At 39.5% G+C, this 57,671-nt stretch carries 47 protein-coding genes and 2 riboswitches (1 of these 49 running past the window's edge); of the genes, 3 read left to right on the top strand and 44 right to left on the bottom strand.

All coding sequences use genetic code 11. From position 1 onward, the window contains the following. Positions 1-342: 342 nt before the first annotated feature. From ptsG to ypfJ, 8 genes are all read right to left on the bottom strand, one after another. Positions 343-2,388 carry a glucose-specific PTS transporter subunit IIBC gene (gene ptsG / locus GXK58_RS19320; RefSeq protein ID WP_160724820.1) on the bottom strand — a complete coding sequence of 682 codons (2,046 nt, stop codon included), beginning with the start codon at positions 2,386-2,388 and terminating at the stop codon, positions 343-345. A 187-nt stretch (positions 2,389-2,575) separates the two neighbouring features. Next, entirely contained in the window at positions 2,576-3,418 is an 843-nt protein-coding gene (glcT, locus tag GXK58_RS19325; RefSeq protein WP_160724821.1) for a glucose PTS transporter transcription antiterminator GlcT, read from the bottom strand. 166 nt (positions 3,419-3,584) lie between these two features. Next, a complete protein-coding gene (locus tag GXK58_RS19330; protein ID WP_160724822.1) occupies positions 3,585-4,910 on the bottom strand; it encodes an NCS2 family permease in 1,326 nt (441 codons plus the stop codon). A gap of 106 nt (positions 4,911-5,016) precedes the next feature. Further along, positions 5,017-5,118: riboswitch (purine riboswitch) on the bottom strand. A 242-nt stretch (positions 5,119-5,360) separates the two neighbouring features. Further along, positions 5,361-6,899, bottom strand: a complete 1,539-nt coding sequence (gene guaA / locus GXK58_RS19335; protein ID WP_160724823.1) for a glutamine-hydrolyzing GMP synthase — start codon at positions 6,897-6,899, stop codon at positions 5,361-5,363. A 134-nt stretch (positions 6,900-7,033) separates the two neighbouring features. Next, positions 7,034-7,135, bottom strand: a riboswitch (purine riboswitch). Positions 7,136-7,172: 37 nt separating this feature from the next. Further along, complete coding sequence (locus tag GXK58_RS19340; protein WP_160724824.1) at positions 7,173-9,380, bottom strand: DUF4129 domain-containing transglutaminase family protein; 2,208 nt, start codon at positions 9,378-9,380, stop codon at positions 7,173-7,175. Further along, positions 9,377-10,579: a DUF58 domain-containing protein gene (locus tag GXK58_RS19345; RefSeq protein WP_337248200.1), complete on the bottom strand. Its 1,203-nt coding sequence runs from the start codon at positions 10,577-10,579 to the stop codon at positions 9,377-9,379. Before GXK58_RS19345 ends, GXK58_RS19340 begins: the two co-directional genes overlap by 4 nt. A 20-nt stretch (positions 10,580-10,599) precedes the next feature. After that, the gene (locus GXK58_RS19350; protein ID WP_442862490.1) at positions 10,600-11,541 is read right to left on the bottom strand and encodes an AAA family ATPase; all 942 of its coding nucleotides are present in this window, start codon (positions 11,539-11,541) and stop codon (positions 10,600-10,602) included. A 198-nt stretch (positions 11,542-11,739) separates the two neighbouring features. Further along, a complete protein-coding gene (gene ypfJ / locus GXK58_RS19355; protein ID WP_160724826.1) occupies positions 11,740-12,570 on the bottom strand; it encodes a KPN_02809 family neutral zinc metallopeptidase in 831 nt (276 codons plus the stop codon). Positions 12,571-12,823: 253 nt separating this feature from the next. On the opposite strand from ypfJ, the gene GXK58_RS19360 reads away from it, so the two are divergent. Beyond that, positions 12,824-15,211, top strand: coding sequence for a M14 family zinc carboxypeptidase (locus GXK58_RS19360; RefSeq protein WP_160724827.1), 2,388 nt, complete (start codon positions 12,824-12,826; stop codon positions 15,209-15,211). 51 nt (positions 15,212-15,262) lie between these two features. Here the strand turns inward: GXK58_RS19360 and GXK58_RS19365 are convergent, their stop codons facing one another. The 27 genes from GXK58_RS19365 to GXK58_RS19495 form a co-directional block, all read right to left on the bottom strand. After that, a complete protein-coding gene (locus tag GXK58_RS19365) occupies positions 15,263-15,502 on the bottom strand; it encodes an Imm59 family immunity protein (RefSeq protein ID WP_160724828.1) in 240 nt (79 codons plus the stop codon). Between the two features lie 96 nt (positions 15,503-15,598). After that, entirely contained in the window at positions 15,599-15,847 is a 249-nt protein-coding gene (locus tag GXK58_RS19370) for a hypothetical protein (protein ID WP_160724829.1), read from the bottom strand. Positions 15,848-15,926: 79 nt separating this feature from the next. Further along, positions 15,927-16,391, bottom strand: a complete 465-nt coding sequence (locus GXK58_RS19375; RefSeq protein ID WP_160724830.1) for a hypothetical protein — start codon at positions 16,389-16,391, stop codon at positions 15,927-15,929. A 150-nt stretch (positions 16,392-16,541) separates the two neighbouring features. Then, a complete protein-coding gene (locus GXK58_RS19380) occupies positions 16,542-17,030 on the bottom strand; it encodes an immunity protein YezG family protein (RefSeq protein ID WP_160724831.1) in 489 nt (162 codons plus the stop codon). 377 nt (positions 17,031-17,407) lie between these two features. Continuing rightward, the gene (locus GXK58_RS19385) at positions 17,408-17,818 is read right to left on the bottom strand and encodes a hypothetical protein (protein WP_160724832.1); all 411 of its coding nucleotides are present in this window, start codon (positions 17,816-17,818) and stop codon (positions 17,408-17,410) included. A 93-nt stretch (positions 17,819-17,911) separates the two neighbouring features. After that, positions 17,912-18,295: a hypothetical protein gene (locus tag GXK58_RS19390; RefSeq protein ID WP_160724833.1), complete on the bottom strand. Its 384-nt coding sequence runs from the start codon at positions 18,293-18,295 to the stop codon at positions 17,912-17,914. Between the two features lie 227 nt (positions 18,296-18,522). After that, positions 18,523-19,065 carry a hypothetical protein gene (locus GXK58_RS19395; protein WP_160724834.1) on the bottom strand — a complete coding sequence of 181 codons (543 nt, stop codon included), beginning with the start codon at positions 19,063-19,065 and terminating at the stop codon, positions 18,523-18,525. Positions 19,066-19,087: 22 nt separating this feature from the next. After that, positions 19,088-20,872 carry a hypothetical protein gene (locus GXK58_RS19400; protein ID WP_160724835.1) on the bottom strand — a complete coding sequence of 595 codons (1,785 nt, stop codon included), beginning with the start codon at positions 20,870-20,872 and terminating at the stop codon, positions 19,088-19,090. Positions 20,873-21,250: 378 nt separating this feature from the next. After that, positions 21,251-21,745 (bottom strand): immunity protein YezG family protein, encoded by a 495-nt coding sequence (locus GXK58_RS19405; RefSeq protein WP_160724836.1) that lies wholly within the window; start codon positions 21,743-21,745, stop codon positions 21,251-21,253. After that, positions 21,746-23,455: a DNA/RNA non-specific endonuclease gene (locus GXK58_RS27315; protein WP_237389719.1), complete on the bottom strand. Its 1,710-nt coding sequence runs from the start codon at positions 23,453-23,455 to the stop codon at positions 21,746-21,748. A gap of 4 nt (positions 23,456-23,459) precedes the next feature. Further along, a complete protein-coding gene (locus tag GXK58_RS19415) occupies positions 23,460-23,783 on the bottom strand; it encodes a hypothetical protein (protein WP_160724837.1) in 324 nt (107 codons plus the stop codon). Beyond that, positions 23,776-24,483, bottom strand: a complete 708-nt coding sequence (locus tag GXK58_RS19420) for a DUF5081 family protein (RefSeq protein ID WP_160724838.1) — start codon at positions 24,481-24,483, stop codon at positions 23,776-23,778. Before GXK58_RS19420 ends, GXK58_RS19415 begins: the two co-directional genes overlap by 8 nt. Further along, positions 24,480-24,782 (bottom strand): WXG100 family type VII secretion target, encoded by a 303-nt coding sequence (locus GXK58_RS19425; RefSeq protein ID WP_160724839.1) that lies wholly within the window; start codon positions 24,780-24,782, stop codon positions 24,480-24,482. The genes GXK58_RS19420 and GXK58_RS19425 overlap by 4 nt, the downstream gene beginning before the upstream one ends. After that, on the bottom strand, positions 24,769-25,173 hold the full coding sequence (locus GXK58_RS19430) for a hypothetical protein (RefSeq protein WP_160724840.1): 405 nt from the start codon (positions 25,171-25,173) through the stop codon (positions 24,769-24,771). The genes GXK58_RS19425 and GXK58_RS19430 overlap by 14 nt, the downstream gene beginning before the upstream one ends. Then, entirely contained in the window at positions 25,166-29,704 is a 4,539-nt protein-coding gene (essC, locus tag GXK58_RS19435) for a type VII secretion protein EssC (protein WP_160724841.1), read from the bottom strand. The genes GXK58_RS19430 and essC overlap by 8 nt, the downstream gene beginning before the upstream one ends. Positions 29,705-29,739: 35 nt before the next feature. Continuing rightward, entirely contained in the window at positions 29,740-31,059 is a 1,320-nt protein-coding gene (essB, locus tag GXK58_RS19440) for a type VII secretion protein EssB (RefSeq protein WP_160724842.1), read from the bottom strand. Between the two features lie 14 nt (positions 31,060-31,073). Continuing rightward, complete coding sequence (locus tag GXK58_RS19445) at positions 31,074-31,331, bottom strand: EsaB/YukD family protein (protein WP_160724922.1); 258 nt, start codon at positions 31,329-31,331, stop codon at positions 31,074-31,076. 12 nt (positions 31,332-31,343) lie between these two features. Then, positions 31,344-31,838: a type VII secretion protein EssA gene (gene essA, locus GXK58_RS19450; protein ID WP_160724843.1), complete on the bottom strand. Its 495-nt coding sequence runs from the start codon at positions 31,836-31,838 to the stop codon at positions 31,344-31,346. Then, positions 31,813-35,337, bottom strand: a complete 3,525-nt coding sequence (gene esaA / locus GXK58_RS19455) for a type VII secretion protein EsaA (RefSeq protein WP_160724844.1) — start codon at positions 35,335-35,337, stop codon at positions 31,813-31,815. The genes essA and esaA overlap by 26 nt, the downstream gene beginning before the upstream one ends. A gap of 132 nt (positions 35,338-35,469) precedes the next feature. After that, positions 35,470-35,766: a WXG100 family type VII secretion target gene (locus tag GXK58_RS19460; RefSeq protein WP_160724845.1), complete on the bottom strand. Its 297-nt coding sequence runs from the start codon at positions 35,764-35,766 to the stop codon at positions 35,470-35,472. A gap of 453 nt (positions 35,767-36,219) precedes the next feature. Then, a complete protein-coding gene (locus GXK58_RS19465; protein ID WP_160724846.1) occupies positions 36,220-37,545 on the bottom strand; it encodes an amidohydrolase in 1,326 nt (441 codons plus the stop codon). Next, a complete protein-coding gene (locus GXK58_RS19470) occupies positions 37,529-39,253 on the bottom strand; it encodes an adenine deaminase C-terminal domain-containing protein (protein ID WP_160724847.1) in 1,725 nt (574 codons plus the stop codon). The genes GXK58_RS19465 and GXK58_RS19470 overlap by 17 nt, the downstream gene beginning before the upstream one ends. 77 nt (positions 39,254-39,330) lie before the next feature. Beyond that, complete coding sequence (locus GXK58_RS19475; protein ID WP_160724848.1) at positions 39,331-40,392, bottom strand: ABC transporter substrate-binding protein; 1,062 nt, start codon at positions 40,390-40,392, stop codon at positions 39,331-39,333. Positions 40,393-40,445: 53 nt separating this feature from the next. After that, positions 40,446-41,486, bottom strand: a complete 1,041-nt coding sequence (locus tag GXK58_RS19480) for an ABC transporter ATP-binding protein (RefSeq protein ID WP_160724849.1) — start codon at positions 41,484-41,486, stop codon at positions 40,446-40,448. A gap of 42 nt (positions 41,487-41,528) precedes the next feature. Beyond that, the gene (locus GXK58_RS19485; RefSeq protein ID WP_160724850.1) at positions 41,529-42,308 is read right to left on the bottom strand and encodes an ABC transporter permease; all 780 of its coding nucleotides are present in this window, start codon (positions 42,306-42,308) and stop codon (positions 41,529-41,531) included. Next, positions 42,301-43,137, bottom strand: coding sequence for an ABC transporter permease (locus GXK58_RS19490; RefSeq protein WP_160724851.1), 837 nt, complete (start codon positions 43,135-43,137; stop codon positions 42,301-42,303). Before GXK58_RS19490 ends, GXK58_RS19485 begins: the two co-directional genes overlap by 8 nt. A 689-nt stretch (positions 43,138-43,826) precedes the next feature. Then, the gene (locus GXK58_RS19495; RefSeq protein WP_160724852.1) at positions 43,827-44,534 is read right to left on the bottom strand and encodes a hypothetical protein; all 708 of its coding nucleotides are present in this window, start codon (positions 44,532-44,534) and stop codon (positions 43,827-43,829) included. 246 nt (positions 44,535-44,780) lie between these two features. Here GXK58_RS19495 and GXK58_RS19500 point away from each other — a divergent pair, with 246 nt between their 5' ends. After that, on the top strand, positions 44,781-45,662 hold the full coding sequence (locus GXK58_RS19500; protein WP_160724853.1) for a YsnF/AvaK domain-containing protein: 882 nt from the start codon (positions 44,781-44,783) through the stop codon (positions 45,660-45,662). 173 nt (positions 45,663-45,835) lie between these two features. On the opposite strand, the gene GXK58_RS19505 is transcribed toward GXK58_RS19500, so the two are convergent. From GXK58_RS19505 to GXK58_RS19540, 8 genes are all read right to left on the bottom strand, one after another. Then, the gene (locus GXK58_RS19505) at positions 45,836-46,732 is read right to left on the bottom strand and encodes a phosphatidylinositol-specific phospholipase C/glycerophosphodiester phosphodiesterase family protein (RefSeq protein ID WP_160724854.1); all 897 of its coding nucleotides are present in this window, start codon (positions 46,730-46,732) and stop codon (positions 45,836-45,838) included. A 140-nt stretch (positions 46,733-46,872) separates the two neighbouring features. Then, the gene (locus tag GXK58_RS19510; protein WP_160724855.1) at positions 46,873-47,775 is read right to left on the bottom strand and encodes an AEC family transporter; all 903 of its coding nucleotides are present in this window, start codon (positions 47,773-47,775) and stop codon (positions 46,873-46,875) included. A 248-nt stretch (positions 47,776-48,023) separates the two neighbouring features. Then, positions 48,024-49,736: an NAD-dependent malic enzyme gene (locus GXK58_RS19515; protein WP_160724856.1), complete on the bottom strand. Its 1,713-nt coding sequence runs from the start codon at positions 49,734-49,736 to the stop codon at positions 48,024-48,026. A gap of 218 nt (positions 49,737-49,954) precedes the next feature. After that, the gene (locus tag GXK58_RS19520) at positions 49,955-50,923 is read right to left on the bottom strand and encodes a 2-keto-3-deoxygluconate permease (RefSeq protein ID WP_160724857.1); all 969 of its coding nucleotides are present in this window, start codon (positions 50,921-50,923) and stop codon (positions 49,955-49,957) included. A gap of 122 nt (positions 50,924-51,045) precedes the next feature. Beyond that, complete coding sequence (locus tag GXK58_RS19525) at positions 51,046-51,753, bottom strand: response regulator (protein WP_160724858.1); 708 nt, start codon at positions 51,751-51,753, stop codon at positions 51,046-51,048. Further along, a complete protein-coding gene (dcuS, locus tag GXK58_RS19530; protein WP_160724859.1) occupies positions 51,746-53,350 on the bottom strand; it encodes a DcuS/MalK family sensor histidine kinase in 1,605 nt (534 codons plus the stop codon). Before dcuS ends, GXK58_RS19525 begins: the two co-directional genes overlap by 8 nt. A gap of 161 nt (positions 53,351-53,511) precedes the next feature. Next, positions 53,512-54,705 (bottom strand): NAD(P)-dependent malic enzyme, encoded by a 1,194-nt coding sequence (locus tag GXK58_RS19535; protein WP_160724860.1) that lies wholly within the window; start codon positions 54,703-54,705, stop codon positions 53,512-53,514. A gap of 287 nt (positions 54,706-54,992) precedes the next feature. Continuing rightward, complete coding sequence (locus GXK58_RS19540) at positions 54,993-55,763, bottom strand: DeoR/GlpR family DNA-binding transcription regulator (protein ID WP_160724861.1); 771 nt, start codon at positions 55,761-55,763, stop codon at positions 54,993-54,995. A 278-nt stretch (positions 55,764-56,041) separates the two neighbouring features. On the opposite strand from GXK58_RS19540, the gene GXK58_RS19545 reads away from it, so the two are divergent. Next, positions 56,042-56,815, top strand: a complete 774-nt coding sequence (locus tag GXK58_RS19545; RefSeq protein ID WP_160724862.1) for a triose-phosphate isomerase — start codon at positions 56,042-56,044, stop codon at positions 56,813-56,815. Between the two features lie 206 nt (positions 56,816-57,021). Here GXK58_RS19545 and GXK58_RS19550 read toward each other — a convergent pair whose 3' ends face one another. Further along, positions 57,022-57,671 carry the 3' end of a four-carbon acid sugar kinase family protein gene (locus GXK58_RS19550; protein WP_160724863.1) on the bottom strand. The gene runs 712 nt beyond the window's last position, so 650 of the gene's 1,362 nt are visible here — the last part of the coding sequence; its start codon lies beyond the right edge, outside the window; it ends in the stop codon at positions 57,022-57,024.

The following is a 57,671-nucleotide window of genomic DNA, read 5'->3' on the forward strand; positions in this document are numbered from 1 at the left end:
GAAACTAATATTATTGTTTGTTGACGTTTTTGTTTGTTTAGTTTTCAAAGAACAATGTTTCTTGCGCTTCGTCAGAAGCAACTCTATTAATATATCACATCGTTGTTTTTAAGTCAACAACTTTTTTCTTAAAAAATGTTATTAACTATCGCTCAACGACTGCTTTAATATAATACCACCATGATCATATTAGGTCAACACTTAATTTTAATTTTATTATTTAAACTCGAAGCACCAATCAAGACGCCCTCATACTGGGACTAATTAAGACTCCATTCGATTTATATACAAATACACAAATATAATAGAAAGAAGCCGACCAAACGGCCGGCTTCATCTTTCTTATTTCGTTATTTTTATAATACCTTCTTGTTTCATATTAACTTGACCAGACTTCTCGATTACCACTTTTTCACCTTCAGTTAAATTCGTGAAAACTACAGGAGTAATTGTCGATGTTGCATGTTCTTTAATATAGTTAATATCAAACTTTAAGAGCGGCTGCCCCTGCTCAATAATATCATTCTCGGCTACCAATGTTTCAAAACCTTGTCCTTTTAGGTTAACCGTATCAATACCCACATGAATCAAAATTTCACGGCCAGTATCTGAAAGAATACCAAGAGCATGCTTTGTTGGGAACAAGTTAACAATCTTACCGTTAACCGGTGATACCACCATACCTTCTGAAGGTACAATTGCAAACCCATCGCCCATCATTTTACCAGCGAATACCTGGTCAGGAACTTCTGTAATAGGCTTGATTTCACCTTTAAGCGGTGCTGCAAACACTTCATTCTGACGAGCGTTCTGCATAGCATCAGTAGTTGTTGGTTGGGTCTGCTGTTGTTCCGGCGCCGCTGCACGAGGGCGTTTCCCTGACATGATATCTTTCATTTGACCTTTAATCGTTTCAGAACGCGGTCCAAAGATTGCTTGAATGTTGTTACCTACTTCAAGAACACCCGCGGCTCCAAGTCTCTTTAATTCATCTTTGTTAACATTTTTAATATCGTTTACTGAAACACGAAGACGAGTGATACAAGCATCCAGATGTGCAATATTTCCTTGACCGCCCATTGCATCCAGGATGTTAGAAGCTAAATCTCCACCTGCAGCTTTTCCTGTTGTTCCTTGATCTTCCTCTTCAATTTCACGACCAGGAGTTTTTAAATCAAATTTACGGATTGCAAAGCGGAAACCAAAATAATAAATTACGGCAAATGCTAAACCTACAGGAATAACAATCCAAGCGTTTGTTTGCGGGTTAATTAACCCAAATAGAACATAATCGATTAAACCACCTGAGAATGTCATACCAATTTTAACATTTAACAGTTGCATAGTCATGAAAGATAACCCTGCAAATACTGCGTGAATACCGAATAAAACAGGTGCTACGAATAAGAACGAGAATTCAAGTGGTTCTGTAATACCTGTTAAGAAAGCTGTTAAAGCCCCTGATAGCATTAATCCGCCAACAACAGCTTTCCTTTCAGGACGCGCTTCATGATACATCGCCAATGCTGCTGCAGGTAATCCAAACATCATGAATGGGAATTTACCTGTCATGAATGTACCAGCAGTAAGATTTTGAACGTTATCAGAGATTTGTGCCATAAAGATCCGCTGATCCCCACGAACAACATCCCCAGATTTTGTAACGTATTCCCCAAATTCATACCAGAATGGAGAGTAGAAGATATGGTGTAAACCAAATGGTATTAAGGAGCGTTCAATAATACCGAAAATTAAAGCTGATACCGTCAAATTCGCATGTACCATGTTCTGTGAGAAAGAATTCAAACCAGCTTGGATCGGCGGCCAAATAACAAGCATGATTAAACCTAAAATAATTGCAGACGCTGCTGTAATAATCGGAACAAAACGCTTTCCTGCAAAGAACCCTAAATAGGATGGCAGCTCAATTTCAAAGAACTTATTGTACATCGATGCAGCCAAAATACCAACAATAATCCCGCCAAACACTCCTGTTTGGAGAGTTGGAACCCCAAGGACGCTGGCATAGTTCAGTCCATTTACATCCTTAGCTTCAATACCAAGGACAGTACCCATCGTCACGTTCATGATTAAGTAACCAATAATCGCCGCTAAGCCGGCAACACCTTCACCACCAGCTAAACCTACAGCAACACCCACCGCAAATAAAAGTGGAAGATTACCAAAAACAATATCTCCGGCTTTTTGCATAACCGCCGCAACTAAATCTACAGTACTGTTATCTAAAAACGGAGCTAAATCTAATAAAGCCGGGTTCCGAAGGGCAGCTCCCAAAGCAAGTAATATACCTGCAGCCGGTAAAAGAGCAACCGGCAGCATTAAAGCTTTACCGACTTTTTGCAAGACACCAAAGGCCTTTTTAAACATAATAAAACCTCCTGAAATATTTATTTAGCTCATGAAGCGTTTACAGCTTGTTCAAAACAACAAAAAAGGCATGAGAAAAAGTACAATTGAAAAGAAGTTTAGGTATAGAATACCCCAAAAACTACTTTTTAATTTATACTTTTTACTCATGCCTGATCGAATCAGTAACACGTAAAAAATATGAATGCTATTTAAATTTGTTTTGAAGTCTTTGCAAATGCATCGTTAGATAAACCGCTTCTGCATCAAAGACTTTCATTTTTAACGTTTGCTGCATCACCTTAATGAGCTTCCATGAGAGATTATAGCACACAGGATATTCAACTTTCAATAGGTTTGCAATTTTTTCTGGCTCATCTACTTTTTCTGCTTTTACCACACGTTCAATCGCAAAACGGAGATGGCGGACAAGCCTCATATAATCTATACTTTCTTTATCAATTTCAATATCAAATTGTTCCTCAACCATATTAACCAATCGGCTGACAAGCTGAGAATGCTGATTAACATCCGATAAATTCTTATTAGTCATGGCGCTATGGATGTGTAAAGCAATAAAGCCAATTTCACCTACTGGAAGATGGATTCCTGTCTTTTGGCCAATATGCTCTACCACAGTTGAAGCGATTTCATATTCGTTCCGATAAAGTGCCTTTGTCTCAACTAAAAACGGATTTCTCATTTCCATTCCTTTAGTGGCTCTAGTAAGCGCAAACATGAGATGGTCTGTCAAGGCCACATGAATATGTTCATTTAAGTCAGTATGTGTTCGTTGTTTAATCAGTCCAATTGCAGAGATTATGACATCTAAATATTCCAAATCAATAAACGGAAGCAATTTAATATAATTCTCTTGTTCCTTTTCATCTTTCAAAACAAAAAGTTTTTCAACTGTATCGGTTTCTATATAGTCACCATGTTTACGATTGAAACCTATGCCTTTCCCAATTAGAACAACTTCTTTAAAGGATGGGTGTTCAGCAATTAGCACATTGTTATTTAGCACTTTATCAATTAATAAGTTTGCCAACCTTTCACCCCCCTTTCCCCTAAAAGTACACTTGTTATTCTCATGTTATAAGAGGATAAACGGGAAGTCAACGACAATGTTCGACAATCCCTTAAGAAAACGAAAGGAAATTTATCCATATAAAAAAAGGAACTGCGAAAATACAGTTCCTCTCGGTAAATCATCATTATAAGAAGATAAAATATAAGACGAAGATCACAAAGAATAAATACATAATTGGGTGAATTTCTTTAATGCGTCCTTTTACAATCATCGTAATTGGATAGAAAATGAAGCCAATGGCAATCCCTGTTGCAATACTATAAGAAAGTGGCATAGCAATCATTGTTAAGAAGGCAGGAACGGCAATTTCAAATCGTTTCCAGTCTATTTTTCCTAAAGATGATACCATTAATACTCCGACAATAATTAAAGCAGGTGCTGTTACAGGTGCCGTTACTACTGACAATAACGGGAAAAAGAAAAGAGATAAAATAAAAAGTCCAGCTGTTACTAGAGAAGCAAACCCCGTTCTCGCACCAGCGGCTACACCTGCTGATGATTCAATAAATGATGTCGTTGTGGATGTACCTAAAACGGCTCCAACTGTTGATGCGATAGAATCGGAAATGAGTGCGCGGCCCGCTCTCGGCAGCTTATTGTCTTTCATAATGCCCGCTTGGTTTGCTACCGCTACAAGTGTTCCTGCATTATCAAAGAAGTCAACGAATAAGAAGGTTAAGATGATTCCTAGCATTGCTGTGCTATAAAAAGAACTGTCCCCGAATGATTGGAATGCGGCACCAAAAGTCGGTGCTAAACTTGGAACAGTATCAACCACTTTATCCGGCATCTTGATTTCTCCAAAAATCATTCCCACAATGACGGTAATTACCATCCCGTAAAATACAGCGCCATTAATCCCTCTTGTCATCATAATAACTGTAACAATAATACCAAAGATAGCTAATAGTGTAGATGGGGATGATAAATCTCCCAAACCAACTAAGGTTGCATCATTATTGACAATAATTTTAGCATTTTGTAATCCAACAAAAGTAATGAATAATCCAATACCCGCTCCAACTGCATGCTTTAACTCAATTGGAATAGCATTAATAATTTTCTCACGAAGGCCTGTAAGTGTTAATAAGAGAAAAAATACTCCTGAAATAAGAACAGCACCAAGTGCATGCTGCCAAGGGATTCCGCTTCCTAGGACAACCGTATAGGCAAAGAAAGCATTCAAGCCCATTCCTGGAGCTAATGCGAGCGGGTACTTGCCAAGCAGACCCATGATAATGGAACCAAGTGCAGAAGCTAATGCTGTCGCAACGAACACTGCTCCATAGTCCATTCTTAATGCATCTGGATAGTCCTTTATAGAAGCTAGTGATAAAGTTAATGGATTTACCACCAGAATATATGCCATTGCTAAGAAGGTCGTTAAGCCCCCAATAAATTCACGGCGATAAGTTGTGCCGTACTTTTCAAACTCAAAATACTTATGCATTTCTTTTCCCCCTATAATTCTTTTCTTTATTATGCAAAAAAATGCTCCGGCATATTCTACCGGAGCATGACTATAGGCGCGTGCAATATAAGAGGAAAAGAAGCCTCTTTATTAAACACTGCCTCGTAGTCAAGCCATTTACGGTGGCTCGGTAGAAACTTTTGGGCCATATCCCCAACATTATACGATGCAATTCAAATTTCCCTTATTTACTTTTTTTATTTTATCAGGTCGTAAACAGCTTGTAAATAAAAAATACGAACAATGGTATAAAAAAAAATTTCATCGTTCGTATTTTTGTAAAAACTTTTCAAACTTCCCCATCATTCACCAAAAATCGACATGTTTAGAATCCCCTATTCACGCCTGCAGAGCCAAAGCCTAATAAAAAAAATAAAACGAGCCGCTATCCGGCTCGTTTTATACTTTTGCCCTTAATAAAGGCTATATTTATTCCCATTCAATGGTTGCCGGCGGCTTGCTCGTAATATCATAAACAACCCTGTTGACGTGAGACACTTCATTAACAATTCGAGTGGAGATCACTTCTAATACATCCCAAGGGATCCTTGCCCAGTCTGATGTCATTCCATCAATCGATGTAACGGCGCGGATTCCGATGGTATAATCATAGGTCCGCGCATCTCCCATAACACCAACACTGCGGATATCCGGAAGGACGGTGAAGTATTGCCAAATTTCACGGTCAAGCCCCGCCTTTTTAATCTCTTCACGTAAAATCCAATCAGATTCACGAACGATTTCAAGTTTATCCTCTGAAATGGCTCCTAACACACGAATCCCTAATCCAGGACCTGGGAATGGCTGACGCCAAACGATATCATCAGGAATGCCGAGTTCAGTACCTAAAGCTCGAACTTCATCCTTAAATAAGGTATTAAGGGGTTCGATTAAAGTGAATTGCATGTCCTCTGGCAGTCCGCCCACATTATGGTGCGACTTAATGGTTTGTGCAGTGGCTGTTCCACTTTCAATAATATCTGTATATAGAGTACCTTGAGCTAAAAACTCAATCCCCTCAAGCTTAGCTGCCTCATCATCAAACACATAAATAAATTCATTACCAATAATCTTCCGCTTTTTCTCCGGGTCGGAAACACCTTCTAATTTAGAGAAGAAGCGATCCTTTGCATCCACTTTAATAACATTCATATGGAAACCTTCTGTGAAAGTCTTCATGACACTCTCAGCTTCATTTTTGCGAAGTAATCCATGATCGACAAATATACAGGTTAACTGATCACCAATTGCTTTATGGATCAATACCGCGACAACCGAAGAATCTACACCGCCGCTTAACGCACATAGTACTTTCTTATCGCCAACAATCTCGCGAATCTTTGCTATTTCCATTTCAACATAGTTTTCCATGGACCAATTATCATTGCATTCACAAACGTTAAAAACGAAATTCTTAAGCAGTTCATTTCCATAGACAGAATGTCGTACTTCCGGATGAAATTGAACGGCATAAAGTTTACGATTCTCATCACTCATCGCCGAAATTGGGCAAGACGGACTTGTTGCATTAACGGTGAACCCTTCAGGTGCTTCCACAACAAGGTCTCCATGGCTCATCCAAACCGTCTGCTCATTAGGCATGTCAGCAAAAACTTTAGATGGTTGTTCAAGTACCAGTGTTGCCTTCCCATATTCGCGCTGTTGGGCCTTTTCAACCTTACCATTAAAGTGGACAGTCATAAGCTGCATACCGTAACAGATCCCTAAAATCGGCAGACCCATTTCAAAAATTTCTTCATCACATCGGAACGAATTTTCATCATAGACACTGTTCGGACCGCCGGAAAAAATAATCCCCTTTGGATTCATTTTACGGATTTCTTCCGCTGTAATCGTATGTGGATGCAGTTCACTATATACACCAAACTCACGAATTCGGCGAGTAATCAGCTGATTATATTGGCTTCCAAAGTCTAAAACTACAATCAAATCTTGCTTTTCTGTCAAAACAGCCACCCCTCAATTTTCTAATAATGTTATTAGCTTATACCAATAAGTAAAAAATTAAAAAAAACTAGAATTCCCTCCCCTATTAAGAACAGGAAGGCAGAATTCTAGTTATCTTTCAAAAAATATCGCTTATACATAGATTCCGCCTTCATAGTCAGGCCATTTACGGCAGCCCGGTAGAAACTCTCGAACCTTATTTTCGAGGATATATGAAGGTATTTTATACCCTATTGAATTAAAACTTATTGTAACAATAGGTCGTTTTTCCGGTCAAGCGATTGTCCTTTTAATTAAATTTTCCCATAATTCATACGTTTCTTCCCAGGTTCCTTTTGGAAGACTTTGATGATAGAGATATTGTTCGTATCGAACGGTTAAACGTGTCATTTCCCTTGTTGAAAAAAACGTATCTACATAATGCGCATAACTACGGAGAGTCTGATTTTCTTTTCGTTTTAATCCATATCTTTCTAATTGGTTTAATAAAATCAGATAGGCCGGGCCAATTGTAGCATCCTTTTTCTTAATTTTGAAAAGGAACAATATCCCATAGGGAACCCAGCGCCCGCGATAACGGTATAGAATAAACGCCGCTCCTGTTACCAGCAGAATCGTAAATAAAATCTGCCCCCAATAAAGCTTGAGATTAGTCCAAATCGTTTGTATCCAGCCAAGTTTGTTAGCGTTTTGTTTTGTCCCAGCCGTATCCTTTTCGATCTGCTGTGGTTTTTCGACTTTCTGCGGAGTAACCGGCTGACTGCTTGTCTCCGTTCCCCCATCTATATCATAGGTAATATTAATTTCATTAGAGAAACTGACCGTCGGTTCAAATGGGACCCAGCCTAAATTCGGAAAGAAAACCTCCACCCATGAATGGGCATTATTATTGGTCACTTCATAAAACAGTTTAGATGAGCCCTCATCATTGTACGCCTGAAATTCACCACCAGTGTACCCCTTTACCCAGCGTGTGGGTATACCCAGTGTTCTAAGCATAACAGCCATAGAAGTGGAAAAATTATCACAATAGCCTCGTTTAGTGTCAAACAGGAATTGATCGACATAATCATCCCTCTCACCTGGGACCGCTACGTTCTTCTGATCATAGATATATCCATTATTCCCAAAGTACTCTTCCACTGCTTTTGCCTTGTCGTACCAATTAGTCTTTCCTTTTGTAATCTCTTCAGCAAGTTCCTTGACCCTTGGCGGCAATTGGAGCGGCAGCATGGTGTATTTTTCATAATAAGCCCTGTTCATCTCAGCCGGGAAAGCAATCGTCTTGGTTAATTCAGATGCTTTATATTTAGGAACTTCAAATTCGACGGTGAATGACTTCGGAACAACCGGCTTTTGGCTGCTATTAACCAAGGTAACTTTTTCATTATTTCCATCAGCCATCAGCATATTAGTATTTTGATTAGACGGTTCTATATTTAAAACTTTAGTCACACCTGCTGGATACATAACCTGATTAAACTTATAACTTCCATTTAAAATAACCCGGGACGTCTCCTTGTTTTTTTCCACTTCACTAGGAATGGAATAAATCGGGATCAAATCCCTCGTTTTAAAAGTCTGGAAGGTGGACCCAGAGGCAATCCATCCCTTCCCGGTATACATATCCTTTGTTTCCATTTTCCAATAGTTCTCACCATTGCTTTCGTAGACAAAGACCGCTTGATCATCCCCAACAAATGGACCGCCTAATGCTCTATCATCCGTACTATATCCAATTCGGTGCGGTCCGGCCGTCTGACTGGAGGTGCCTGCCTTGTCATTTTTTGCAGTTAGGTATGGAACGGGATCCGGCCAGATGGGTGCAGCCTTTGGAGCTGCCATTCCTGCTAAAACACTAAGCACAATCATTACAGCCAAGGGTATCATCCATTTACGAATATAGTCAGCATTATAATAGACTCCTTCTCTTTGGATGATCCTGTAAAAGGTCAGCATCCCCATTACCGCAAACCCAGCAACTACTGTGCGGACTATGGCTGTGTCAGCACTATAGGCGGTAAATGTATCTAGCACGGTTATATATACCAATGTCATAAAAAAGAAAATAAATATCCGCTGCTTTCTAAATATCCAGTAATTAACCAGGTACACCATTAGCCCTAACAGGATAAAGAACAGAAAAGTACGAAATTCACCTGATAGGCTATTCCACTTCTGTCCAATGAGCAAACCAATATTATTCATACAATTATTGATAAAGGAAGACAGCCAACTGAGGTTAAAAAGACTCCCTTTATAGTGCAAATAATGGATAGAGGATAGGATATATATAAGCATCAGCAACAGTTGCCAAATGACCTTGATTCTTAAAAAGGAAGCCGCTAAGGAGATAAGTAAAAAGATAATAAAGATTCTAATATTACTCGTATCGGTTAAATCTTTGAGCGGACGGAGCCATTCCCATATCAAGAAAAAACTGAACATATATAAGAGGAACGCTGGAATACTTCTTCTCATATCCGTAAACCCACCTCCGAGAAAGCCGACCTTTGATTCCCTTCATTGATCATAACAACTCGGACTCCCCGGGCATGGGCAATAGAAATTAAAGAGCGTTCATTTTCAGTTGGTGTTTCTTTTTGCCCCTTAATCAGAAAAACGGTGATTCCCCCTTTTCTCTGCACCAAAAAACTTGCCTTTTCAATCAATGGTTTTGTCAGCTGGGCTGTGACCAGCAAAAAAGATACGGTCTGCTGTATAAACAAACCCTCTGCCTCGATTACCTTATCAAACGGTCTAGAGCTTTTCCCCTCAATTTTTGCAAGATGATAAAAAATCCTCCTCAGGTTCGGTTCCCCGCCGCTAATAGGAAAGGAGACTCTTTCTTTACTATGGGTTAATAATCCGGTTTGTGCTCCCTTCTTTAAAACGGCCCGAACGAGCGAAGCGGTAAAGGATACAACTGCTTCAAATTGCTGATCAGGGACACAGTCCATAAAAACAAATACATCGTGAGATTGTCGCTGTTCAAACTCCTTTGTCATGATTTCATTACGTCTTGCTGACGCTTTCCAGTTGATCCAGGAAAACCGATCGCCCGGCTGGTAATCTCTTACTCCAACCGCCATAGAGGTATCACGCTGAACTCGTTCTCTCGATGCCGTTAAACCTTGATCGTATTGATTTTCAAACGGCTGATAAAACATTTCGGAATATGCGGGATAGACAATAATTTTACCTTCTTCGGCAACTGTCTTTTCTTTTTCAAATAATCCTAAAGGATCACCTATTCTAAGTGTAAAGGAATGAAAGAAATGTTCCCCACGAGGTAAATCATCGATCGTATATTCAAACGAAAACTCTTTTTTTAAACCTGGCAGAATGAGTTCCTTTGATTGATTACGTTTTTGGGACAATTTTAATGGTGCCTCAAAATGATCTTCAATCAGCAGAAAAAATAAAGGAAAGGCGCTCGTCCGTTTCACGTTTACCTTCACCTTTAAGGTTTCACCGGCATTAAAATCATTTTTTGACAAGGTTCTTGTCACTTCTAATTCATTTAAGGAATAAAAGGATAAGGCCATGCAATAAACAGCGAACGGCAAGAAACTATAGAATAGAAACCAGCTGACAAATCCCCCTTGAAACATGGCATAGGAAAAAGCGAGGAAAATAAGAATGAGCAAAAGAATGAATTTCCCTATCTTTTTCAACAAACTCCTTGGTTTTCTCATCATTACTTCACAAGCCTTTGAACGGGTACGGGTACTCTGGCAATCACCTGGCAGACAATCTCTTCTGCCGAGATTCCCTCAAATTTTGCCTCTGATTTTAAAATAATCCGATGAGATAAAACGAATGGTGCCAAATATTGAATATCATCCGGTAAGACATAATCACGGCCGTACATAAATGCATAAGCCTGGGCTGCTTTCATGAGAGCAATCGAGCCTCTTGGACTTGCTCCCAGGTAGACTCTGCTATGCCCTCTTGTTCGGTTAACAATATCGACTATGTAACGTTTGATTGTATCATCGACAAAAACATCTTTTATTTCGTTTTGAAGAGTAAGCAGTCCTTCGATATCAACCACTGCTGTAAGCTCTTCAATAGGCGGTATCTTTTGAGCCCGATTAAGGACCTCTATTTCCTCGTGCAAATCCGGGTAGCCCATTTTCATTTTCAACAGAAAACGGTCAAGCTGTGCCTCTGGAAGCGGATAGGTTCCCTCATATTCAATCGGATTTTGAGTGGCCATAACAAAGAACGGCCTGTTCAATTTATGGGTTACGCCATCGATTGTTACACTTGCTTCTTCCATCCCTTCTAACAGGGCGGATTGAGTTTTCGGTGAGGTTCGGTTAATTTCATCAGCGAGGATGATGTTTCCCATTAGAGGTCCTGGCCGGAATTGAAATTCCATTTCTTTTGGATTATAAATGGAAACCCCGGTTACATCAGACGGCAGAAGGTCTGGCGTAAACTGAATTCTTCGGAAGTTAGCACTCACCGACTTGGCAAGGGCACGAACCATCATCGTCTTCCCAACACCAGGGACATCTTCCAGCAGCACATGTCCTCCGGCAAGCAGCGCGACAAGACTTAACTCGGCGACATTTCGTTTCCCTATCATTACTTTTTCAATATTATTTATTATTCGTTCGATTGTAGGATTCATTTGTTCTTGTAACAAAAAAGCCCCTCCTTTCACAATAAAAGAGCGATATTTGGCATCATCTATATGTATTCTAGCTATTGTAAAAAAAATCCTGTTAGGAGTGGGTGCGAAATTTGATAAGTGCTGCCTAATAAAAAAAGAAGATGAATCCATGGAACAGGCGTGCATTCCGGATTCATCTTTATTTTTTATATATCATTAGAGGTTTGGCGCATTAAAAGTATCTCCACCTTCAATGGTGCCGTTGTTGAAACCTTTATTAAACCAGCGCTTTCTCTGCGCAGAAGTTCCATGCGTAAAACTTTCTGGAACCACATAGCCCTGTGCTTTCTTCTGAATATTATCGTCCCCGACAGCATTAGCTGCATTTAATGCCTCTTCCAAGTCACCCTTTTCGAGATATCCCTTTCCTTGTGCGTAGTGAGCCCAAACTCCTGCCAAATAATCTGCCTGTAATTCGTACCGTACAGAGTACTCATTTGTCCGTTTCTCGGCTGCGGAAACATGATCTCCTGCATCCAGAAGAGTCTGAACGTGGTGGCCCACCTCATGGGCAATGACGTACGCCATCGCAAAATCACCTGGTGCTTGGAAATTGTTTTTCAGCTCCTGATAAAAACTTAAATCAATATACAACTTGTGATCACCTGGACAATAAAATGGTCCTACTGCCGCACTTTGCGATCCACAAGCCGATTGGACATTGCCGGTGTATAAAACGAGCTTAGGATTTTCGTATGTGAGCCCTCTTTTTTTGAATTCTTCCGACCAAACATCCTCCGTATCCGCCAGAACAACAGAGACAAAATCCGCTTGTTCCTTTTCCGCTGCTGTCTCTTGATAAGGCGTGCTGGTGTCTGAACCAGTGTTGGTTGTCATGTTATTCATTATATCCCCTGGATTACCTCCAAGGAGTGTAAAGAGGAGGACAATGATTATACTTCCTATACCTCCCCCAATCATCGTTTTGCCGCCGATTCCCCGGCGGTCTTCAACGTTAGAGCTTTCCCTTCTTCCCTTCCAGTTCATAAATTCTACCTCCTTAAAAAAGATGATGAATTACACATTTCTTTTTTCTACAGTGTTATACCCATCTGAACGACTTAATTATGTATCTATTTCAAAAACCATTATGTTAATATTTGGTACTTATTGCCCTGCATCAATTATTTAGGGTCACTAAATTCAGGAAAATAGTAGGTTGTTATTTTTATAGAGTCAATAATAAAATAGATAAAGATTCACCTTTACTTATAAATATACATAACTAGGGGGTATTCGTGTGAAAAAGAACAGAAAGAAAAAAGCAGCAGCAGGTCTGCTAGCTGTTAGTTTAGTTACAACTATTCCTTGGACTTCCGGTTTTGCCGAGGGCCAAAAGTGGACAAACGTTAATGCATACGAAGAACAAGCTGGAAGTTTATTTAATAGCGAAAACTATGATTTTGTAAAGTTCTCACAAATTGGTACGACCCTCAAAAATATTGAAAAGCAATCCAACCGTGTGAAAGTTGAGGTTCGCGGAACATCTGCAGATGGGAACCCTCTTTATGTGGTAACCATCGCTGACCCAACCACACAAGGTAAGTTCGGTAAAATACAAGCTTTGAGAAAGCAAATGTTTAAAAATCCAGGCAAGGCACAGGATTGGATTGCCGCTAACCCTGATTTTAAAGTTCCGATTATGATTAATGGTTCCATTCACGGAACAGAGTTTGTGGGCAGTGATGCGGTACTACAATTAATTCAGCGCTTTGCTACTCAGAATGACCAAGAAACAAAAAATATTTTAGCTAACAACATCCTTATTTTTAATGTCGTCCAAAACCCTGATGGCCGTGTGAATGCAACACGTTTTAACGGTGAGGGAATCGACTTAAACCGTGATTTTATCACTCAATCACAGCCAGAAACACAAGAAACGGTTGAGCTCATTAAAGAATGGAATCCGATGGTATTCCTTGATACACATGGTTATGTAAAGAATTATGCTCCGAACCGTCAGGGATTAATCGAACCTTGTACACCGCCGCATAATCCAAACTATGAGTACGACCTTTATAATAAGTGGGCTTATAAACAAGCTGAAGCAATGGAAGCAAACATTATGGGAGATAAAGCTTCATTTACAGGCAATTTGTATCAGAGCATGGAGGGTGTTTATATTCCACAGCGTAATGATGCTGAAGGCTGGGATGACTATCCGCCAATCTTCACCCCAATGTATGCAATGTATCATGGTGCCTATGGTCATACACTAGAAGCCCCAACTAATGATTTGGATGGTGTGCGCTGGCAGTATGATGCGATTATGGGTGCACTGAAATTTGCCACCGAAAATAAACAAGGAATGATTACCGATCAAATTGAAATGTTCAAACGCGGAATCAATTTTGATCACCCTTTCCACCAGGATGGCTTCTTCCCGAAGGCTTATATTCTTCCGGTTGACGAAAAGGATCCATCTGTAACGGATAAAGCTGTTAATCATTTAATGAAAAATGACATTGAAGTGGTCCAAGCTGCAAAGGCATTTACTGTTGATGGAAAAACCTTTCCAAAGGGAAGTTATATTGTCAAGATGGACCAAGCCAAAGCTGGTTTAGCTAACACGATGCTTTGGGATGGCGAGGACATCACGAACGATACTTCAGCAATGTATGATATTTCAGCATGGAGCCTGCCTGAACTTTGGGGATTTGAAGCGATTCCTACACAAACATCTGTTGATGTTACTTCAATTAAGGTTACACAGGTTACTGAACAAGGATCTGTTACTGGTAAAGGACCATTCATCATTCCTAACAGCTCCGTGAAGGCTGTGAGTCTAGCAAATACATTGTTACAGCAAGGTGTAGCTGTAAAGCGTGATACAGAGGGTAACTTCTATACTGAAGCAGCGTCAAATGAGATTTCTGCTGCCGTAAAAGCCTCCGGATTAAAGATTGAATCAACAGCAAAGGTACCTGCAGATGCGGTTGTTTTATCAAGTTTAAAAGTAGCCATTTTTAAGGATGGCGGCATGGGCAAACAACAATCTCACAGCGGGACAAAACTGGCTCTTAAGCGTCTTGGCTTTGATGTGACAGAGGTAACACCAGTAGAGGCAGCAGAGAAAGGCCTTAGCGGATTTGATGTGTTTGTTTACAGCGGGACAGAAAGCCTTATTTCTACAAATCTATCTACTGCAAACAAAGAATTTGGCTTCCAAAATGCCGGCGAGCTTGATCTATTCAAAGCAAAAGTGAATGATTTTATGAGCAAAGGTGGAAAATATATCGCCATTGGTGCTGGAGCTTCTAGAGCATCGAAAACGCTAGGACTGACAGACGATACCATTAATACTGGCGGTTCAAACAGTAATGGTATTGTAAACGTAAACTATGAGGGAACTGGGTTAACAGCTGGTTATGACCAAGACGACTTAGGGTTCGTGTACCGCCCAGTTTGGTATACGGGGACTGACAATGATAAAGTTGTCGCTAAGCTTGGAGATAAAGATAATTTCTTTATGGCAGGACATTGGGCAAATAATAATTTAGCTAAAGGACAGGCTGTCATAGTTAAAGAGAAGAATAAAGACGTAACTCTAATCGGATTAGAGGCAGGTTTCCGTGATCATACCGATTACTTGTTCCGACTCCTATCCAATGCTATTTTTGAAAAATAAGAATAAATTTTAGGCCTGGTTCAATAATGACCAGGCTTTTTCAATCTATTTTCATACTACTTCAGTTCTTAATCTTTTAATAAAATTGTCGAGCGCATCACTTTCATTATCAAATGCTGTTATAGAACCTTGTACAATATTAGCTCTCTCATCAGTTACATATACTTCCCACTGGTTATTATTACTCTTCCTTATTCCAACTTCATTCTCCTTTAATGAATGTTCATTATACAGATTAAAACGTTTTAGCCCTTCATCTTTAATGATTTTATTTACTTCCTCATTTATCATCTATAGCAACTCTCCCTTTTTTTAAAAGATTTTTGTAGGTAAACTTCATCTTCAAACATTGGCCAATCTATCTTTTTTATCTGTCTAGGGTTAATCCTATAATAAGGATGTTTTCATTCTACTAACCGTAATATTATATATAACATCAAAAATTTCATCTTCCGTTCCTTCTTGAACAATATCGAAATCTTGGCGTTCACCTACCAAATATAACTTCCAAATACCATTTTCTTCAAAACAGCCTGTAATATAAGGGACGACTCTCCTAGCCCCAATTACTATATTTAATTTTGAAATATCAATATTATTTTGATTAATATATTCTACATATTCTAGTCGAGTCATAATCAGCCACCTTGGATTGTCATGTGTTCCAAATTTACTCCAATGATTTTTTCCTGGATTGTCATCCTATTTTCCACCATTATTTAAACTTCTCGTTATTTAATATGTAAAACTCCTCTAATGTGACCTCTTTTCTTGTTGTTATTTTACTCAAATAATCTTCTTTGACATAAATAAGTTGATAATCATCACGTGGATTCAACCTTTTTGTAAAAAAGTCACGGTCTAGGGGATTAAAATGACATTCCCTTCCGATATTTGAATCAATTGTCACGACTTCAATTTCATTACTGTCTCTATAATTACCGTGAACAAAAAATTCATAATGTTTATATTTAGCCATAAAAAATTCACGGTATAGCTCTGAAACCTCTTCTATTTTTACTTCCTTTTCATATAAATCTTCATCATATGCGGACATTGCAGGAATAAAACCATCTTCTGCCCAGTGCAGAAATAATTTGACGTTTGAAACTTCTCCTTTAATTCGTGTGGAAAAGGCTTTATATTTTTTATTTTTATAAACAGCGACACATCTATCCATAATTCCCTCCATATAAAGGTGGGTGTCCTTTTTATTTTTGCTAACCGACAAGAGTTCAATAGACTTTATCAGTCCTAATTAGTCATGATATTTATTTGCTAGGCCAAGTTAATAGTTTTGCTTTATAGCTTAAAAAGGTTATTATTTTATCTAGTTATTTGCCTTTTCATATTCTTTCATTCTCTCTATCAATTCCAAGTCATGCCCGTTCTTATCTTGACTTATATATTTATACTCGAAGTATTTAATTCTTGCAGAAGGACCGAAATCACTGTTAGTCCAGTTGGTATAATCAAACATTACGCTTAGCTTACCAGACTCATTTACTATCATTGTGACTGAAAACCAAGGCTTTTGGTTATTATCAATAAATACCTTTTGAAGTTCATGAGTTAGTTTAAATAATTCATGAAGCTCTCTATTATAAAGTCTTTTGTCTACACCATATACCTTGGGAATAAAATGAGAAAAAACAGCCTTTTCAAGTTCTGCCTTTGGTGTGAAAAAGAAAAAAACCCCTCCTTCCTTCCCCATTACTTCTCCATTAAAGTAAAATTCACACCAATCAACCGGAATCATATCAACAATGTATTGAGCTATTTGTTGATATAATTTATTTAACTTTTGTTCAAAGCTCATCTTTTAACCTCCTGATTTATTCGCAAGTTCACGAATCACGGGAAAATTCTGTTCAATTTTGTATTTAACTAAAAATGAATCTGGAGGCATTGATCACTTGATATAAAATTGGCTCGAGATTTCCCCTCTGAGGACCTTTCATTAATAAAAATCACAGCAAAATTTGCACAACTCCCCTATATATAGAGTCATATCGTTCGGCCATCTGATCATCAAGAAGTAATTTAAAAACCTCGGTTAAGCCCTAATGAACTCAATCGCGGTTTCTTTTTATCTTTGTCTTCTAATCCCTTAATTAGCATAATTATTCCATTCTTCGTGGCAGCAATTTTTATTTATGGCTAATTGATCTGAGTTCGTTTCTTTTCCAAAGTACATTAGTTCAAATTTTTATAATAAGAAATGTGAATTTCCGACTGGCCACTCCTCGTATCTACCCATGGTTTAATTGTTCCCCAGTCGAGATCTATTTGATTTTTTATTCCTAACTGTTCACTCAATAATCCTATTAACCAACGCCTATGTCTCTTAGCAGTGATCATTCCATCTTCTTCGTTTTCCGAATAAGCCTTTAAAATAATTTTACTAAGCTTCTCGTCGCTAAACATTAAATGTAAAAGGAACAAATCTGAATAGATTTTTTGTGGAGATAAAAAATAAACAAAGCTATTTGGCTTTCCTTCTCTTACCTTAATATCTGTATTTTGGCTTTTAATGCCGATCAAGGTAGTATCACTATCAATAGTGATACTACCTACCTGTAATACTCCTGATATTAATTTCCCCATTATTTAATATCCTCCAGCCTATTCTACTTATTTACGCTTCATCCAACTACTGTAATACTAAGTGACTAAAATTGTAGTATCTGTCTTTTCTGATTATAATTCTTTAATATCTTCCAAAATTTCTACATCCTCAAGAGGTACCCATTTCTCATAAAAATATTTATCAGTTCTTTCAAAGCTTAGCTCCTTTGCAAATTCATTATTTGTAGTACCAATACTTACCTTTCCGTCCCTTATTTGTAAACTAACATCAAATGTTCTCCCTTTATACTTTGCATATGGGGTAACTTCGTATATTGTTGAAACCTCACTTTTATCAACAATTTTTACGTACGTTGATGAATACTCTTCCTTAAATTCATATTTAACATCTTCCGGGCAGTCAGAGATTAATTCGTAGGTAAGACTATCATTTTCATATACTTTATATTCTCTACCATTTAACAACGTATATCGACCTTTTCTTATTTTTTTCATTTTGTCCACCTCCATTTATCGATTGGTCTAAAAGCACCTTTATCAAATAAAGCAACCAGCTTTTCAATTCCATTAGTACTCCTTTTAATTTTTCTATCTTGTGCTCATCTAATTGGTAATTATCTAATGGTTTTTTATTCATATTCTTCATTTTTATCTACTTTTGTAGTGAAATAGGATTGTTTTCAAAAAAATCCTTAGCAGTTTTCAAACCGCTAAGGATTCTTTTAATAGGATAAATTTCCCTTTTCGAGCTTTGCATTACTTAAATCAATAAAAAAGTTGACTCTCCCTCTTCCAAAACTATCGACATGGTTTTCGTCTCCTTCACACACCACGACAGGAGAATGATTAATATCTGTTAAATATTCCATACTATATCCTGCAGGACTCTTTATTTCAAACACTTCGTCCCCATGGATATCAAAACCAATTATTATATCTTCATGATTTCTATTGATGAGAACTAATATCCTCTTTTCATTTGGATAATAGGATGCTTGCTTAATATTTTCAACTGCCTTCTTTAGAACTTTCCCATTATGATTCCATTCAATATTCCCCAATGTCTTATCATAACTAAAAAGCAAATCACCGTTATATAAAAAGCTAAACACCTTTTCAGTAATAAAGTTAGTTCCTGCTTCAACATAAACAATTTCTTCATCTTTCTTTACCATGGCCAAAATAATATTATTAATTGATTTATTAATCTCATGTTCAAAATACCAGCTTATCTTATTCTGGTCCCAAGTTAATTTATCAACCACTTTAAATGGATACCACCCTTCATTATTCTATCGTTCGTACGGACACTATTTCTAAATAATCCATCATATTTACACTTCTATCTAATTTAATAAATATCTGACTGGCACCACCTGACAAATATTTATCTGCATTCACATCTATCTGTGGTCCGACTGGACCGGTCTGAACCGGCAATTCCTTACCAGCTTTCACCCTATATTCAACAACCACGCTGCAATCTGCTTTCCAATCGGACTTTACAGCTAACTGATTCCTCACAAATTCAACACTTGTAATATGATCCTTTGTGGAGAATCTTCCCGGAGTAGTTAAAGGCTGCCCGGATGCCAAAGCCATTTGAAAAGTCTCGCCTTCTTTAAGTATTGAATCTTTTGGAACATACCCATCCGGCCATGGCGATTGTTCTTTCACCAATCTAATATAGGCTTCGCTCGCCTCAGAAGTTGTTAAATTAGGATTTTTTATTAAAAATTCATCCCAGGTATTTTTAGTACCATTTTCTATTGCGTCAGCAATTAATTTTAATTCTTCCTCGCTAACTGCTGCTCCACCCTTACTGCCATTCAAATTTACTCCATCAATCTTACTAAGCACATCTTTCAGTTTATTCTCCACCGCATGGGTATTCTCTATATGATCATGTACCTTCCCAACATCACCGATTTCATCCATTACTAAACCTATTTTCCGAGATGAAGTGATATTTTTCGCTTGTGTAATAGCGTTGTCTACTAATCTAGCTGCCTCAAGAGTATCCTTCGCCAGCTTATTTTTCACAACATTTGATGCATCTTTTACAACAGCCGAAGCATTCTTCAGCCGTGTCACGGATTGTCGGCCAGCTGTTGTAATCATATTATCAATGTGAGTGACTCCCTGATGGAAACCCGCCTTACCACCAGTCTTCAAGCCTATTTGACCGATTGAATCACCCGCATGTGCAAGACGTACGGTACTGCTAAATTTACTTAAGCCGCTCACACCAGGAACGATGTCCAACGGAGCCAATAACCCGCGGAACCAGCGTTCCCCCGTTCCAAGCTCCCGGCCAGAGACCCAATCCTTCCCGGAAACTGCCGAGCTCAGTTCCATTGCCCCATAAGCAGCCCCTAAGGCCATTCCTGCCGGTGGACAGATGAGGGTTGCACCAACAATTACTACTAAAGCGCCCAGCTGCACCCAGAACTCCTTACTTTCCTGTTGATCACCGATTGCTTCATATTGGAACGCACGGTTATTTAGAGCTGCTTGCTGATATTCTTCCTGGGAAAAATTCTGATCAGAATTCAGCTCTTTCCACGCATCATACTCCAGCTTCATTTGTTCTCCAAAGAAGTTATCACCGCTGAATAAATCATCCATATTAACTTCTGTTTTGGGAACGGTAAAGGATTGTGCCGGACCGTAAGCGGTATAGACAAATTGTGTATCGGTGGCTCCAATCCGGTTTTTCGCCGTGTAGTTGGCAATGGTTAAATCCCGCATCGCTTCAACAAACGCATCCATGTCTTGGAAGAATGGCTCATCAATAGTGCGATCAACAATGTCTCCGACCCTGCCGGTGAAACTATGTAAAACCTCGAAATCCTCAAACAACCCTTGATATTTACTATTTTGACTTGTGTGCTGAAAGGAAATGACACCATCACTGTCATATTTTGCGATATCACCTTCCGCATCTTCCAAGTTATCATTTAAATCTTTTAGTGTATCAATCATGCCTTTACCCCAGCGGCCTAGTCCAATTAAATCCCCGATGCCAGCCTTCATCTTTTCCCAATCCGCAGGAATATATTTTACATCCATGCAATTACCCCTTTTTCAGTTCTTTCGGTGAATCTTAATCACATGCCATTTCATAACAAAAGAGTTGCTTCAGCAACTCACTCCACATGTAATCAAAATCATCAAACCAATATTCAATGATTAGGAGATACTTTCCTATAAATACCATAACATAGTTATCTTCATCCATTTAAGGTGAATTATTACTATGTTTTATAGGCATATTAACCTATCACTTTTTAGATTCTGTTAAATTTTCTCCCTTATGGCTCGTATTTGAGGAAGGTAATTCTGGATGATAATGGTATGGACAAAAAAACAAAAAGCACCCGTTGCCTAAAAGACATACAAATGCTTATGCTAGCTATAGTACAACCATCATGAAGTACGGATTTTCAATCAGCTTATATCATTTTTGTTATTAATATATTCTCTAATTAATTTCACATCACTTTCTCTTTCTTCATTAGGCAAAATCCCCATATTCTTATACTTCCATATAATTAATCTCTCATAATGATTATAATTATTTTCTTCCTCTAATTTAGTATAATCAAAATCAATGTCAACCTTACCAGTCGCATATAACTCAAATGTTAAATTAGTCCAAGGTTCCTGCTTATTTCTTTTAAATTCTTCCCATAACTCTCTTAAGATGCTGTCAAGATGATTTAATTGATGATCAATTTCTTCTTCATCAATTCCATCCATATCTTCAATATCTAAACTGTATATTGGTTCCTGCTTATTCTTTGGATAGTAGAAAAATACTGTTGAATCACTATATTCATCAACTTCTGAATATACCATTACTTTATCCCACGGTTCTGGAATAATTTTGTTTAACTGTATAGCTATCTTTTGATAAATATTTTCCAATTTCATATTTTTCATTTACTTTCCTCCATATATATTTTTCAAACTTGCTTTAAATTTTTCCCCATCTATCTTATATTTTATGTTAAAGCTAATAGGCCTTACAGAATCCCCTTCATATACAGGTTTAATATCAACTGTAACTTTCCGCTTATCTCTTAAAGCTTTTGCCCAGGCTGATTCCAATTTTTTATAAGCACTTACATTAACATTTCCATTCATTGCAATTATGTTATCAATAAGCGGAGATCCATTAAATTGTGTGCCAATTAAATGTCCACCATGATCTCCTTGAGTACTAGGAGCTTTGACTCTATCTTCTCCTCCAGCAGCTAACTGATGCTTACTATTACGTTCTCCCATATCTAATATTAATTCTCCGGATGCCTTCTCAATTCTTCCTAGGTCATCCGTTTGATACAGATATCCATTCGTTTCATATTTCACATTAGGTTTCAATTTGAATTCATCTATAAAGTGACTACCATCTTTAATTACATCATCAACAGCCTTACCAGTGTTACCTGTTGTACCCTTAGCTCCCTCAATATTTATACCCTCGATTTTACTAATCAAGTCCCTTATCGTATTTTCAACCACGCGGCTGTTGTCTACAGGCATATACACCTTTTCACCCATTGAAGTGACTGCAAGTCTTTCTGGAGAAGGGATCGTGTTTTTAGCACCTGTAATGACTGTGTCGGCTAATCTACCTGCTTCAATTATATCCTTTGCGAGCTTGTTTTTCACAACATTAGCCGCATCTTTTATGGCCACTGAGGCATTATTCAAACGGGTCGCTGATTGCTGACCGGCGTTTTTGATCATATTATCTATATGATTGGCTCCCTGACGGAAATGAGCGAGGCGCACCGTGCTGCTAAATTTGCTTAAGCCACTCACACCAGGAACGATGTCAAGCGGAGCCAATAACCCGCGGAACCAGCGTTCACCAGTCCCTAGTTCCCGTCCAGAGACCCAATCCTTCCCGGAAACCGCCGAGCTCAGTTCCATTGCCCCATAAGCAGCCCCTAAGGCCATTCCTGCCGGTGGACAGATGAGGGTTGCGCCAACAATTATTACTAAGGCGCCCAGCTGCACCCAGAACTCCTTACTTTCCTGTTGATCACGGATTGCTTCATATTGAAAGGCACGGTTATTTAGAGCTGCTTGCTGATATTCTTCCTGGGAAAAGTCCTGGTCCGAATTCAGCTCTTTCCACGCATCGTACTCCATTTTCATATGCCCAGCATAAAAATTATCGCCACTAAACAAATCATCGATACTTATTTCAGTCTTAGGAACCTCTAAGGATTGGGAGGCACCGTATCCCCCATAGACAAACTGTGTTTCAGTAGCGCCAATTCGGTTTTTGGTAGTATAGTTGGAAATCGTTAAGTCCCGCATCACTTCCACAAATGCATCCATGTCTTCATAAAATGGCTGATCAATCGTACGGTCGACAATCTCCCCCACCTTGCCGGAGAAACCATGTAAAATCTCAAACTCCTCAAACAAACCCTGGTATTTGCTTTTTTGACTTGTGTGATGAAAGGAAACGACACCGTCACGATCATATTCTGCGATGTCGCTTTCCACATCTTCAAAGTTATCGCTCAAATCTTTTAGAGTATCAATCATTCCTTTGCCCCAACGGCCAAGACCGATTAAATCGCCAATCCCATCCTTCATCTTTTCCCAGTCAGACGGGATATATTTTACATCCATCCCATCATACCCCCAGTTTAGCAATGATTTGTTCGGCAATTGCTTCATCTGCTTGGATCATTGTATTAAGGATATCAATTACCAATGTTGCAGCACGTGTGTAATTGTCGTGTAAATCCATTACCTTCTGGTTCGCTTCTGCATAGACCTCCATTGCCTTTTTTGCCTTGCCTTCTTGGTAATAGTCAAGGTTCCCTAACTTTTCAATATTAGGTGCAGCATTGGTCTCTAATTCTATAATAATGCCTTGTAATAATTGAAAGATGGTGGTAATTTCATCCGGATTAATATTAATAAGGCTAGAACCGCCCCCATCAGCCTTAAGCATAGACTCTCTCCCCCTTGTAAGGAAACTCCAGTTCATCAAATAGGACTTTCAAGAACCAATATTGACTAGCATGGTAATATTTCTTATTCACAGCATCGACCATGATTAGCTTCTCGTCTTTCGTAAAAATCAGCCACTGCTGATAATAGTGCCAATTAAATCGATCTTTCTGTTCCTCCTTAAGATGGAAGAATTCTAGATTCATAAACATCTGCTCAGGCTCAAAGCCTTCGGTCTCACGTCTTTCCTGGTTCGATAATTCTATTTTTAAGAATGTTTTTTCCTTTTCCGCCGGCTCTCTGACAATCAAAGGAAATTGTTCACACAACATTTTCAGCATGATAGCCTTAGAAGTAACCCGTAACTGGTACTCTCCCTGCTTTGCCGTTTCTACCAGCACAATCAGCTCGTCGCTTTCCTTCTCTCTAAAAGCGAACATGAGGTTATTAATCCGTACATATTTCTCGCTTTGATGGTAATACTCCACGGTTTGAATGATAATTGCCCCGTTTTTCGTAATTTTACCGTCCGTCGTAATGATTCCCTTATCTATCAGCCGAACATGTGCCTCTTTAAACACCTCTTCGCCCTGCAGCTGAAAAATTTCTTTTTCCGGCAGGCCAAATAGGACATTTCCCCCAAAGGCAGCTGCTAACAGATAAAGCTCTGGGGCCGTGAATACGTCTGTAGATGGACTCATCCTAGATTCCTCACTTCTCTTACCGAAGCATCCTGTAGGAAATCATCGAAATAACCTTCAAGGCTATTTAAAGCTTTTGTCTGTTTTGACACTGCGGATTTCATATCATGGTGATACTTCTGAATGATTTCAAGATAAGTTAAAAAGGCATCCCTTGATTTCCCGCTCCATTCTGCGGCATTCAGGTAGGAAATCAATTGTTCACATTGGTCATATGTTTTCTCAACTGATTGTTCCAATGCCTTGGCTGCGGCCCTCGCTTCATTTACCTTATCTCCGTCAATTCTAACGCTCCCCACTGATCAATCCCTCCAGTTTCTCTTTTAGCTCTTTTAGTTCCCTTTCCCTTCTGGCTCTTTCAGCCTCTTCCTCTCTAATGGCTTGGTTTTTATAATGCACATATCTTTCATAAGCTTTATCTTTAGCAGCAACAAGGGAATACCGATGTTCTTGATCCAGTTGAAAATACTGCAGCAATTTCGCATTTAATTGTTTACGGCTGCTTTCAAAATCATTCGAAGGTATATCAGAGTTAGATAGATTTGGAACTGTGCCTATATAGGAACTATATGCCGAATTGGCCTCGGAAACTTTTTTGTCATGCTCAGAAATGGCACTTATAAGTTTTTCGTACAGCTCATGATAATCATCACGCTTTTTCTCGGTTGCTGTTTTAAACCAATCAAACACTAGCCTTCACTTCCTCTCTTTTTTTGTAAGGTGCTGCAATTTTGATTTTTTCTGCACGGCCATGCTGAATGTAATACGCTTCGTACGGAAGTAAGTTCTGCTCTTTATATGGCCGGTTCAAGACTTCGATAATATTTTGGTCGGTAATTCTGCCCACCAAGATCCCCGCCTTTTGTCTTTTCATAGCGGTAGCTATATCATCATATTGTCTTTCAATTGCCCCATGTACAGCGCCAATTACAAAATAAATCCCAACTCTAGCCCCTGTTTCAAGCAATTTTGTTACCGTTGTTTGAGATGTAAAGGATAGAGATTGGGTCAAGAAGGCAACATCTGTTATCAGAACCACCATTGGACGTATCTCTTTCAAAAATTCCTTCATCGTCACGCGGCCGTCTGTTGCCATTTGTATTTGACGGAAAGCATCTTCCCTTGTTTCCAATAATTGCTGCAAACGTTCAATAAAGTCATCCATTTCAACCGCTGACCCTGCAAAAATATTGACGCTTTCCTTGTATCCTCTGAATCTCGAAGAAGCATTGTCAATTAGACCGACATCAATTTGCTCGTTTATAGAAATACTAGAAACAATGGTTAAGTAGGTTTGCTCGATTAAATCGGTTCGATCGCTCAAAACCAGTGTGTTCTGATCTTCTAAAATGTTTAACGCGACCGGCTCTACTTTTTCAAAGTCGACGGCAAATGGAATAGCTCCTTTATTGATCATCGATTTTGTTTCTGGTTTGTTAATGAAATCAGTGAATTCCACTGTTTCTGGAACCATCGGAATTGGCAGCGGCCGACTGCCTTTCCAGTCGCTCCTCATTTCTTTACATTCCTCTTGAATGTTCTTAATGATTGATAGCGTATCCTGCCCTCTGACAGGAAGCGCTGTTTGGAAGGAGGTCGGCTGCTCTATTTTGATTAAGCCTCTGCCAGGCAGATCCTCAATGATTAAATCCGTTCTGCCAACAATATTTCTCGCTTCTGTCCCATCAATCATATACAAAGCTACTTGATTCTTAATGTTGGAAAGCAGCGGAGCTCTCAGCGCACTTTGGCGCCCGGCGCTTATCACCAGGTGAATTCCAACGCTAACACCCTCCCTGGCAATCTGTGCGGCTGTTTTCTCAAATTCTTCTCGGTACGCGGCATCCGTAATCGAGTCGAATGTATCGATTAATAAAAGAATCGAAGGAACTTCTTTGCCGCTTGCCTGTTCATACATTTCAATGGCGGCCACACCATATTTACTCAATTTTTGCTTCCGTTCCTTTAATTCATTCTGCAGCCTGCGAAGAAGCTTTCCGAGCTTAATTTCCTCATCCACCATAATCGTGTCTGCTGCATGCGGCAGATCTCGGAGCGGCAGCAAGCCATTCGTTCCAAGGTCAATCAGATAAATATGGACTCTTTCCGGATTATGCCGTCTTGCAATATCCATTGCCACTGTTTGTAAAAAGGTCGACTTTCCATATCCAGGGCTCGAAAAGACGGCGATATGCCCATCCTTGCTTAGGTTCAAAGTCAATGGCTTTTGCTCTTGCATTTCCGGAATATCAAGAAAACCAAAGGTCACTTCTAGTGGTTTCTTCTCTTCTTTCCATGCTGATTTATAATCCGCAATGTCCAAATCAGGAAGATAGATTCGTTCCTCAAGAGGCGGCAGCCATGGTCGAGGAAGTTCGACAATTCCTCTTATCTTTGCGAAGTTATCAATATATTCCACGACAGCGTCCAGTTCAGTTGGAACTTTTGAAATTTCTTTCCTGCTGGATAGGCCGCTTAGATCGCTTGAAAGGATCTCGTACTGACCAAGGTCATTAATTGCATAAATGGTGGTATCCATTAAGTCTTGTTCATTTTTATCCGGAAGGTAATCCGCCCCGCTCCAGGCACTTTGGAACAATTCATAGATTTCATTGTTGCCAACCTGCAGGTATGCCCTTCCCGGCAGGGTGATTTCAGCCGCATCCGGTGTTTTTAAGATTTCAGTAGAATCACTGGCATTCTGAACTTTTAGTGCCAGCTTAAACTTTGAGTTGGACCAAATCTGATCATCGACAACACCGCTTGGCTTTTGGGTTGCTAAAATTAAGTGGATCCCTAAAGAACGGCCGATACGGGCTGTAGAAACAAGCTCCTTCATAAAGTCAGGCTGTTCGGATTTCAGTTCCGCAAATTCATCGGAGATTAAGAATAAATGCGGCATCGGCTCACTGGCTTCACCTAATTTATAAAGCTTTTGGTATTGATTGATATGATTGACGTCATGTTCAGCAAACAAGCGCTGGCGTTTTTGCAGCTCCGCTTTAATGGAAGCAAGCGCACGCATGGACTGAGCACCGTCCAGGTTCGTAATCGTTCCTAATAAATGCGGAAGTTGTTTGAATAAATTCGCCATCCCGCCGCCCTTATAGTCGATTAGTAGAAAAGCGACTTCATGTGGGTGGAAGTTTACAGCAAGCGAGATAATATATGACTGAATAATTTCCGACTTACCAGAACCAGTTGTCCCTGCAACCAATCCATGCGGTCCATGGGCTTTTTCATGCAGGTTTAGGTAGACAATATCTTCCTTTCCCCTTAAGCCCAGCGGTACAGCAAGGCTTTTATACGTTTCATTTGCAGTCCAGCGCTCATGAATACGAAGCTCCTCAACTTTCTCCACACCATACATTTCTAAGAAGGTAACACTCTCAGGAATGGAATTCCTTAAGTTTTGTAGATGATTGAGAGGAGCCAATGCTCTGGATAGATCCTCTTTATTAAACTCACCACGAAGATGATCAGGTTTGAACCTTCGATTAACCAGTTCTCCCTCTTCGAGCAGGATATTTCCAGTTTGGGCATCCCGGATATCAATCACGGTTTTTACATGCTCTGGGAGCGACTGCATGACATCCTGCACAAACACCAGCGACACTCCCAATTCGCTAGTATCCTCATTAAAATACTCCATGACCGAATGATCCAAGATCATTTTTTCATCAGTAATCAGGACAACAAACTGGGGTGAAAAATAGATTTTCTCACTTTTATTCGTCTTTTCATCGATTGCTTGTTTTCGTTCTTTTAACATTTGATAAAGTGAATTCAGCACCTGGTCACGTGAGCGCTCATGATAAACAAACCCGCGGACATTGATATCCCTTAGGCTTGCATGAGGAAGCCAGCGCATCCAATCCCATTTCGGTTTCTCCTCTTCCGGGAAAATCGTGATAAATTGCAGGTCATGATAACTATGGAAAAGAGCGGTCTGCATCACAAGCAGCTGCAGTTGTTCAATAACAAGGCGGCGCTGCCCGATGTAACCGACCGGTCCTTTCATTAAAGAAGTGACTACGGGTACCTCATCCAATGTGAGATACTGCCCCCTTAGGCTGCTGGCGGCTTCGACAAGTTCATCCTTTTCAAGGGTGAATTCCTCTAAATTGAACTCAATTTCAAAGCTCGAATCAACCCGCCCTAATCCGACTCGGAAATTTAGAAAATCATGATGAAACCTCGTCTTTTCATATATGCGTGAGTGAACAATTCTTGCCATGTCACGGATTTCGCTGGCATCTGGATGATGGTAGTTCAGAGCATGCCGCTGTTCTTCACTTGCTTGATAGAATTCATGGGCCTTCTGTTTCAAGTAATCTTGATAGCCCATGTCCCGTTCCTTCAGATCCAAACGATATTGTTTCAGGCTTTTTAAATAGGATGTAACCGAAAAAATAACCGTCGTAATCGTCATAGCCAGCATCGCAATGATATAAAAACCATTCGTCTGAAATATAGAGACAACCACCATGGCGGCAATCATGACAAGCGGCGGAACAATAACACGTGCCAGCTGTTCACTTGGCTTTACCGGTTTAGGGGAAGGTTTGGCGATTTTCCGTTTATCCTCCGGTTCGCGGTAAATAATCCGAGGAGAACGGTGAAAATCAGGATAATCACTGTCATAGCCTCGATTCATTTCAAACAATTGAGCTAGTTTTACAGCTTTGATCCCTTGTGTTCCCAGCACACGAAGATCATCATTGCCAATTTTCACAATCAAGCCCGCAAAGCACAACTCGTCCCCAGGTTCCAAAACTACATCCTCGCCTGCCAGAGAGAAGTTATGATAAACATGCCCCTTATAGACTTCCAGTTTAAAAGGTTCTCCCAGCCCCTCGCGGATGAGTGCTAAATCGACCGTTGGGTGCACCAGGGAGACATCATCGTAATTATTGCAGCCTATTGTAATACTGTGACGCTGTGTGGTGTCGTACACTGACCACTGGTTTTCTTCTCTTAAATAGACGGTTATTAGACCATTCTGGTGTTTTATCTCAAGGCGTTCATTAACCCTCAGCTGGTTTTCGGCCATCTTGCATACTTCACCATCCCATTCCACAACAATGGAAGGGATTAATTCCGGAAAGGTAATCGTGTTGGACCAATCATTCCCAATCGTTATACTCTTTTTCTCGTTTGTATGTAAATGGCATTTATGCAATTGACTCTTAAACTCAAGCAGCAATAATCGTTGTGCCATCTTCTCTCCCTCTCAATCTATGAATCGACATGACTCTACTTTTTAGTCTCAGCTGAATTTGTCTTTTCTGCCTTTTCTGTACTTGAAGGAGAAGGTTTATCAGCTTTCTCTTGGGTGGTTATTTCTTCACCTTGTTTATCCTTTTCTTGGGTTTCTGCGGCCGCGGCCGGTTCAGCGCTTTCCTCGTTTAATAAAGAGTCCAGCCCATATTTTTCAGCATACTCCTCATATTGTTTCTGATATTGTTGAACCTTTTTATCCCTTTGGGTACCACTTAGTTCGGGGTCATTTTTTGCCTTTTCCATTTGCTTAATAAGGCCATACATAATCAGCTGCGGGTCATCAATATATTTGGCAAGGTCAATTGTCCGTTCAAAATCCCCCTGGCCGTTGTAAATCCAATACAATAAATAATTGGGATCACTTTTTATACTTATATTTTTTAATATCGCTTCTTTTTGCTCATCAGAGAGGGGCTCTGATTCAATATAAGAATAGGCAAGTACATACTTACTTGTATCCGGCAGCTTATCAGGCTCTTGGCCCTCTAGATCATCAATAACGTTAGCGTAATCTAAAGCAAGAAAGTCGCGATGTGCCTCTAGAAGATGTCCCTGAAAAGGAATTTTTACAAAACCGAGATACGCTAATGGTATAGCCAATAAAACAGAGAGCGCGATCATCGTGAAGGTTAATTGTTTAAAAAGACGAAACTTTTTTTTTGGTACGACTTGCAGACTTTTTTCTGCTGTCTTTTTTTCTTCTATATATTTGTCATTTACTAGTTTAATTAAAGAGTCAAGGTCCTCAGTTTCGCCTGCAAGGCGTTCAAATTCAGTATCCTTTGCTTGGTTTAGCGACCCGGCATAAAGTTCATCAAAGCTATATTTATTTGAAAACAACGCGATTACCAAGCATTTATATTGGAGAGTGAAAATATTTTCATCAAGTTGATATGGGGGCACTATATCCCGAATACCTCGAAACACGATAAATGGAATTAAATTATCATCAACAATCAGATTATTCGGATGCAGGAAGAAGGTTATACGTGTGGTTAGGCAATTCTTGAAACGAGCGACATTACACAGAAAGCGCAACTTATCTTTCCGATCAAGTTTTTGTATATCCTCCCAAGTTTTTGTTTGTGAACTGACAGCAAAAGAGAATAAGAACAAATCAGCCTCTTCTGTGACAAATGAAGGGACAAATAGGGCAGTATCATTATTCATCAAGGCCAATTGACGAATATCTTTCACTCGGGTTTGCGATTTTGGCAGTTTTAATTGCCAACTGTCATCACTAATATGAAACTGAAGCTTTAGCGAATCCATTTGGACTGTTTTTTCTTTCATGTTTTCCTTCTCCTTTAGCCTTTCAAAACTAGTAATATATCGCCATTTGTCACTGGATGGTCCACTAGACGATCATCATCCGCTAGCAGCAATTCCTTTTCTACAACCTTTAAAGCAAAAAGAACGTTCTTATCGATATCAAGGTGCAGCGATCCAATTAAGTTTCCAAGCAATTGTTTAATAGGCTGATGTAAAGGGACTCTAACGTCATATTTCCCTTTACACCACCTACTAAAGTCAACTGTCACATTTACATGTGTACCTCTAGACAGGACAATCTCCCCCTATTCAAGCATTTTCCGCATCATGATATACACTCCTCCGCAACAGACTGCGACAAATCCAATTAAAGCCGGAACCATTCTTTTGCTGATTTGTCCCCCTTCTTCATTCGCATCTCTGCCTGCGGATTGAGCATATTGAACAGAATAATTACTAGAAAATAATGAATTTTTAGTATCTGATAATGCGGTATTTTGTTCACTCGGCTGAACAAAAAGATTCTTTTCTAAGTTCTTTGCAGCTTTTTCAGCTTCTAATTGTTTGGTTTCAATAGACGCCCGAGTTTGTTCCTCGAACAATTCAGGCGCCATTTTTTCTAATTCTGTTTCTTTGTGAAATTCATTTTCTATCGCAGAGTCCTGACCAATACGGTCTGTTTTCAACTCCATTTTCCCACTATTATTAGAAGGTTCTTCAGCGAAGGTATGGACCGATGCAATTGAAAACCAGCCCAGGAAAGCAATGAGCATACTAAAGGTTTTCACTAATGCCTTCATGGACGACCTCCTCGTTTTTGGACAAGCGATGGATCACGAATAAATGACCTGCAAGACTGATGACTGTTATGGCGATTAAACTAAATAGGATGGTATTATTTTCACCAGCCCCACTGCCAAACTTAATTAACAATGTTTCAATGTATTGTAGAGGTGAGTAATCTCGTAACTTCGCTGCTAGTGATGATGGATTAAGTTGAAGTCCAATTGACTCGGTTAAGAATAAATACAAACTGAGTATCACCAATAGAACGAACATTCCAGCCATTTTTAATTGACGTAATAAATAGGTAGCTGCTAAAACCATCGTTACGATGATTAACACCATCATTCCGACCCAAAGTATGAACTTTTCTTCATTAATTTTTAGTAGATATCCAGACAGCAATCCAATGACAAGTCCTTCAATAAGACCAACGCATGCCGTGATAATGGTAATCGGTGTATTTTGCTTCACTAATGTTTGCTCTTCAGCGAACGAGTCGTGATTAAGCCTTTTTCTCTCATTATTGGATAAGACATAGGCGGTGAATAATCCGACGATAAAGCAAATCAGGACCATAAAATAAGGGCTGAAGGTGTCCTCGGCAGCCATAATAACACCAGCACTTTTCGTCTGTACCGGATTGGATAAGAAACTTAGTAGATTTTCATTCTGACGTTCACCAATCCTGCTATTGGCAAGCACTCCCGCAAAATTAGCAGCAAAATTCTGGTCTTGAAGAACTTTATCCGTAAGGTTATCGGATAGGTCATCTGCCTCTTTCACTAACGTAGTCCCGCTTGCTTGAATCTCCTTTGCCTGCTGGTCAATTGCATCGAAGGTTTGGTAAACATGATCCGCCGAATTTAAATTATTTTTTGATTGGTCTGCCAGTAATTGACTTTCTGCCAATAAGGTTTTCAGTTGTCCGTCCAATGTTAGAACAGCACTTTGCTCTTCATCCCCATCCACTAAGATGTTGGACTGTTCCTCGTTTAAATTGGAGCTTTCCTCGCGCCATAAAGCTAGATCTTCTAAGGTTTTTCCAAGACTAGTATTTTGGCTCTCGGCCTGGGCACTTGTTTGATTAATCATCTCTGCCATTCGCATAGAATGATTGTCAGCATCATTGACGAGCGTTAAATAGGTGTCCATTTCGCTCTTCAATTGTTCTGTTTGCTGTTTGATTTCCTCCGTCGTTTGCCCAGCCACATAGTTAGCTAAAATATCTACAATATCTTGCTTATTGAATAAGTAGTAAAGAGAACCCTCGGATGCCATATCGGTTAAACTGCTTTGATTCAGCTGGTCAATAAAATCGGAACGATTAAACTGATCCAGCCCGATTCCAAAATATAGATTGTACATTGACAGCATTTTTTGGTAATCACTCACTGTATCGCTTGCCGCATTGACTAAAACATTCGTAGAGTCCTGTAGCAGCGGTGACATCACTTGATGGGTAACAAGATTATTGACGATGTTTAATGTTTTTTTCGGATTCTTATTGGTGTTACTATCATCTTGGCTATCGGTGCTGCCTTGATTTTCCGGTTCCTTTTTATCTGAGCCTGGGTTATTGGCCGTATTCGATTGATCGCTTTGTGGAATGGAGTTTTCTGATGCGGTGGCAGCTAAGGCATTCATCGTCTCCACCTTAACTGCTGGCTGTTCCGCTGCATCAAGGTTATGATCCAAAGTTTTTGGTGTTTCTGTTGTTTCTGGTGTTTTCGGTGTTTCAGTTGTTTCTGTTGTTTTCGGTGTTTCAGTCGTTTCAGTTGGTTCTGGTGTTTCCGGTGTTTCAGTCGTTTCAGTTGGTTCTGGTATTTCCGGTGTTTCAGTCGTTTCAGTTGGTTCTGGTATTTCCGGTGTTTCTGGGATATCGACAGCTGTAACATCCTTCTGATCCAATGTCCACTTCCAAGTAATTGGTTGGAATACATCCACCTTCGTACCAGCTTTCAGTTTCACCTGTAACTTTACTGTGAAGACTCCTGCATCTGTTTTAGGAAGATCGATCTTTTGTTTTTGAACAAAAGGATGGGTATAGTCCATCTCACCCCCGTTAGGGAGTGTCAATAACACTTGGGAAACAGAGAACTCCTCTGGTATCGATAAGGTAAACTCCTGTCCTCCCTTTTTATTCTCCGGAAGTGATACGGTGTCAGACAGCGTTACACCATTATTCATTAAGCTGTTTTGAACTTGCTCCACCTGGGTTGTTAATGGAATATCCCCTGTTTTAGATGCAGGGCTATAATTAAATTCCCGATTATATTTATTGGTGAATTCCATCACATTCTTAAGCTGGGTAATGGTTTGATCCTTTAAAGCCAGCCCATTTAAGTCTTCTGGGTTAAGAGACGGAAGCTGATCAATTTGCTTTTGGATGGCGCTCTTGGCATTTTCATCCGGTTGGGCAAAAAATTGGTTTAAATAGACATTCTGCTCACCATCAGAAGAATTTTTGATTTCATTCTTCAGCTGTTCACGGACCTGATCCTGCATATCTGAAGCAAGTTTCTCAGCGAGCTCTGTCTCAACATTCTCGATTTTTTCCTTCGTACTCGTAAGATAGGTTTGAAGGGCTGCTGATTCTGACAAAATATTCGCTGATTGATCCTCTGTTAGGTGAAACTGTTCATTGATTGCTTTGTTTGCCTCCACTAGACTCTCTAACTGTTGAAGGACATTGCCATCGTTCATCTTGCTATCTAAATTTATTAACTGATCAGAGAAGCCCTTGGAAGCAAGAAGGTTGGCTGCTTGCAAACTTGTGAAATCTGTAAATACATCCTTGTATGTATTTCCTGTTTGTACGCCTTGACCTAAGGTGCCTTCAAAGTCTTTCAGAATACCCTGCAGCCCTTGAAAACTATCTCTGGAAAGTTTTGTATTTGTTTGAACCGCCCCAAATTGAGAGGTGTAACCGGCTAACGGACGGTGAATAGAATTATTATAAACATTGGAATACCATTGTTCTTTGTTTACGAGGGTACCAATATTGTCTTGTGCCTCATGTAAATTTCCAAGTACACTAGCGAAATATACATCTATGATTCGACGGTTAAACTCCCCTAAGATCGAGCTTGCCGTTTTTTCCGCCTTTGCTTTTAAATTACTATTATCAGTTGCATTAATTTTGTAGTTCACAACTACCTGCTCTGGTGCCTGTGAATCAATGGACAATGCCTTTTTTGTAAAGTCATTTGGAATGACAATCATCATATTGTAGACATTCCGCTCTAGCCCATTTTCTGCGACACCTCTACTGACAACATACCAGTCATGCTGGTTATCTTTTTCGATGGCTTTTATAAATTCATTACCGAATTGATAATCATCGCCATTAAATTCTGCCCCCTGGTCTTCATTGACCAAGGCAACCGTCAATTTTTGGTCATCCTTGTTATCCTTGCTTTTAGACGTTTGATTCAACGCTAAATAAGTGCTGCCTGTTGCGAGTACAAGCACAAAGACTAGAAATAACAAGACACTCCTCTCAACCTTTTTCATTCCATCAACCCCTGAAATTCTCTCATAATATATAGAATATAATTGCTTTTAAAAAGGGAGCCAGCCCATTAACAAAGAACAAAAGCCACACAACGATTGTCGCGTGGCAATTGGCCATTCGTATTTTCTTTATTAATATAGACCAAAATTTTGTGACAATTGCTCATCCTGCTGCGCCACAGCTTCTGCTGTTTTGTTCAATTGTGTATTGATCTCTTGCATTAATTGAGCAAAGTTTTGAACCTTTGGCTTCAATTGGTTAAATTGATCGTCAAATCGTTGGAAAGCGCGACCTTCCCATTCACCGCGGAGTTCATTTTGCAGGTTCGTAAGGTCTCTTAGAATCTGCTCAATTTGTTGTGCACTTTGGCCATAACGAGTGGCCTTTGCTTTTAGCTCCTCTGGGGTCATCCGAATTTGTCCAGCCATTTATCTCCCTCTCCTCTACCTATAATTGTGCCTAATGAAAATAGGCACTTTTATCATAAAAATAATGATAAACACAATCAGATAATTATGTACTTCTCTTCCAGCGCAAACTTAACCTTTTGGAAGTTATTTACTTATATGTTTATAACACAGAGAATTTATTCCTTCAAACTGCCTATCAATCTTCCAAGAAGGATTTGTAGGCCTTTATTTCTAGGATATTTTGAAAATAGGACTTTTTTTAATAGACCTTAGGAAGAAGACGTCCCAACTTCCCGGGAAAATAGATATAGCTCACAGGGTGGTTTCGATGGATTTTTTAAAACTTTAGGCATTCTATACTGTTTTTACAAAAAAATTATATGATCCGTACCAAACAAAAAAGGACTAATCCTTATAGAATAGTCCTTTTCTGTTTAATAAGATTTACAATTTCGATTACTTATTGATTTATTACTCCATAGCTTTTAATGCCTTTGTTTTAAATCCGCATTGTTCCATGGCTTCAGCAAGATCTCTTCTTAATTGTGCTTCATCAAAATCAACTAATTTCTTACCTTTAACCACTTGGTTTCCAGCGATAAATACATCTCTTACGTTTCCAGCATTAGCCGAGTACACTAAAGCCGAATACGAATCAAAAATGGGAAACATATTGATTGAATCTGTTTCAACTAAGATAAAGTCAGCCTGTTTTCCTGCCTCAATTGAGCCAATTTGCTTGTCCATTCCTAAAACCTTCGCTCCTCCAGTGGTGGCTAACTTTACAATTTCTTGTGCTGGAAAGGCACTGCGGTCCTGTAAAATGGTTTTATGAAAATTGGCAAACAATCGCATTTGGCTGAATAAATCCAGGGTATTGCCGCTGCTTGGACCGTCGGTTCCCAGTCCTACTGTTACACCAGCAGACAATAAATCCCTAATGCGGGCCACACCTTTAGCAGATTTTGTATTCGCACCAATACAATGAGCTACCTTTACATCATATTTCTTCAATAGCTGAATATCATGATCTGACAAATGAATACAATGTGCTGCTACGAGCCTTGAACTCAATACGCCAATCTCCTCTAAAAATTCAATTGGTGTTTGATTACGTTCTTCACGGTATTTTTTCATTTCAAAATCCATCTCACTTAGATGCATCATCCATGGCACATTGTACTTCTTGGATAAGAGATCCGCCTGCTTCAGGACTTCGATTGTATTCGAATAGGGCGCATGCGGTGCAATAGATGCATTAATTCTTTTATTCCCCTGCCATTTAGGCAGAAAGCTTTCGGCGTATTGTAAGCCGCCCATTGGCTCCTCGACATCCACCGTTACGGAATCGATGACGGTTTCTGCTAACAGGCCGCGGCTGTTCATTTCCTCCGCCGCTTCGGCCAGTTGCTGTTCAAAATAGTACATATCAAAAAACGTCGTCACACCGGCAAGCTGCATTTCCGCAATGGCATATTTAGCACTAGCGTAGGCAAGCCTTTCATTCATACATTCATTTTCTAATGGAAATAAGAAGCGGCGCAGCCGGTCGGGGTAATCATCCCCTAAGGAACGAAATGGAATCATCCCAATATGTGTGTGCGTATTGACCATACCGGGCAATAAAATAGCCCCTCTAGCATCGATGACTTTTTCATACGTCATATCCCTTGGCAGCATATCCATTGCTCCCGTTTCGATAATTTTCTCCCCGTCTACCATTAAATATCCATCTTGAAACTGCTCCATCTGCTCATTCATCGTTAAAATCCATGCATTTTTAATGAGTAATCTCAAATTCCTCATCCTCCACCAAGGGGATCATGATTTGGGAGCGAACATTCATCATCCCTTTGTCTGTTATTTTGATAATAGGTGATACCGGCAAGGATAAAGTCGAGAAAGACATAATCTCATTGCTGTTACGGTAGCCTAACTTAATCATCGCTTGACGCACTTCTTTCAATTGTGCACCTAGTTCTTGTATCGGTGCATCACTGATAATACCGCCAACCGGCAAAGGACATACCGCTTGTACCTTTCCAGCTTTGGTGACGATATAACCCCCTTGCATGTCCAATAATTGCTTTTGCGCGGCTAAGATATCCTCAGAACTTGTTCCCATAACCATCAAGTTATGATGATCATGGGCCCACGTAGTGGCGACAGCTCCTTTTTCATATAAAGCTTTATCAACAAATCCATAGGCGATGTTACCTGTTTTCCCATAACGCTCCATCACAACAATCAGGGCTAACCCGCTATTCTCCCAATCCAAAAATCCATCTGCGACGCTAACTTCCCTCTTTACATGTTCGGTAAAGGTACCCGTTTCTGAAATTTGAATCACATTGACGGTCGCCTTTTCCGTTGCTTTGACCTTGAACTGTAAATCCTCTGGTGTTAATACACGGCAATGGACCGACTGATAGAAATGCTCTGGAAAGGCAGGTTTATCCGTAGGAAACTGGATATCTGCCCCTCGTTTGTGCACCAATTTTCCATCTTTATAAACTGACTCAATATTAAATCTTTCGATATCATCGATTAATAAAAAGTCTGCCTTGTATCCAGGGACAATGGCACCCCGATCCTGAAATCCCATTCGTCTGGCAGGTGTATAGGTAGCGCAATAGATAGCCTGTTCTACTGGCATCCCGCAAGAAAAAGCCAATCGCACGTTTGCATCTAAATGTCCTTCCAACAAGTCGTCCGCCATCACATCATCGGTAATGAGGGCCATATATTCATAGAACTGATTGTCAACAATGACTCTTATATTTTCTGGAGTAATCGATTTTTTTTGGAACTCTAAAAACATCCCATTCGTGATTTTCTCATAAATCGATTCCGGCGATTGATGAGTATGATCAGCTGTTAAGCCTGCATATAAAAATTCAGCTAATTCCAATCCTGAAACGCGCGGAATATGACCTTCTAAAGGCATGAACGGTCGTTCTGTTTGAACTTCACGTAAAATTTGCCGAATCAAAGATTCTGGTTCATTGACAATCCCATTAAAGTTCATGGCTTCGCCTAGAGCAATGACTCTCGGATGCTGTAGGAGCTGCTTCACTTCTTCCACACCAATATAGCCGCCTGTCGTTTCTAATTCCGGTGTGGTCGAAGGGACCGAAGATGGAATCGCAAAGAAAGTATCGATGACACTCGGCTGAGAAAAGAACGCCTCGAGCCCTTCCATACCAAACACGTTCGCAATCTCATGGGCATCGGCGACAACCGTTGTTACCCCATGAGTTAACACGGCTTCTGAAAAAATAGTTGGAGAAGTCATTGAGCTTTCAATATGCATATGAATATCAATTAATCCTGGGACTAGATACCGATTTTCTGCATCTAATACCTCACTAACCTGACAATGATCGATGTCTTCTGCGGTAATATAATAAAATTTATCTTTCATAATCAACACATTTTTCTTTTCAAACCTTTTGGTAAAAGTGTTATAAACCTGTGCATTTACGATTGCTAAATCGACTTTCATCAAATCTCTCCCCCTCCAAGTATGTATAAAGAGAAAAAAGGCCAAGAATTATCCTCAGCCTTCTCCCTAACACCTTTTTATTTATTCAAAATCCGATTCCATTGATTAATCCAAGACGCAAGGTTTTTATTTACAAGGTTTGAATCCACCTTATTTGTGCGCTTTGCAACATCACCATAAGTTTTATTTTTAGCTGTTTCCTCGTTAAGTACTACGTTTTTATTGGTTGGAGCCTCATTTAAAGATACTGCCGTTTTTTCTTGAACCTCTTGGCTTAATCTCCAGTTAATATATTTATAAGCTAGGTCTTTATTTTTAGAGTTTTTGTTAATGTTGATTGTATTAAAGTTTGCATATGTTCCGGATGCTGGAACTACATAGGCAACATCTGGATTGGACTCCGTAATAATCGGAACCGCAAAGTCGCCGACAACAGCAGCAGCTATTTCTCCTGATTGGAACATATTCGCTAAATCAGAAGATTTGCTATATGTCTTTACCACGTTTGGAGCTAAATCAGTGATTCCTTCAAAAGCCGTTTTCCCATTAACCGTTTTGGCTTCCGCATTCTTGTGACTGTTTGCTACATAAAGCATCGCTGGTCCGAATGTGGTCGCAATATCAGGAATGGAGACTTTCCCTTTTAATGAAGGACTCCACAGATCATCCCATTCCTTGATTTCTTTGCCTGCTGTCTTTTTATTATAGACAATCCCGATACTATTTAACGTGTATGCTGGGCCAGATCCATCTGCAGCTAATTCTTTTGCGCTATCGATTAAGTTTTCCATGTTAGGAACTTTTGATGTGTCAACTTTTTCAAACAAACCTGCTGATACACCGTCAGCCGCATTTGATTGAGATAATTCGATAACATCCACAGTTGAGTTTGGATTACTTTTTAATTTTGTTAATCGCTCAGAGCTTGTACCTGTTTCTAACACAATATCGACATTGTATTTTTTTTCAAACGGTTTGAAGACATCCTCTTGCATTTTATCTTCTTCCAAACCGAAAGTGGAAATGACCAAAGTTTTTGGTTTTTCCTTACTTGCCGTTTTGTCACCGCCGCCTCCGCATGCAGCCAATACACTAGCAGTTACTAAAGTTAGACTCACTAATCCTAATTTCTTTTTCATTTTTTCTATCCCCTTTTCATAGTTGTCTCGTACTTATTTATGATGATTTGCTATTAAACTATAATTAATTTGTGAGCTGGAATAGATAACGAAACCGTGTCACCTACTTGGTAAATTACATCATCTGCTTTATTTGCTAGTAATGTTCCAATCTGGGTTTCCACTTCGTACTGGTAGGACTTCCCGAGAAAGGTTCGGACTTTGACCTTACCAGACACCTTATTATTCGAATTGGATACATGGCTTGCTGCAATCTCTATATCATCCGGACGAATCGTGCCTGTCCGTTTCCCTTGATCATATTTTCCGGTACTTTCAAAAATTGTTCCATCGACCGCTCTATACTTCCTATCTTCTGTCAGCGTTAACTCAAAAAAGTTCTCGAATCCGATAAAGCGAGCAACAAATTCTGTTTTAGGATTTTTATAAATTTCCTCAGGTGTATCGAATTGTTCAATTACACCTTTATTCATTACAGCTACCCTGTCCGAAATGGAGAAACATTCCTCTTGATCGTGAGTAACAAACACGGATGTAATTCCTAATTGGCTTTGAATCCGTTTAATCTCAATCCTCATCGCCAAGCGCAATTTAGCATCCAGGTTACTCAATGGTTCATCTAATAATAATAATTTCGGTTCGATGACTAAGGCACGTGCTAGAGCTACACGCTGCCGCTGTCCGCCGGAAAGCTGTTTAGGATAGCGGTCCCCAAGGTCCTCTAAGCCGGTAATCGCTAAGATATCTTCTACTCGTTTATTAATAGAGGCCTTTTTTTCCTTACGTAGTTTCAAACCGAATGCAACATTTTCCTTAATCGTTAGATGGGGAAACAGCGCATAGCTTTGGAATACCATTCCAAATTCACGTTTATGAACAGGCACCTTTATTAAATTTTGATTGTCGACAAGGAACTCACCATCATTTGGCTCAATTAGGCCAGCAATGACACGCAAAGTCGTGGTTTTTCCACAGCCTGATGGTCCTAACAAGGAAACCAATTCTCCCTTTTCTATTGATAAATTTAAATCTTTTAAGATATTGGTTTTGTTATCATAACTGACACGAATATCTTTTAATTCAACATAGGACATTGTGCGGTTCTACCTCCTTCGATGTAAACATCTTTTAAGTTCCTATGAAATACTTGCTAAGCCCAATGTCTTCTCAATAATAAACATCAGAATAATCGTACCAAGCATTAAAATGACCGATAAAGCTGAAACAGATGGATCGTAGTTGTATTCGATATAATTCATTAAGCTCGTTGGCAGCATCGTTATACCAGGCCCTGATAAAAACTGCGATACTGGTATATTGTTAAAGGAATTAATAAATGCCAGCATGAAGGAAGCAAAAATTCCCGAAGTAATGTTTGGCAATACCACTTTGATAAATGATTGGAGCTTTGTGCAGCCTAACGTCCATGAAACTTCTTCTATTGAAAAATCTAACTGTTCAATCGTAGAACCTACGACACGAATGACATAAGGGAGGCAAATTAGGAAATGACCTAATAGCAATCCTTGAATGATTGGGAATTGAAACTTAATTACAATAAATTGATACATCGCATAGCCCACGACCAATCCAGGTACGATCGTTGGTGAAAGGAAAAAGCTCTTTATCCAATTTCGTCCGAACACCTCGTGACGTGCCAAGGAATAAGCGGCTGGAACACCAATGACTAATGCCAAGAGAGTCGCAATAAAGGCTACTTTTAAACTAAGTGAAAAGCTGTCCATAAAGGATTCATTCGTAAATACCTTGCTGTACCATTCTAAGGTAAAACCTTTGATTGGAAATTGAATGGTAGGATTGGTTCCAAAAGAGGTCACGATGATAATAAGCAAAGGGACTAATAGAAATGCAAACACTAGGATTGCAAAGATTTTCAAACCGATATTTTTACGCACTCACTTCACCTCTTTTATCCAAGCGGCCGGCAACCACATTGAATAATTTCATCACGATTAATGTGGCCACAATCATAATCAGGGCAATGACACTTGCACCCTGCCAGTTTCCTAACGCCGTTGCATTTTGATATAAGAAGGTGGCTAGCATGATGTTTCTGTTCCCGCCTAATAATTGCGGGGTTGTATAGGCTGTCATGCTCCCTGTGAAAACCAAAATGCTGCCCACAATAATTCCAGGCACACTTAAGGGCAATATAACCTTCACAAACGCAATCAACCGATTGGCCCCTAACGTTTCTGCAGCTTCCATAATTTCAGAATCAATGTTTTCTAGTATTCCCACTAACGTAATGACCATTAAAGGAAGGAATAGATACACAGAGCCAATAATAATGGCGAATTCTGTATAAAGTAAGGTAAGCGGTTTTGAAATTAGGCCAATAGCTAGTAAGGCATGATTAACAATACCGTCTTGTCCCAAAATGGTGATCCAGGCGAAACTCCGTACCACTGAATTCGTTAGTAACGGAAACAATGTAATCGACATTAACAAGCCTCGCCACTTTTTGGGACTTTGCGAAATATAGTAGGCAGTCGGAACTCCAACGACTACACAAATTAGTGTGGCAATCAGTGAAACCTTGATCGTCCGCCAAAAGATACCAAAGTTATACTCATCCAAGAAGAACGCAGTATAGTTTGAAAAAGTGATTCCTCCGTTAAAGAACGTTGGAAAAATAATGGAGATAAGGGGTAACACCAAGAATAAAATCAAAAGTATTAATCCTGGAGCCAATATGAGATAAGGGATTCTTCGCTGCGTCATATCTGGCCTCACTTTCCAAGTCAAAAAAATAGGTTGAAATGATGTTGAACATCATTTAATGTCCGCTTCTTTCTCTTACATTTAAGATTATACGTAATAAAATTTCATTTGGCAATACAAAAACCGAATATTAATACAAAACATCAATTTAATGTTCGTGAAAAAGCTCAATTACCTATCTTATTAGTTTATTAATGTTTATGGAACGAAGATAACACGAACGTTAGGATACCGAAGTAATTTATTTTTGTAAAATATGCCCTATAAAGGTATTTTTCGGTTTTGTTCAGAAGAAGTAAATGATTCCATCTTAATAAAGGAATGAATCCAAGAATTGATGCAAGTCAATTTAAAAGTGAACAATAAAAAACCACTCCATTAATGAAAGTGGTTTAATGCGGATAAATGACAAAGTAGTGGATCCTGCCGACAAATTAAGATGGAATATTTGTCGATATCATCTCAAAATTTGTAGATATTTCCCGGGAATTTGCAGAAAATAAGAAATTAAGATCTTCGAATATGGAGGAGTCAGGAAACCGTGGTTTTAGGAGAGGATCCTTTCATATGTCAGTAATTTTCTTTCTTCATGCAGCTGCAGATCACTGGTCAATCATATTAAAGTCTCTCATTCCAATTTAGGTGGTCTTAGTCTTTCCATATTGGCGATATATGCAGGCATAACCATCCTACTTTCGAAATAACGAGAAAAACCATTCCCATTTCCCTTTAGGAATTTGTATCTTTTCCTCTAAACGTTTATTAAATTCATTTTGTGAAAGCCACTCTTTTTGCTGTTCATCGCGCAAATTATGTAATTCCTGTTGTAAGAATTCAGTTATCTCTCTTTCTTGATCCAGCATGGTTTCATAATATGCTTTTTGTTGTTCTGTTAATTTTTCAATTTTAGAATGCGTTTTTTGCGCTGAATTTCCAATACTGGAACTAATCACATGATGATCTTGCTGGAGTCGGGAAACCGTTACCTTAAGCTCCGACATATCGTTTTTCAGTTGGACATTCATCTCTCGCGAGGCTGCCAGTTCATTGACCACAAACATTAAAATTTCTTTTAATTGATTGGGATCTTGTGGCAGCCTTTCATATGTATCGGGTATGGCAATCTCTTGTTCATTAGATGTTTCTAACCTTTCCTTTTGTTGATACGCAAGGTCTTTAGCAGTATCGTCCAAGGGTTTCTCTGTATCGCGCAGCGCTATAAGCGATTCGATGTCAGATTGTACAAAAATACGCCGATCGCCATCTTTTAAAAACTCATATCCATTCCGCTCTAAGATTTGACCATACTTACGAACAGTCGGTGTTGCGATCCCCACTTCTTCTGCTACTTCCTTTGAAGAAAAAGCTCGTTCATTCGGTTGTATATCACGTCGCATATCGCACCTCCTTTTCTTTTAAATATGAGGGTTTTTGGCTTAATTTACAAGAGCTATATCGACCACCGATACAAAAAAAAATGGGTCAATTATCCCCTTCTGTTGTAGTGGGTAACAGAAAAACTCCCCTCTGATTTGTTCTTTACTTCTTAATAATCGGAAAAAGTTTGTTTCCGCTGTTGCTTTGCCGGGTAAGTATAGTTTGTAAGCTTATAAGCTAACAAAAGGGAAATGGAGGCAATAACTATGAGTAAAACAGTATTAGGAGTTTATAATTCCAGTGATGAAGTGGTTCAGGCCATAGAGGAATTCCAGAACCAAGGATATTCTGTGAAAGACTTGTCGATTATTGCTAATACAACAGATGTCCCTTCCTCTATCGAAGAGGAAACAGGCGTGGCTTCTCGGGAGATAAGCGCTACAAGGGAGCCCGAAACAGAAGAGCGCCCTGGGTTCTTGGCAAGCCTGTTTACCCCATTTGAGGATCGTATGTATCAAAATGATGGCGGCGGCGGATCTACCTACTATGATCATTTGATGGCCCAGGGTATCAGTGAAGCAGATGCGTTAAAATACGAAGAGGATATCAATTCCGGAATGATTCTTCTTCTTGGTGAAAGAGGATTCGAGAACGCAAACGGTGCAGACGGTTTCTCCACTGGGACGATTGCTCGCGGCCAAACAGGGCTTGAGGATACTCTCGACACAGATACAGAGCGCTCACTAAAGCTTCGCGGAGAACAGCTCGATGTTAATAAACACCGTGTTCAGACAGGCGAGGTAGAGGTTACAAAGGATGTCGTTGAAGAACAGGAAACAATAAATGTTCCTGTAGAACATGAAGAAGTTTATGTAGAGAGACGTACAGTCGACAATAATGATGCAGATACAACCACACCAATAGGTGATGATGAAACCATTCATGTGCCAATTGTCGAGGAAAAAGTAGAAGTGACGAAGAAACCGGTCGTTACGGAGGAACTAGTGATTGGCAAAAAGAAAGTTACGGAAACCCAACAGGTTACGGATAATGTGAAACGCGAGGAAGCAAGAGTGAAAAAAGAAGGCGATGCTTCGGTTAATGAAACTAATATCGATAGTAATCGTGTCGACCGTGATAGATTCTAAATAGTAAATATTTGAGTGACCTTGTAACAAAAATGCTCATCCCTTTGCTAAGTAGAGCAAAGGATGAGCATTTTTCTATTTGTTGCACATTAGAACCCAGACTTTATATGTTAATTACCCATGCCGTCCATGTCTGCATGCATCCTTGCTCTCTTATGAACCTTTATTATTTATTAAGGAGCAATAAATTTCTTGCCATCGTAATATAGATAGTCCGTATAGATACCAATCCCTTTTTCCAGATAAGCTGCAGCGTCTTTAGGCTTATTAATTGTATGCGTATAAATAATAATATTGTTTTCATGCAGAGTTTCCTGCAGTTCCACTGTTAATCGAAAAGGAAGTCCATTCACAGCTGTAACATGGTGACTTACACAGAATTCCGCAAGCTCCTTTGGGGTCGGAATGTTATCGTTCGTATGTTTATATAATGTATAGATAATATATTTAAAGCGATGATAAGAGTTAATATAACTTAGCATGGGCTGACTATAAATTTGCGGAATAATACGATCTAGTAATTTGGGGTCCACTTTTTTTGTCTCACGTACTAGATACGAAAAGGTCTTACGAATAGCCTCTTCATCAGTTTCTTTTGTGTCTGTTACAAAGTAAATGTCTGGATATTTCCTCATTAGTTTCAGGAGTTGTTTCCATGAAACTGGATGGTATTGTCCGTGAATCTTTAGTGACATTACTTGGTCAAAGGTTAGGGGATCCTCATCCATCGTGCCGGCAGGGACATTTTGGCCTAACCAGCCATAATGAACAAGTGTCCAGTCATGACGTGCGACTAAATAATTGTCAGAAGTCATATTCAAGTCTACTTCAAATACGCGAAATCCACGTTTATAATTATATTTAAAGGCTTCAAAGGAATTTGTCACATAATATCCATCTATCCAACCAAGACCGTGAATAACTGGAGGTAAATCAGCTAGTACAGATTTTTCTGCAGTTTTTTCTCCATTTTCTTTCGCTCCTGCATTTTTGTTCAATGTTTCTTTTCCAAAACCAGTCATCGTTAAAATAATAGACATAATAAGTGCAGTTTTTATGATATTTTTCATAAAAATAATTTTCCCTATATATCTATAGTTCATTAATATTTATGGGTTTTATTTTTGGTATTTTTTATAAATAATTCACTTTTTATTGATAGAGCTACTGTACCCACTTATCTCTTTTCACTGTATAGAGTGGATGATTTTTATCCTAAAAAATAGAGTGTGATTGGAATGGACACTAGACTAATTAAAGTGGTTACTAAAGTAATATACGAAACTAAATTCGGCTTCGTATTAAATTGAACCGCCAGAAGTGTCGTATTAGCGGCAATTGGCATGGCAGCTAACAGAATAAAAACATTTTTAACTAGATGACTTACAGGCATAAAGCTGACCAATGCAGCAATCAAAAGAGGAGAAACGATCAATCGAACGAATGTAATGGTGTTCACATATTTAAATTCGAATTTCTGTGTTTTAATTTCAGCTAATTGCATCCCCAACAGCAGCGTAACCGTTGGAATCGAGGCTGATCCAATTAAACGGACGCCATCAATAATTGTTGGCGGTAAATTTACATGTGAAAGCTGAAATAATAGACCGAGGATTACACCATATAGAACTGGCATTTTCACTACATTTAGGAGCGCACCTTTAACAGTAGTCGACTTTTCACTGCCATAAGAGGCGATAAAAATTCCAATTGTGTTAATTAATAAAGATTGTATTACCATCGTAACTATCGCATAATCAAATGCTTGAGTTCCGAATGCAAACAAGGCAACTGGAGCACCATAGTTTCCCATATTGGGAAATGCGGTTCCCAGTAGCATGGCAGACAGACTTGTTCGATCAGCCTTTAATACTTTCCCTAGAACAAAGGTAATAACCACTAATACAATAATGAGTAAAATATTAAACAAAAACATATAAACATAATCTTTATTTAATTTGTTCGTATAGAAGGTATTGAATGTTAAAAAAGGCATCATAAGATAAAGTGCCATCGTTGAGATCGATTTAACATTCAGTTTAAGTAACTTTTGTCCGAGAAAGCCTGTTCCAAAGATAAGGAATACAGGTAATACGATTAAAATAAACTGCACAGCTATTGCCCCTTCCAAAAAATTGTTGCTATCAATCTTTGAAACACCTTTAAATAAAAAATGATATTTATATAGTAACACCTTCAGACTATTAAGTTAATTGAAAAAGAACAGATCCATAATCAATGGTATTAATATAAATGGATGGGCTCCATTAAATCTAATTAAACACAAAATGCCTGTCACTGCCTGGTATACCGAAACTTTGATCCATTACCAGGAGGACAGGCATTCTATTCAATTATTTATCATGCATAGGAATGAATGTTTGTCCAAATTCCTACGCTCTTTATTTCCTTATACTCAGGCATCCACATAGCCTCTTCAATAGCCGTCTCAACATCTTGGATATCCGCTCTTGCAATTCCTTCGTGGATTGCAGCATTGACTACTTCAATAGCTACGTATTTTGAGACTTCATGAAGTTTTTCAATGGATGGCAGCAGAGATGCCCCTGTTGTGCTGAGGTCACACATACTTGCAACTGCATATGCAGCAGCTGCAAACATTCCTTTTGAGATTACTTCAGCTTTTGCAACAATCGTTCCTAGACCCAGTCCTGGGAATATAAATGCGTTATTTGACTGCCCAATTTCATAGGAAACACCTTGGTATTCCACATTGGGAAACGGGCTGCCAGTTGCAATAAGAGCCTTGCCATCTGTCCATTTCATCAGATTTTCCGGCACCGCTTCAGTCAATGCAGTCGGGTTGGACAAAGGTAAGATGATCGGGCGCTCAACATGCTTGGCCATTTCTTTCACAATTTCCTCCGTGAAAGCACCGGCTTGTCCGGAAGTACCGATCAGGATGGTCGGCTTCACCTTCTGAACGACTTCCATTAATGAAATGATTCCATCCTCATTCATATCCCAGTCCTTTACTTCTTCCGCCTTTCTTACATATGGTTTCTGGAAGTTAAAGACACCTGGTGTTTCATCCGTTAGCAGCCCCCGATAGTCAATCGCCCAGAAACGGTCATAGGCTTCTTCCCTGGTCAGCCCCTCAAGAACCATAGCATCTGTGATTTGGTCGGCTATACCGAGACCGCCAGCCCCTGGTCCGAAGACAACAATACGCTGCTCCTTCAGATTAGCTCCTGTTATTTTCATCCCAGACATCACAGCAGCAAGGGTAACTGCCCCTGTTCCCTGGATGTCATCATTGAAGGTAAGCATTTTGTCACCGTACTTATCCAAGATTTTACGCGCATTTACGTTGCCAAGGTCCTCCCAGTGAATAAGCACCTCTGGAAAGAACTTTTTTGCAGCAGAAACAAATAAATCAATGAACTGGTCATATCTCTCACCGCGGACACGGGCGAATTTGTTGCCAATATAGAGAGGATCGGCAACCAATGCCTGATTGTTCGTACCAACATCCAACACGATTGGCAGAACACGGCTTGGATCAATACCAGCTGCCGCTGTGTATACGGCAAGTTTACCAATCGCAATATTAATACCGCCTACCCCTTGGTCCCCAATACCCAAAATGCTTTCAGAATCGGTAACGACGATTAAATCAATGCCATTAGGCTGTCCAAGATTATTGAATGCTTTTTCAATGCCCTCAGGGTCATCAATGGAAAGATATAATCCTCCGGGGCGGTGATAGGTATGGGAGTAAGTCTGGATCGCATCACCGACAGTAGGAGTATAGATGATTGGGAGCATTTCTGCTAAGTGGTCCTTTAAAAGACGGTAAAACAAAACGACATTGCGGTTATACAAATCATTAAGCAGCCCATTTTTAAATAGATTCGTAGTTCGCATCAGATATTGCTCATAGGTCCTATTTGCTTGTTCATCAAGGGTGAGCACACGAGGAGGCAGCAGACCGTCAAGTCCAAGGTCTTCCCTTTCCTCTTTCGTAAAGGCTGTTCCTTTATTTAAAAAAGGATTTGAGAGAACTTCTTTTCCTTTTAATGTTGTAATAATCACATTCTCAAGTTCATTCACGGTGTTTCCTTCTTTCTATATTAAAATAGCTATTTCGTACAATACTAGAACAACATAGATTTCTACCTATCTATGTTAATAACATTTTCCTTATCACAATAGGTTTTTTAATTTAATGACCCTTTTTTGTAATTAAACAAAGCAGACAGGAAAAACCTCTGACTACTTTGTTTAATCTTCTACTTATTCAGTGTTTATAAAATTTACGTTGCTCTTTGTCAGGCTGCCCTTGCCATTGATTGTTTGGCTTTTTTCTTTTGGGACCTTTTAAATACATAGCTCACAATAATCGGACAGACGATAGCAGATATGACACATGCAGCTGCAACTTGAGCAGTAGCTGAAGATGCTACTGCAGCTAACGTTGGATCTGCTGCCGCCACAACAGCTGGTGTAGCTACCGCATTACCAGCAGTAGACCCTGTTGCTAAACCAACGATAGGGTTTTCTTTAAATAACTTTAATAGGAAGTAAGCTCCAATTCCAGTGAAGGCAGCGATTAATCCAAGTAATATCCCAGGACCCCCGGCTTTTACAATCGTTGAAAGATTCATTCCGGCACCTAATGGGAAGGAGAAGAATGGGATTAATAGTAATTTACTGCTTCCAAGGAACTTTCTCATGTCGGAATCAATATTTCCTAAAATCATTCCGATTACAATTGGAATTAATACTCCTAGAAGTGTTTGAAAAGGAATGGTGGCAAGACCCGATGCACCTAATGCCACTAATGTGAAAAATGGACCATCTTTTAAAGAAAATAACGCATATGCGCCTACATCTGTTTCGTCACCATACGATGAAGCAAGGGATGCATATAACCCGCCATTCGCATTTAACAGCGCTGCGAGGATGGCTAATGGTGTTAATCCTAGTATTCCAGCAGGCCCAAAAATCGCTGCTACAGCTAAACCAATACCGGCACCTACAATAAATTTTCCTGTTAATAGAATGGCACCTTTTTTTAATGCCTTTGGTGCTAATTTGAAATTAATTTGTGAACCAATCAAAAACATAAAACAGGCCAAAATGGTTGATGAGGCTTCTTTACTGAATAAGGCTGTTGTAAAACTGCCAATTTGTAATACTTGCGGAAAAAATGTATTCGTTAGTACTCCTAAAAAAAGTGGAACAACCATAAGACCACCTGGAATTTTATCAAGCGTTTTCTTAATTGGAATTTGCATTTTTTTATCCTCCTCTGTCTTACTATGTGTCTATCATATTCCCAGATAAACCGTTTTCATAGATTATGTAAGTTTAATCATTCTTTTTGTAAATAAAAAAAGTAAGCAGTTTCAAAAACTGCTTACAGAAAGTTTTTTATTAAGTGCTCTTTAAATTTGTTATATTCATGCTGATACACAGGCCTTCCGACCGTCCCGTAGATCACCTTGACTTCAAGGATTCCTATGTCCTTTAGAAAATTAAGATACTTTCTTGCTGAAACCCTTGATATTCCTACCACATTTGCTACTTCATCTGTAGAAAAAGGCCCGTCCTTCAATTCCTGAATCGCATCCCATATCTGCTTTAAGGTATCCTTCGTTAACCCCTTTGGCAGTTCTTCTGTGATAACCGCTTCGTCTCTATGCAAAAGTAAGTGATCGAGCTCCTGCTGACTGACCGAATCCTGTTTATCAATGAACCGAGTCTGCTCAAGGTAAGCAGCAAGTGCCGCGTTAAACCGTTCAAACTCGAAAGGCTTAATTAAATAGTCGACCACCCCATACCTTAATGCCTTCTTTATTCGTTCAAGATCTGAAGCTGCTGAAATGATGATGACATCAATTTCAAGGTCATTTTCCCGAAGGTATGCTAACAGCTCCAGCCCCTGCTTTCCCGGCATAAAAATATCCAGAAGAATGAGCTGAATATCACTCTTCGCCAAATATCGGATGGCTTCAGCTACTGAATTAGCTGTTGCAGCCAGCCGGAACCCATCAATTCTAGCTAGATATTGTTTATTGATTTCTGCGACCATCGGGTCATCTTCGACAATCATTACATTAATCATTCCATTCATCCTCTGCTTTATAAGGTATATACACGGCAAAGTTTGTTCCCTTCCCAAGCTTGGAAGAAATAATCAGGTCCCCTTCGAGCCTTTCAATTGCCTGTGTCAAAAGATATAACCCGAACCCTCGGTTTTCTCCTTTTGTAGAGAAACCTTTATCCAATATTTTACTTTGGAGTGAATTCGTCATTCCCATCCCTGTGTCTTTGACCTCGATAGTTAAAATATCTTCTGCAAAATCAAGTTTAAGTTCAACTTTTTTGTTTGGACTGTCCGCAATGGCCTCCATTGCATTATCAAAGAGATTCCCAATGATGGTGATCAGCTCATGGGTGATTTCCGAGTTTGCAGGCTTGGGAAGCATGCTTACACAATCAAATGATAAAGAAGCACCTGATTCTCTGGCAAAGCTTAGTTTGCCTATTAAGAACCCGGCAAGGACAGGGTCTTTAATTTTCTTCGTTACAAAGCCCATTTCGGTTTCCCGCATGTGTACCGTTTCACTCACATAGTTAGCAAGTGTATCATATTGTTCCGTTCGAACCAAGCCTAGTATGACATGAAGTTTGTTCATGAATTCATGTGCCTGGGCACGAAGAGCATCCGCATAGTTACGCACACCTGTGAGCTGTTCGGCCAGCAAACGGACTTCGGTCTTATCACGGAATGTAGCGATGGCTCCCACCGACTCATTTTCCACAACTACCGGAACTCTGTTTACTAAAATGGTCACCCCATTCAGGTTTTGCTCTTGGTCCAATTCGGTTTCACCCGTTTTTATGATGTGAGTTAATCGAGTCTCCGGCAAATAATCTTCAATGTTCCGCCCCATAGGATTCTCTTCCAGACCGGCTCTCTCAAAAAGCTTACCCGCTGCCCTGTTTACAAGTGTGATTTTCCCTTCTTGGTCGATGGCTATTATTCCTTCACGCACAGAATGAAGCATGGAACTGCGTTCTTCAAGCAGTTTAGCAATAGCGAATGGCTCGAGCCCTAAAAGGATTTTTTTGATGTATCTTGCCAGGCCCACTGCACCGATTACACCGATTAGGATTCCGATTAACGTCCCCATAAAGATCCCCATCCGTCCTTTATGTACCGCCTTTGTAACATTTTCTAAAGAAATTCCAACAGCAACCGCACCGACTTGTTTTCCATCTGAATTCTTTATTGGCGTAAATGCCCGCATAGATCGACCCAGTGTCCCTTTTGAAATGGAAACATATTCCTTCCCTTTAAGAACAGGTCCTTCATCCCCTCCCCTGAAGTGCTTCCCCACTTCACTAGGGTCCGGGTGGGAAAGCCGGATTCCTTTCATATCCATAACGACAACGAAGTTAACATGGGTTTTTTCTCTTATTTGATTGGTTAATATTTGTACTTCTTTCTTGTTAACTTTCCCTTCAAAAGCTCCTATCACCTGCGGGCTGATGGCAATCATTTTGGCAACATTTAAGGCCTTATCTTTCTGCGTTTCTTCCACACTGGCGGTAATTCGTTTGCTTATAATTAAATCAGTTATTCCAAGTGATAAAGCGACGACAACGCATACAAATATAATAATAATCGCTTGTAAACTAAGTTTGCCTTTCTTCATACTCTCCTCCAGGTTTTATCATAATCATAGTATGCATAAGACTTATGCATAAAATGACAAAAGGCCGCTAAGCTCATAAAAGAACTTCAAGCAGCCTTTTTCATCAATCATCAAGTTAGCGAAAGAGCACCAAAAATGGTGCCTGTCACCTAAAGTCACTTTTACACGGTTGCAAAGTATTTCCTTGCTACACCTGTTTCTACAGCGGCAGCTGCAACAGCTTTTGCTACCTCAGATGCCACTCGGTCATCAAAAGGATTAGGGATCACATAGTCTTCTGAGAGTTGTTCTTCTGAAATGAGTGAAGAAATAGCGTAGACTGCAGCCTTTTTCATTTCTTCATTTATTTCTGTTGCTTGAACATCTAGAGCGCCCCGGAAAATCCCTGGAAAGGCCAGCACATTATTGACCTGATTTGGAAAATCAGAACGGCCTGTTCCGATTACTTTTGCTCCTGCAGCTTTTGCCTCATCTGGCATAATTTCCGGAACAGGGTTTGCCATTGCAAAAATAATCGCATCTCTTCTCATCGTTAAAATCATTTCCTTTGTTATTGCACCTGCAACAGATACACCAACAAAAACATCTGCACCAACAATGACTTCCTCTAGACTTCCCTCTGCATGGTTACGATTCGTCTGTCTAGCAATCTTTTCTTTTATTGGATTCATTCCATATTCACGATTTTCAAAAATGGCACCTTTTGTATCGCATAGAATGACATCATATACACCAAAACGATTGAGCAGTTGGGCAATGGCTACACCCGCAGCTCCCGCTCCATTTATGACTACTTTGATTTCATCCATTTTCTTATCTACTAGTTTAAGAGCATTTACTAATCCGGCAACAGTGACAATGGCTGTCCCATGTTGGTCATCGTGAAAAATAGGGATATTGGTTTCTTTTTTCAACCGTTCTTCTATTTCAAAGCATCTTGGAGCTGAAATATCTTCTAAATTTACCCCGCCAAATGTTGGTTCAAGACGCTTTACTGTTTCAATTATTTCTTCAACATCCTGCGTATTTAAACAAATAGGGAATGCATCTACGTTAGCAAAACTCTTAAATAAAGCTGCTTTGCCTTCCATGACTGGCATCGCTGCTTCCGGTCCAATATTCCCAAGCCCTAATACCGCCGAACCATCTGAAACGACAGCAATGGTGTTGCCTTTCATCGTGTATTCATATACTCTTTTTGGATCTTCATAGATTTCCATACAAGGCTCTGCGACACCAGGTGAATACGCTAAACTCAAATCATGTGCATTCTTAATCTCTACTTTAGCTTTCACTTCTAATTTCCCTTGTTTATCCCTGTGCATTTGTAACGCTTGATCACGCAATGTTTCCATGATTACCTCTCCCTTTTCAAATAATATTATTTTCGTCTAGAAGAAAAACTAGTTATTACTTTGAAAACGCTTCACCCTAAAAGCACAATAGATATAAGCCAATCATATAAAGTAACAGACTACTTTAATAGAATATTTAATTAATTAAAGCCTTTTTGTAATTAAAAAAATTAGAGATTTTTTCTGGTATGGAAGACCCCCATTACATAAAAAAAGGTATCAGTCACCATGTAAATACATGATATCTGACACCCTTCTTGTTTGCGCTTTCAATATAAAAAACAATATTAGGCCACTTCTATTCCAATATTTTTGGAATCGAGGTAATCACGAACTTCTTCGGATACTTCCCGATCGGTTATCAGGTGATCAATTTGATCCGTACGAGCAAAAGTTGCAATAGAACTTTTATTGATTTTACTATGGTCAAGTAAGGCAATTACTTTATTGGCTTCTGAAACCATAATTCTCTTTAACTCCACTTCATAAAGACTAAAATCCGAGAGCCCGTCCCGTGTATTAAAGGCATAAGCCGAAGTGAACAACACATCAATGTTAATTTTTCTTAAAAGTTCTTCTCCTAAGAGCCCTTCCACAGAATTTGAAGAGTTACGGACAATACCGCCAATAATGATTACCGTTAAATAAGGATTCTCCTTCAACATCGCGGCTGTCGCAATGCCGCTGGTAACTACAGTAAGTCTCATTTTTGAATCACGGATAAATTTAGCAAGTTCAAAACAGGTCGTACTTGCATCTAACAGAATACACTGGCCCTCTTGAACATGTTGAAAGGCAGCATAACCAATTTGGTGTTTTTCCTCTCTGAATTTCTTTTCACGAATCTCATATTTTTTATCAACGGAATCCGGTTCTTCCCCTTTGACCATAGCACCGCCATGAGTCCGGATCAGCATACCCTGCTTTTCCATTTGATTCAAATCAGAGCGAATGGTAGCTGCAGAAATATTGAGTAAACTAGTTAATTCATTAACGGTGACCGTTCCTTTTTCTGTTAGTATCTCGAGAATTATATTTCTGCGTTGGTCAGCAAACATATTTTCACCCTTTCAATTACTTTCGATTATTGTATTAATAATTCTCTCATATTAAATAAAAAAATCAATCATTTTATATAGGAAAATAGTTGAAAAGTCTTGATTTTTAAGATTTTTTTGCATATTTCTCTTCATTCTCTATTTAATCGTGTTTTCGTTTATTTTTCTTTACTTAACTTTAACACAACAATTGACAGATATCGATAATAAAAGATAAAATTAAAGTAATCTTTTAGATTTTTTATAAAGATCATTCCTTAATAAGAAGGTGCTCAAATATGAATAAAGTTTATATCGGTACAAATTGGAAAATGCATAAATCAATTAAAGAAGGCAGGGAGTATTGCCGTAAGCTTCAAGAAATTGCCCAAGGGAAAGATAGCCGGATGCAGCTTTTCTTCATTCCGCCTTATACTGCATTAACCACTCTAAGAGCAGAACTAGATTCTAACATTCTATTAGGCGCACAAAATATGCATTGGGAAGAGGAAGGTCCTTTTACAGGTGAGATTTCGCCAACAATGCTAAAGGAAATTGGCATCGACTTGGTTGAACTGGGCCACTCAGAAAGACGGCAGTACTATAATGAAAATGATATTGATTTAAATAAGAAAGTTCATGCAGCCATAGATAAGGAGATCATTCCCCTTCTCTGTATTGGTGAAAAGCTCGAGGACAAGGAAAACGGAGTAAGTGGGGAATCGCTTTCCATCCAGTTAAAAATCTGTTTAAAAGATCTTACACCTGCTCAAGCAAAGAATGTCTTAGTAGCTTATGAACCCGTTTGGGCGATCGGTGCAGGTGGTACAGAGGCACCAGCTGACTATGTCCATCAAATGCATGATCATATTCGAAAGGTGCTGGTTGAACTATTCGGAGACATCGGTGGTGAAATGCCAATTTTGTTTGGCGGAAGTGTAAACCGCGGGAATGCAATTGGTTACCTAAGAGGACAAAATGTAAATGGCCTGTTCATCGGCCGCTCTGCTTGGGATCTATCATTATTTGAACCAATCATAAATGATGTTGAGGAATTTCTTTCAAAATCGTAGTCTTATCTGTCAGGTCACGTGGATGCTCTCTGCGTGGCCCTTCTTTATCTTTTCTACCGGTTGCTGCCACAAAGACACCCTCTGCCTGCCACCGCTTCTCTTTTTCAGCTCCGCTCGTTCATGGAGATACTCTCTAAAACAAAAAGCAGCACGATTTTAAGATCGCACTGCTTTACGAAACCTATACAGTTCTGCAACAAAGAATATTAAGCGTGCACTGCTTCTTGCTGATACCCCTTTGATGCTTCCTTGCAGATCCTCTTTACGATATCAATCGCTGTGCCGTTAGCACCCGTCAATCCGCCTTTTCCAACCACTACCAGCCCGTCATATTTACCGCCGATTATCCGGCCGAGGTCTGCTTGAGGAATAACATAATCAAGCAGCTCAATTCCCTTAGCACCTAATACGTTTAAAACATTAACCATCGTATCACCGCCGGTCATGTAAATACCTTTGACGTCCTCAAGACCGTGGCTTAATACTCCTGCAACAATTTCTCCTAAACCCCGGTTAATATTATTCGCTGCCTGGCCTGGCTGAAGACCGAGTTCTTTTTCCCGCGCCGCAAGATTAAGAACATTTCCTGTTAAAGCGGTTTCAAGCATAATGACGTTTGACTTCATACTTCCGACCTTCCTTAACGTCTCCGTTGCAGCACGATTAATTTCAACTGGCGCCGTGCCAGTTTGGTCGATGAGGGCCTCCGCAGAAATTGGCACCTGGCAGGTAAATTCTTTTTCCGACAACGCTTTCAACTGAACTTTAGTAACAGGAGTAGCACTTCCAGCAACGGCTAGAATGGTTCCGCTAATCACATCCTCGGAAATCTCGCCGCAGTCGGTTTCATTATCTT

It is taken from the genome of Bacillus sp. USDA818B3_A (genome assembly GCF_009928415.1).
Taxonomy (GTDB): domain Bacteria; phylum Bacillota; class Bacilli; order Bacillales; family Cytobacillaceae; genus Neobacillus.

Bases quoted from the DNA above. Each gene is read 5' to 3' on its own strand.
- ptsG (WP_160724820.1), bottom strand. From the start codon at position 2,388: ATGTTTAAAAAGGCCTTTGGTGTCTTGCAAAAAGTCGGTAAAGCTTTA.
- GXK58_RS19330 (WP_160724822.1), bottom strand. From the start codon at position 4,910: ATGCATAAGTATTTTGAGTTTGAAAAGTACGGCACAACTTATCGCCGT.
- GXK58_RS19340 (WP_160724824.1), bottom strand. From the start codon at position 9,380: ATGAGAAGAAGTATTCCAGCGTTCCTCTTATATATGTTCAGTTTTTTC.
- GXK58_RS19350 (WP_442862490.1), bottom strand. From the start codon at position 11,541: ATGAATCCTACAATCGAACGAATAATAAATAATATTGAAAAAGTAATG.
- ypfJ (WP_160724826.1), bottom strand. From the start codon at position 12,570: ATGAACTGGAAGGGAAGAAGGGAAAGCTCTAACGTTGAAGACCGCCGG.
- GXK58_RS19365 (WP_160724828.1), bottom strand. From the start codon at position 15,502: ATGATAAATGAGGAAGTAAATAAAATCATTAAAGATGAAGGGCTAAAA.
- GXK58_RS19370 (WP_160724829.1), bottom strand. From the start codon at position 15,847: ATGACTCGACTAGAATATGTAGAATATATTAATCAAAATAATATTGAT.
- GXK58_RS19375 (WP_160724830.1), bottom strand. From the start codon at position 16,391: ATGGATAGATGTGTCGCTGTTTATAAAAATAAAAAATATAAAGCCTTT.
- GXK58_RS19380 (WP_160724831.1), bottom strand. From the start codon at position 17,030: ATGAGCTTTGAACAAAAGTTAAATAAATTATATCAACAAATAGCTCAA.
- GXK58_RS19385 (WP_160724832.1), bottom strand. From the start codon at position 17,818: ATGGGGAAATTAATATCAGGAGTATTACAGGTAGGTAGTATCACTATT.
- GXK58_RS19390 (WP_160724833.1), bottom strand. From the start codon at position 18,295: ATGAAAAAAATAAGAAAAGGTCGATATACGTTGTTAAATGGTAGAGAA.
- GXK58_RS19400 (WP_160724835.1), bottom strand. From the start codon at position 20,872: ATGGATGTAAAATATATTCCTGCGGATTGGGAAAAGATGAAGGCTGGC.
- GXK58_RS19405 (WP_160724836.1), bottom strand. From the start codon at position 21,745: ATGAAAAATATGAAATTGGAAAATATTTATCAAAAGATAGCTATACAG.
- GXK58_RS27315 (WP_237389719.1), bottom strand. From the start codon at position 23,455: ATGGATGTAAAATATATCCCGTCTGACTGGGAAAAGATGAAGGATGGG.
- GXK58_RS19415 (WP_160724837.1), bottom strand. From the start codon at position 23,783: ATGCTTAAGGCTGATGGGGGCGGTTCTAGCCTTATTAATATTAATCCG.
- GXK58_RS19420 (WP_160724838.1), bottom strand. From the start codon at position 24,483: ATGAGTCCATCTACAGACGTATTCACGGCCCCAGAGCTTTATCTGTTA.
- essC (WP_160724841.1), bottom strand. From the start codon at position 29,704: ATGGCACAACGATTATTGCTGCTTGAGTTTAAGAGTCAATTGCATAAA.
- essB (WP_160724842.1), bottom strand. From the start codon at position 31,059: ATGAAAGAAAAAACAGTCCAAATGGATTCGCTAAAGCTTCAGTTTCAT.
- essA (WP_160724843.1), bottom strand. From the start codon at position 31,838: ATGAAGGCATTAGTGAAAACCTTTAGTATGCTCATTGCTTTCCTGGGC.
- esaA (WP_160724844.1), bottom strand. From the start codon at position 35,337: ATGAAAAAGGTTGAGAGGAGTGTCTTGTTATTTCTAGTCTTTGTGCTT.
- GXK58_RS19460 (WP_160724845.1), bottom strand. From the start codon at position 35,766: ATGGCTGGACAAATTCGGATGACCCCAGAGGAGCTAAAAGCAAAGGCC.
- GXK58_RS19470 (WP_160724847.1), bottom strand. From the start codon at position 39,253: ATGAAAGTCGATTTAGCAATCGTAAATGCACAGGTTTATAACACTTTT.
- GXK58_RS19475 (WP_160724848.1), bottom strand. From the start codon at position 40,392: ATGAAAAAGAAATTAGGATTAGTGAGTCTAACTTTAGTAACTGCTAGT.
- GXK58_RS19480 (WP_160724849.1), bottom strand. From the start codon at position 41,486: ATGTCCTATGTTGAATTAAAAGATATTCGTGTCAGTTATGATAACAAA.
- GXK58_RS19490 (WP_160724851.1), bottom strand. From the start codon at position 43,137: ATGACGCAGCGAAGAATCCCTTATCTCATATTGGCTCCAGGATTAATA.
- GXK58_RS19495 (WP_160724852.1), bottom strand. From the start codon at position 44,534: ATGCGACGTGATATACAACCGAATGAACGAGCTTTTTCTTCAAAGGAA.
- GXK58_RS19500 (WP_160724853.1), top strand. From the start codon at position 44,781: ATGAGTAAAACAGTATTAGGAGTTTATAATTCCAGTGATGAAGTGGTT.
- GXK58_RS19505 (WP_160724854.1), bottom strand. From the start codon at position 46,732: ATGAAAAATATCATAAAAACTGCACTTATTATGTCTATTATTTTAACG.
- GXK58_RS19520 (WP_160724857.1), bottom strand. From the start codon at position 50,923: ATGCAAATTCCAATTAAGAAAACGCTTGATAAAATTCCAGGTGGTCTT.
- GXK58_RS19525 (WP_160724858.1), bottom strand. From the start codon at position 51,753: ATGATTAATGTAATGATTGTCGAAGATGACCCGATGGTCGCAGAAATC.
- dcuS (WP_160724859.1), bottom strand. From the start codon at position 53,350: ATGAAGAAAGGCAAACTTAGTTTACAAGCGATTATTATTATATTTGTA.
- GXK58_RS19535 (WP_160724860.1), bottom strand. From the start codon at position 54,705: ATGGAAACATTGCGTGATCAAGCGTTACAAATGCACAGGGATAAACAA.
- GXK58_RS19540 (WP_160724861.1), bottom strand. From the start codon at position 55,763: ATGTTTGCTGACCAACGCAGAAATATAATTCTCGAGATACTAACAGAA.
- GXK58_RS19545 (WP_160724862.1), top strand. From the start codon at position 56,042: ATGAATAAAGTTTATATCGGTACAAATTGGAAAATGCATAAATCAATT.